This is a genomic window from Nocardia sp. NPDC005825 (assembly GCF_040630175.1).
In the GTDB taxonomy this organism is placed as follows: domain Bacteria; phylum Actinomycetota; class Actinomycetes; order Mycobacteriales; family Mycobacteriaceae; genus Nocardia.
Genome location: NZ_JBEXXC010000007.1, coordinates 1 through 55,657 on the forward strand (window position 1 = coordinate 1; position 55,657 = coordinate 55,657).

Below are 55,657 nucleotides of genomic sequence, written 5' to 3' on the forward strand. Positions count from 1 at the left end.
GTCTGGTAACAGATGTAGGTGACTGGTACTAATAGGCCGAGGACTTACCAACAAAGAAGCTACGCGTCCACTGTGCAGTATCTGAAACAACACACGACCGTGTGTTGGAGAAGGATTTTCTAGGGGGCTTCCCCCTAGGACCCCCGATCGTCGGGGTGTTCGAGGGGTTGCCCCTCGGAATTCGTCTCTGGCACATGGAATGTGACAGTTTCATAGAGTTACGGCGGCTATAGCGGTGGGGAAACGCCCGGTCCCATTCCGAACCCGGAAGCTAAGGCCACCTGCGCCGATGGTACTGCACTCGACAGGGTGTGGGAGAGTAGGACACCGCCGGAACATCATTCGCGAAGGCCCCCAGCATCTGCTGGGGGCCTTTGGCGTATCTATGGACCGTTCAGCTACTTGTGAGAGCAGTGCTCTTGACTCGGGTCACTGAATCGGTGATCATTGGTCGAAACAGAGAGCACTGATCTCGGAAATGATCTCGGAGTAGGTATGATCGCCACCGTTTGGTCCACCCTGAACTTCACCCTCGCCTTCGTCGCCGAGCTGGTCGCCGTTGGCGCACTGGCCTATTGGGGCGTCCGTACGGGCCGGAGTCGCACTGCGAAGATCCTCCGGGGTGTCGGGATGGCTGTCGCCGCCATGGTGCTGTGGGGACTGTTCGCGGCACCGGAGGCGAGCTTCTCGGTGCCGGCGGCCGCGGTGGCTACCAAAGTGCTGGTCTTCGGTGGCGCGGCCGCCGGGCTCTGGCAGCTGGGGCATCGGAAGGTCGCGGTGGCCTTTCCGCTGGTGGTGATCGCGAATCTGGCGGTGATCCACTTCGGGCATCTGTCGATGTGAAGCCCGACGTGAAAATTGAGGCGACACAAGGGGTGTCGGGTGGATACGGTCGCAGCATGATTTCTTTGCCGACTCGGTGTCGGCTGCGCGGCCGTATCGAGTAGCCCGGGAGCGGTGTCTCCGTCCGGGGGAATCGCGCTGTTCTTTTCCTGATCAGCACGAAGGACTGAAGACCGTGCGTACCAACATTTCTCGACCCGACCTGGCCGTTGTTCGCAATCTGGGGATTCTCGCGCACGTGGACGCGGGCAAGACCACGGTGACCGAGCGGATGCTGTTCATCACCGGGAGCATCCACAAGCGTGGCGAGGTGCACGACGGGACGACCGTCACCGATTTCGATCCGCAGGAGCGGGATCGGGGGATCACCATCTTCGCGGCGGCCGTGAGCTGTGAGTGGGCCGGGCATCGGTTCACTGTCATCGATACGCCGGGGCACGTGGACTTCTCCGATGAGGTCGAGCGGTCGCTGCGGGTGCTGGACGGCGCCGTCGCGGTGTTCGATGCCGTGGCGGGCGTCGAGCCGCAGAGTGAGTCGGTGTGGCGGCGGGCGGACCGGTACGGGGTGCCTCGGATCGCGTTCGTCAACAAGATGGATCGGGCCGGGGCGGACCTGGCGGCCGCGGTGGCCTCGATTCGGGAACGGCTGCATCCGGTTCCGTTGCTCGTGCAGGTGCCGGTGTACTCCGGTGAAGTGTTCACCGGTGTGGTGGACCTGGTCGGGCTGCGTGCGCTCACCTGGGCGCACGGGTTCGCGGAGACGGCGATCCCGGACGACCTTTCGGATGCGGTGGCGCGGGCGCGCAAGGCGCTGGAAGAGGTCGTGGCCGAGCGGAGTCCGGTGGCGCTCGAGGAGTTCGTCGAGCGCTCCGCGCTGTCCTCGGACGTCTTGGCCGCCGCGTTGCGGGAGCTGACGCTCTCCGGCGAGGTGGTGCCGGTGCTGTGTGGTGCGGCGTACCGCGATATCGGCATCGAGCCGCTGCTCGACGCCGTGGCCGCCTACCTGCCGTCGCCGCTGGATCGGCCGGCGGTGGGTGACGGTGCGGGCGCGCGGGCCGCGGATCCGGCGGAACCGCTGGCGGCGTTGGCGTTCAAGGTGCATGCCACGCCGACGGGCCGGCTGACGTTCGTCCGCGTCTACTCGGGTGTCCTCCGCAAGGGCGACACCGTGCTGGACGCGGGTAGTGGTCGGCGCGAGCGGGTTTCGCGCATCCTGCGGGTGCAGGCGGACCGGCACGCGGAGGTGGAGTCCGCGCCCGCGGGCGACATCGTCGCGCTGGTCGGTCCGAAGGCCGTGCGGGTGGGCGCGACGCTGTGCGCTCCGGAGGCCCCGGTGCTGCTGGAGCCGCCGGCTCCGACCGAGCCGGTGGTTTCGGTGGCGGTGGAGGCGCGGACCGGCGCCGAGGCCGAGAAGCTGGCGGTGGCGCTGGCTCGGCTGGCCGAGGAGGATCCGTCGCTGACGGTGCGGACCGATCCGGAGTCGGGGCAGACGCTGCTGGCGGGGCTGGGCGAACTGCACCTGGAGGTCGTGGTGGAGAAGCTGCGCCGCGACCGCGGGCTGAGCGTGACGGTCGGTCGGCCGCAGGTGGCGTACCGGGAGACCGTGGTGCGCGGCGTGCGGGGCTTCACCTACCGGCACGCCAAGCAGGACGGCGGTTCGGGGCAGTGGGCGCACATCGTGTTCGACGTGCGGCCGCTGCGCGAATCCGAGCCCGGCGCCACGGGTTTCGAGTTCGAGTCCACGGTGGTGGGCGGCCGGGTGCCGGCGGAGTTCGTGCGCGCGGTCGAGGCCGGATGCCGGGACGCTCTGGCGGAGGGCCCGCTGGCGGGCCATCCGGTGACGGGTCTGCGGGTCACGCTCACCGACGGCGCGACGCACTCCAAGGATTCGTCGGACCTGGCGTTCCGCACCGCGGGCCGCCTGGGGCTGCGGGAAGCCCTGCGTGCCAGTGCCATGGCGGTACTGGAGCCGCTGGTGGAACTCACCGCCACGGTGCCGGAGGACCATGTGGGCGCGGTGCTCGGTGATCTCGCCGCCCGGCGGGGCCGGGTGACGGGGTCGGTGACCCGCACCGGCACGGTGGTCGTGACTGCCACGGTGCCGCTGGCCGAATTGTTCGGCTACGCAACGCGTTTGCGGAGTCGGACGCAGGGCCGGGGCACGTTCACGACGCGCCCGCTCGGTTACGCGCCGGTCCCGTAGCGATCGGACGCCCGGTGGCGGCGGCAGATGTGTCGCCGTCATCGGGCCCGTCCATCGGTCGTGGGTCGATGGCAGGGGTTGATTGTTGTCGCGACGACAGTTACTGTTGTCGCAACAACAGATTTCCCCGATTGGAGACGGCGATGATGTACTCGTTCACCGAAGAGGCCGTGATCACCGGCGAGCTGGACCGCATCTGGGCGGTCGCCACCGATGTCGACCGCTGGTCGGAATGGGACCCGCACGAGGAGAAGTCCCGCATCGACGGCGAGTTCGCGGCCGGGACCAAGGGCTGGGTGAAGCCCAAGGGCGCCCCGGCCGGGCCGTTCACTATCGTGGCCGTGGAGCCGGGACAGTCGTGGACCAGTGAGGCGGGCATCCCGTTCGGGAAGCTGCGCGGTCACCGCACCTACGTTCCGCTCGGCGACGGCCGCGTGCGGGTGGCCGAGCACGTCGAGGTGCACGGGCCGATGGGCCCGCTGTTCAAGCTCGTCTGGGAGAAGGGCATGCGCGCGGACATGCCGCTGACCTTCGCCGCATTGGAACAGGAGGCACGACGACGTGGCTGAACCACGAGGACCGCTCATGAGTCCGGGCTTCTGGCTGCATCACGCCGCCCTGGAGTGGCGGGCGACGCTGGAACGCAATCTGCGTCCGCTCGGGCTCACGCCGACCCAGTTCAATCTGCTGGCCTCGGCGGGCTGGCTGGGCCGGTCGGGTGAGCTGCCGACCCAGCAGCAGGTGGCGGACATGTCGGGTGCGGATCGGATGATGGCGTCCAAGGTGATTCGCGGCCTGGAGGAGCGGGGGCTGCTGGCGCGACGGGCCGATCCCGCCGATGCCCGCGCGCTGCGGGTCGAGATCACCGCCGAGGGCAGGGAATTGGCGAGCCGGGCGGTGCGGATCGCCGTCGACACCGATGAGCAGCTCTTCGGCGGCGAGGGCGATGTGCTGCGCGAGCAGCTGAAACCCATTGCCGCGCACCGGCTGCCCGGCTGACCGGGAAACCTCGATCAGGCTTTGACCAGGATGGCCCGCGTATAGAGCAGGCTGAACCCTTGCCGTTGCACGTTCTGCTGCGATTTCGATCCGGGTTGAGTGGTCACCACCGCGATATCGCAGCCCGCGGCGGTGGCCTCGGCCAGCCGGACGGACAGCAGCGACGACTGCACGCCGTGCCGCCGATGCGCGGGATGGGTTGCCGCGCCGGTGAGTTGGGCGACACCGCCGGACATGCGCAGACTCGCGCCGCCCGCGATGTGCCCGTCGCGCCGCGCCAGGTAGCGGCGCACGCCCGCACCGCCGGTGAGATCGCGGACGGCGCGGCCGATCACCTCGGCCGGGAATTCCTCGTGCGAGGCCACACCCTGCCCGTCCGGATGTGCGAAACCCACAGCGACCACGTCCAACCACGGGTCGAATTCGTCCTCGCCGCTGGGCTTCACCTCGACACCCTCGGCGACGACGGCATCGCGCGGGCCGCCGAGCTCGAGCCCGAGCACGTTCTCGAACGACACCAGTCGATACCCGCGGGCGGTGAGCAGTTCGCCGACGCCGGGATCACCGAGTTGGGATACCTCGGCCTGCACCGGGCATTTGCGCTCGGCGAACCGCCGCTCGATCACGTCGAGTTCCGCCGCGTCGGGAACGCCCGCGAAGCCGAGCCCGGCGACCTTGTTCAGCGGTGAATCGTTCTCGGCGAAGGACGCCACACCACCCGCGAGCGGGATCGCGAAACCGGCGTCCGCGCCGAGCCGGGCCGCGGCCGCCGCGCTGCCGGTGGCGATCAGCTCGACTTCGACCCGTTCGATGCGTTCGGCCAGTTCGGTTCCGCAGAACAAGGTTCCCTGAGGACTCGGCATGGATGCGAGCGTAGGTCGCGGCGCTGCGGCCCGGCCAGCGATTATCGGTGCGCGTCGCCGGGGATGCGCGGTCCGGTGGGCACGGCGCGGCGGCGCTGCCGCCCAGGGGTGGTCGCGGCGTGGACGCGGTTTCGGCGGGCCGTAGGGTCGGGGTGTGGCTGTTGATCATTCGCGGGGTGTGTCCGGTGGGCTCGTGGTCGGATTCGACCTGGATATGACGCTGATCGATTCGCGGCCGGGGATCGCCGCGGTGTGGGACGCGGTGGCCGCCAGGACCGGGGTGGCGATCGATTCGGAGCTGGTGGTGTCGCGGCTGGGTCCGCCGCTGGCGCACGAGGCGGCGCAGTGGTTCCCGGAGCACGAGGTGCCGGGTGTGGTGGCCATGTACCGGGAGATGTATCCGGAGTTGGCGGTGCACGCGTCGGACCATCTGCCCGGCGTGGTGGACGCGCTGGCGGCGGTGCACGAGGCCGGGGGCCGGGTGCTGGTGATCACCGCGAAGAACGGGCCGCACGCGCAGCTGCATCTGGATCATCTGGGGCTGGCGGTCGACGAACTGGTCGGCGGGGCGTGGGCGGAGGAGAAGGGGGAGGTGCTGCTCGAGCGCGGCGCCTCGATCTATGTGGGTGATCATCTCGGTGATGTGCGCGCGGCCAAGGTGGCCGATGCGACCTCGGTGGCGGTGACGACCGGACCGTACGCGGCCGAGGAGTTGTCGGCGGCCGGCGCGGACGTGGTGCTGCGGGATCTGACCGAGTTCCCGGCCTGGCTGACCGCGCATCTGACATAGGGGTGAGCGGCGGCATCGGCGGGGGCGATGCGGCCGCGGGCGCAATTCGCGGGGGCGACAGGGGATTTCCCGGCGGCGGGGCCGGGCGGCGTTTGGCATCAGGGTGATTCGAACGGTGTCGGCCGCCGGTTGTCACGGCTACCTTTCTGGACACGGTCACGAGTATCAGCGTTTTTCGAGCCCCGGCTCGCTGATCGGCAACCCTCGCGTGGGCGGTGGGGTGCCCCGGGTGACGACCAGGCGCTGCCCGACCGGGTAGCGCAAGCGCCAGGACCGCGCATTCCTCTGTCGCGGTCGTGTCTCCCTGCCCGGCCGTGTGCCGGTGCGCGAATGTTGAGGTAGCTATGAGCAGGATCTTGTCCCGGTCGCGTGGTCTCCGGGTGGCGGTGGGTGTCGGAGCGGCGGCGTTGGTCGCGAGTCTGGCGGCGGCCTGCGGTAGCGAATCGTCCGGAAGCAGTTCGGACACCGTGTATTTCGGGGTGTCGGGACCGAGGACGGGCAATTCCGCCGAGTACGGGCGGCTCTGGCAGCAGGGGTTCGACCTGGCGCTCGACGAGATCAATGCCGCGGGCGGGATCAATGGCAAGAAGGTGGCGCTGAAGTGGGAGGATTCGCAGTCGGATCCGAAGCAGACGGTGCCGATCGCGACCAAGTTCGTGGGTGATCAGTCGATCATCGCGGAGCTGGGCGACTTCTCGTCGCCCGCGTCGATCGCGGCGTCGCCGGTGTACAACCGGGGCAAGCTGGTGCAGTACGGGTTCACCAACTCCGCGGTGGATTTCACCAAGGCGGGGGACTACTCGTGGAGTCCGTCCATCACCCTGGACGTGTACCAGGAGCGCAATGCCGAGTGGGTGCGGTCCAAGGCGAAGAAGGTCTCGGTCGTCTACCTCGAAACAGACTGGGGTAAGCAGGCTTTCAAGTACTTCGAGCAGTTCGCCAAGGAGAAGGGCATCGAGATCGCCTATTCCTCGGCGATTCTGCCGGATTCGCAGGACTTCCGGCCGGTCCTGATCAAGGGCCGCGACGCCAACCCGGAGGCCTTCGTGCATCTGGGGTACGGACCGGACGGTGCGCTGGTGGCCAAGCAGCTGCGGGATGTCGGGTTCACCGGGCAGTTCTTCGGCGGGCAGAACACGCCGCAGTTCATCGAGCTGGCGGGCGCCGCGGCCGAGGGCGACATCGTGAACGGCGTGTTCACGCCGTCGGATCCGAGCCCGAAGGTGCAGGACTTCGTCACCAAGTTCCGGGCCAAGTTCAATACCGACCCGGGCGATTTCAATGTGTACGCCTATGACGCGCTCAACGCGGTGGTGAAGGCCGCCAAGGCGGGCGGCGCCACTCGGGAGGGCGTGCTGAAGGGACTGCGCGAGGTCAAGGACTTCGACGGAATCGGCTTGGGCACCTTCGCCTTCGATCAGCAGACGCGCCGCCCCAACGGGGTGAAGCCGATCGAGCTGATTCTGCAGAACGGCAAGTTCGTGCCGGTCGGAAGCAAGAATTAGATGTTCGACACGCTCATCGCGGGTCTGGTCCACGGCAATGCGTACGCGCTGATCGCCGTGGGCATCACCCTGATCTTCGGGGTCAGCAATGTCATCAATTTCGCGCACGGCGCGATCTTCGCGTTCGGTTCGGTGCTGGGCTGGTGGCTGATCGCCCAGCACGGGGTGCCGTGGTGGGCGGCGCTGGTCGTGGTGGTGGCGGTGACGGCGCTGGTCGGCGTGGCCATCGACGTGCTGGCGGTGCGGCCGCTGCGCCGCGCCCCGGCCATCGCGGCGCTGCTGGCGACGGTGGCGGTGGGGCTCATCATCGAGAACGTGGTGGCCCTGGTGTTCGGGCCGGACACCCGGCCGTTCCCACAGGTATTGTCCACCAACAACTTCCAGGTGGGCGGGGTGCGGTTCGGCACCTCGGACGTGGTCATGTTCGCCATCACCCTGCTGGTGATGGGCGGGCTGTGGGCATTCCTGCGGTTCAGCCGGCACGGGCTGGCGATCCGCGCGACCGCGCAGGATCCGGATGCCGCCGCGCAGATGGGGATCGGGGTCGGGCGGGTGCAGTCGCTGGCCTTCGCCATCGCCTCCGGGCTGGGCGGGCTGGCGGGCATCTTCGTCGGCCTCTACAACTCGAACATCTCGCCCACCAGCGGCGGCGTCGTCGGCATGACCGGTTTCGTGGCGGCCACCATCGGCGGGCTCGGGTCGATTCCGGGCGCGGTGCTCGGCGGTTTCGTGCTCGGCCTGGTGGAGGCGTTCGGCATCTACTGGTTCGGGGACGGCTACCGGGATCTGATCACGTTCGGGCTGCTGGTGATCTTCCTGGTGCTGCGGCCCGGCGGCCTGCTGGCCCGGCCGCCCGCCATCGAATCCGAGCCCATGACCGGGACGTTCCTCGGCGCGGGCCGGGAGTTGCCGGTGCGCTGGTGGCACGCGCTGCTCGCGTTCGGTGTCGCGGGCGTGGCGATTCCGCTGATCGCCGACGACTACGGCATTTCGGTGGGCACCCAGATCCTGGCGTACGCGATCATCGCGGTGTCGATGACGCTGGTGGCCGGATCGGCCGGGCAGCTGGCCATCGGTCAGGCCGGGCCGATCGCGATCGGCGCGTACACCTCGGCGGTGCTGACCGTGTCGCACGGCTGGGCGTTCCTGCCCGCCATCGTGGCGGCGGGTGTGGTGGCGGCCGTGGTGTCCTCGGTGCTGGCCGCGCCGCTGTGGCGGCTGGGCGGGCACTACGTGGCGATCGCGACGCTGGGTATCGGCATCGTCACGGTGGCGATCATCCGCAATTGGGAATCGGTGACGCGCGGAAGCTACGGCATCTTCGGAATTCCCGCGCCCAGCGTCTTCGGCTTCGAATTCACCACGCACACCGACATTTTCCGGCTGGAGCTGGTGGTGCTGGCCGCGGTGGTGGCGTTGATCGTCGGCGTGCAGCGGTCCCGGCTGGGGATCGCGATCCGCGCCATCGGGGCCGACGAGGTGGCGGCGCGATCGGCCGGGGTGCCGGTGCGCGACTACAAGGCGCTGGCGTTCGCGGTGGCGGCGTTCTGCTCCGGGATCGGCGGCGCGCTGCTGGCGCACCAGTACTCCTATATCGATCCGACCGTGTTCAACCTGCCGATGTCGCTGCTGGTGGTGACCATTCTGGTGCTCGGCGGCACCGCTTCGCCGTACGGCGCGGTGCTGGGCGCGGTGGTGCTGATCGGGGCGCCGGAGCTGCTGCGGCTGGCGCCGTCGTGGCGAATCGTGTTGTACGGCTTGGTGTTGTTGCTGGTGGTGCGGTTCCGGCCGCAGGGAATTCTGGTGAGGAGGGATCGTGTCCGCACAAGCGAACCGAGCCCGGTCGAAGCCTGAGATCGGAACGGAAGCGGTACTCACCGTGACCGGTCTGCGGCGCTCGTTCGGCGGGGTGCGGGCGGTGGACGGTGTCGAATTCACCATCGCCGCCGGCGAATTCGTGTCCATCATCGGGCCCAACGGCTCCGGGAAATCGACCACGGTGAATCTGATCTCCGGGGTGCTGAAGCCGGACGCTGGGGAGGTGCTGGTGCGCGGCAAGCGGATTCGGCCCGGTCGCCCCGAGGCGGCCGCGGCGGCCGGGATCGCCCGCACCTTCCAGAACGGGCGGGTCTTCGGCACCATGACCGTGCGCGAGAACGTGGACGTCGGGTTGCAGACCACCCTGCGCGCCACCCGCCCGCTGCGGCGGCTCGCGGACATCCCGGTGCTGAAGTGGGTGGCGCTGCTGGCCGAACTGGGTGTGGCGCTGGCGCCGACCCCGGCGGCGCGGGCCGAGCGCCGGGAATCGGCGGCCCGCATCGACGCCCAGCTGAACCGCTTCTCCGAGCGACTGGTCCCGCGGGCCGATCACCCCACCTACACGCTGTCCTACGCCAACCGTCGCCGCACCGAGATCGCGCGGGCGCTGGCCTCCGCGCCGGACCTGCTGCTGCTGGACGAACCCGCCGCCGGCATGAACCAGACCGAGACCGCCGAGATCGGCGCGCAGCTGGCCGAATTGAAGGCCCAGGGTCAGACGGTGCTGCTGGTCGAACACAAGATGGACCTGGTCCACGAGCTCTCCGACCGGGTGCTGGTGCTGGACGAGGGCCGGATCATCGCGTCGGGCACGCCCGACGAGGTGCTCTCCGATCCCCGCGTCATCGAGGCGTACCTGGGCCGCAGCCGGGCCGGGGGAAAGGTGGCCGTCGATGTCTGAGTTCGACGAGAACGCCACGCCGATCCTGGAATTCGATCGCGTGGTGGTGCATTACGGGGCGTCCCGCGCCCTCGACGAGGTGTCGCTGACGGTCCGCCCCGGTGAGATCGTGTCTCTGCTCGGCGGCAATGCCTCCGGCAAGTCGACCACCATGAAAACCGCGCTCGGACTGTTGCATCCGAGTTCCGGCGCGGTCCGCATCGACGGCGTCGACGTGAGCGCCACCCCCGCGGCGGCCCGGATCCGGGCGGGGCTGGCCTCGGTGCCGGAGGCGCGGCGCGTGTTCCCGGCCATGACCGTCGAGGAGAACCTCTTCGTCGGCGGCTACATCCGCAAGGAGCGGCGCGCGGTGCTGGCCGCGCGGGCCGCGGAGCTGTTCGAGTACTTCCCGCGGCTGGCCGAGCGCCGCCTGCAGCGGGCGGGCACCCTGTCCGGCGGGGAGCAGCAGATGCTGGCCTTCGCCCGCGCGCTCATGAGCAAACCCCGGCTGATCTGCATGGACGAGCCGACAATGGGACTGTCGCCGTTGTTCGTGGATCGGGTGCTGTCGGAGATCGCCCGGCTCAATCGGGAACTGGGCCTGGCCATCCTGATCGTGGAACAACAGGCGGAGCTGGCCCTGAGCATCGCGCACACCGCCAATGTGCTGCGCACCGGGCGGATCGTGCTGCACGGCCCGGCCGCGGACCTGGTCGGCGACCCGGCCGTCCGCGATGCCTACCTAGGAAAGGTGACGACATGACCGCGCGACGCCTGGGCTTTTTCACCCGCCTGGTCCGCACCGACCCGTCCGAGGCCGCGGCCGCCGTGTACCGGCAGGCCCTGGACCAGATCGAACTGGCCGAACGGCTCGGCTACGACACCGCCTGGGTGGCGCAACACCACCTGGATCCGGCGGAGGGCGGGCTGCCGTCGCCGTTCGTGTTCCTGGCGCACGCGGCCGCCCGGTTCCCGCGGATCCGGGTCGGGACCGCCATCGTGACGCTGGCGCTGGAGGACCCGATCCGGGTCGCCGAGGACGCGGCCGTCCTGGACGAGCTGTCGGGCGGGCGGCTGGAACTCGGCTTCGGCGCGGGCGGATCCCGGCACGCCTTCGAACTGTTCGAGGCGGCCGATCTCGACCGGCAGGGGCTGTACGCGGACAAGCTCGGCAAGGTCACCGCGGCGTTGGCGGGAACGCCGTTGATCGGGGATCGGGGGCTGAATCCGCCCGCGCCCGGACTGCGGGACCGGCTGTGGCAGGCCACCTTCTCGGCCGGAGGCGCGGCGCGCGCCGGGCGCGCGGGCGACGGATTGCTGCTGTCGAAGGCGCAGCCGCGGGATCCGGCCGCGCCCGCGGCCACCCTGTGGGAGATCCAGCAGCCGCTGGTCGACGCCTATCTCGACGCGCTGCCGCCGGGAGCGGAACCGCGAATCGGCGCGTCCCGGGGTGTTTTCGTGGCCGACGACCACGCCGAGGCCCGGGCTCTGGCCGAGCGCGGCGCGGCCCGGTTCCTCGATCAACTGGGTCGCAACGGCGGGCCGGAGGTGGCGGATTCGGTCGCCGAGGTGCTGCGCGACATCTATGTCGGCACGCCCGACGAGGTGGTGGAGCAGCTCGCCGCCGATGTGGCGCTGCGGCACGCCACCGACTTCATCGTGCAGGTCCACCCGGTCGATCCGGGTCACGCCGCCACCCTGCGCTCCATCGAACTCATCGCCACCAAGGTTGCCCCGCAACTGGGTTGGCGACCCGACGAAAGGATTTCCTCGTGACCGAAGCGACCGCCGCCGTCGAGGTGGCGTCACTCGCCCCGGCCGGACCCGAGACGGACCGGTCCGCCGATGTCATCGATGCCGTACTCGGCCCGCGTGCGGACGCGGTCCGGGGGCTGCGGGCGACACGCCCGGCGGTGATCGCGCATACGCAGGGGGTGTACGAGGCGTTGCTGGACGGTCCGGCGGCCGCGACGGTCGGGCGGGACCGGCTGGTCGCGGCGGCCGTGGCGGTGGCGGAGCTGGCGGGGGCGCCCGAGCTGGCGGCGCATTACGCGGGGCTGGGAACGGCTCCGGCCGAGGGGGATCCGGTGCTGGCCGCGATCCTGCGGCACGCCGCGCGGGTCACGACCGCGCCCGCCGCCATCACCCGCGCGGATATCGACGCCCTGGCCGCGACCGGGCTGTCCGAGCGCGACATCGTCACGGTGGCTCAGCTCATCGGATTCGTGCACTTCCAGGTCCGGCTGCTGGCCGGTCTCACACTGATCGGAGCGGAACATGAGTGAGCAGGCCGTCGGCGAGGTCCGCAGCGTCGAAAACGGACGCCGCCCAACGGGATTCACCCAGGATCAGCTGGACTGGGTGCCGTGGGTGGAACCCATCCGGCTGGCCGATGCCGATGAGTTGCAGAAACCCCTGCTGGAGGGCGATCGCGGGATCGGGCCGTACTTCCGGCTACTCGCTCGCAACCCGGAGGTGCTGGCGCATCGCAGTGGCAACGACAAAGAGATCTTCTACGGTCGAGGGGGATTGAACCGCGCCGAGCGCGAACTCGCGGCGACCGTTACCTCCCGGCACAACGGGTGCGAGTACTGCGCCTCCGTTCATTCACGTTTCACATCTGCGTTGTCCAAGCGGCCCGGGGATGTTCAGCGGTTGCTGGACGAAGGCAACGATGTGCGCATCGACGAAAGGTGGGACGCGGTCATCGATTTCGTGGACGCCCTCGCCGCCAACCCGCCCCGCGCCACCGCCGGCCATCTGAACCGCTTGCGGCAGTTGGGTTTCGACGCCTCGGAGCTGCATGATCTGGTGTTGTCGGCGGCCTCGTTCTCGTGGGCCAACCGCCTGATGCTCACCCTCGGGGAGCCGGAGGCGCCCGCGTAATCCAGTGCTCTGTCGGGTTGCTTCCGAAAAGTTCATCCGTCAGCTTCCCTTTGAGGGCATCGGCTCGGTATCGTCGCGATGGCAAACAGTCAGTGACAACACTGGCAATCGTTCGGATCGGAGCACCACCATGGCGAACTTCCTTTCGGATGTTCTTTCTCAGACCCTGTTCAAGCTGCTGGCTACCGGCTCCGCGAGCCTTTCTGCCAAGTAGCCACGCGAGCGCCATCTTTCGGCAACTGAACGGGTGCCGGAGCGATGCGGAAGGGCCCTCCCGCGGTTTCGGGGATCGGGCCCTTTTTTCGTGTCCGGATTATCCGGATGCGGCGTGGGTACTCCGCCCCTGCATCGGCTCCGGCGCTGGTCCGGCGGCGCGTCGTGAGGGGCGGTCAAATAAAACCTAAAAAGTTCCTCGAAAAGTATTCCGTCCAGTTGGCCTGCTCTGTATCGTGATGAACGGCAAACGATCAGTGACTTTCGGGTCAACGCGACATCGGCCCGCGAGTCTCTCCCCCCGGACCCGCGTACCGAACTTGGGACGGTTCCCCTGCCTATACCCACCGTCCCGGGTGCGTCGGGTGACCCGACGTTGCTGAGCCAACTTTCGGCTAACGCGCGGTAAGTCGAAGGTTCAAACGAAGGGCCCGATCCATGACGAGGGGATCGGGCCCTTCGGTATTGTCTGGCGCAATGTCACAGGAAACGAACGCGGGAAGAATGTACGCCGGGCAGCCCGTAGAAGACCGGCAGCGGCAGCGTCGTGCGCGTTTTCTGGAGTCCGGGCTCACGGTGTTCGCGCGCGATGGATACGCCAATAGTTCCGTCGGAGCCATCTGCAAGGACGCCGGACTCTCCTCCAGACAGTTCTACGAGGAGTTCACCGGTCGCGAATCGCTGTTGCTCGAGCTCTACGAGCACATCGATCGCGAGTCGCGGGAAGCCGTGGCGGCCACCATCGCCGAGCACTCCGACGCCAGCGCCATCGACATCATCGACGCGGCGGTCCGCGCCTACATCGAGTCCATCGGACGAGATCCGCGCAAGGCCAGAGTCGCGCTCGTCGAGGTCGTCGGCGCGGGCCCCAAGGTGGAGAAGTTCCGCCTGGAGCTGCGCCGCGCCTGGGGCGCCCTGCTGGCCAGCGCCGCCGAGGACGCGGCCCTGCACGGCGAGATCCCGCCCGGCGACTACGAAATGCGCGTGCTCGCCATCATCGGCGCGGTGAACTACGTGGTCGACGCCTGGAGCGGCTCGGATCCGCGTCAGCCGCTCGACGACGTCATCCAGGTGCTGCGCCGCATCATCATGGGCGCGGTCAGCGCCTGACCCGAAAACCCACCTTCCGACGCTCTTTCGCGCCCGTCCGCCTCGCGGACGGGCGCGAACTTTACGGGTAGCGTGCCGATCATGGAGGCTGCGCCGAACATGGAGACGGTGCCGATCCAGCTGCCCGACGGGACCACGATCCCGGTGCGGCTGATTCCGGCGAAGGGCTCGCACCGGCATCCGATCACCGCCGACACGCCGCGACCGGTGGTGGTGATCGCCCCCGGCCTCGGCGTACCGGGGGAGTACTACTCGCTGTTCGGAATGCCGTTGGCGGCCCGGGGTTTCGATGTGGCGCTGCTGGAGATCCGCGGCAACGGCGGCGGACCCGCGACCGCACCGTCCCGCTACGGCTATCAGGACCTGGTGGCGGTGGACTTCCCGGCCATGTTCGAGGCCGTGCGCCTGCGCTTCCCCGACAGCACCCCGTACCTGCTCGGCCACAGCATGGGCGGCCAGCTGGGCGCCATGTACGCCTCCCGGATCCGGGGGCGGCTGGGCGGGCTCATCCTCATCGCGTCCGGCACACCGCATTTCCGCGGGTACTCCGGGCTGGCCGCGGTCGGCAGCGCGGCGCTGTCGCTGACCGCCAATCTGGCCGGGTTCTGGCCGGGCGACACGGTCACGGCGGGAGGCTTCGGACGGCAGTCCAAGGCGCTCATCGCCGATTGGGCGCGACTGGCCCGCACCGGCAGGTTCGAACCCGCCGGAGCCGATATCGACTACGAGGAGCGGATCGGGCGGCTGAAACTGCCGGTCCTGTCGATCACCATGACCGGCGACGAGCTGACCCCGCGCGGATCGGCCCGGCAGCTGCTCGCGAAAATGCCGCAGGCCGACATCACCACCTGGCACAACCCGGCCCCGCTCGGGCACAACGGCTGGATCAGCGACCCCGGCTCCACCATCGACTACGTCGAAAAATGGCTGCGGGACCGCTGATTCGACCGCGGCTCGGGGCGCTCAGAGCGGCCACGAGCGCGGCGCGGTCATCTTCTCGGGGCTGAGCAGGTCGTCGAGTTCGGCCTTGGTCAGGGCCCCGCGCTCGAGCACCAGGTCGTAGACACTGCCGCCGGACTCGAGGGCCTCCTTGGCGATGGCCGCCGACTGCTCGTAGCCCAGTGTCGGCACCAGCGCGGTCACCAGTCCGATGCTGTGCGCCACCAGATCCCGGCAGTGCTCCCGGTTGGCGGTGATGCCGGTGATACAGCGGCTGGTCAGGGTGACCGCGGCATTGCGCAGCATCATGGTGCCCATCATGAGGTCGTGGGCCATGATCGGCTCGGCCATATTGAGTTCCAGCTGGCTGGCCTCGGCGGCCATGGTGACCGTCATGTCGTAGCCGATGAGCTGGAAACAGACCTGGCTGACCACCTCCGGGATGACCGGGTTGACCTTGCCCGGCATGATCGACGAACCCGGTTGCATGGCGGGCAGATTGATCTCGCCCAGGCCCGCGCGCGGACCGCTGGACAGCAACCGCAGATCGTTGCAGATCTTGGACAGCTGCACCGCGGCGCGTTTGAGGGTGGCCGACACCGCCACGAAATCGCCGGAATCCTGCGTGGCCTCGACCAGGTTCTCCGCCTGCACGATGGGCAATCCGGTTATTTCCGCGAGCTTGACGGTGACCAGGTCCGCGTAGCCGGGCGGGCTGGTGATGCCGGTGCCGATGGCGGTCCCGCCCATGTTCACCGCGAGCAGGTCCCCGCCGATGCGCCGCAGATGGTTGACGGCCTCGCCGATCATGACCGCGTACGCGCCGAACTCCTGGCCCAGGGTCATGGGGACCGCGTCCTGCAGCTGGGTGCGGCCCATCTTGATGACGTCGGCGAATTCGACGGCCTTGGCGCGCAGCGCGTTCTGCAATTCCACCAGCGCCGCGGAGGCATCCTGCAGGGACAGGTAGACGCCCAGCTTCACCGAGGTGGGGTAGACGTCATTGGTGGACTGCGAGCGGTTCACGTCGTCGTTGGGGTGCAGGTACTGGTATTCGCCCTTACGGTGGCCCATGAGCTCCAGGCCGCGGTTGGCGATCACCTCGTTGGCGTTCATGTTGGTGGAGGTGCCCGCGCCGCCCTGCACCATGTCGACGATGAAGTTCTCGCGCAGATGACCGGTGAGCAGTTCGTCGCAGGCGGCGACGATGGCGTCGGCCTTGGGCTGGGCGAGCGAGCCGAGTTCCGCGTTGGCCAGGGCCGCAGCCTTTTTCACGTGGGCCAGGGCATTGACCAGGTGGCCGAACTTGCGCAGTTTGATGCCGGAGATCTGGAAGTTCTCCACCGCGCGCAGGGTCTGCACCCCGTAGTACGCCTCGGCCGGCAGTTCCCGGGTGCCGAGCGAATCGTGTTCGGTGCGAATGCCGCCCAGCGGCCGCTGGGCCGCGATGGCGGCCGACAGCTGGGCCGAGACCGCGCGCATGCGGTGTGCGACCAGCTGGGCGACCCGGGACACCATGCGGTAGTAGCGATCCGGGTGCAGGACGGCCAGTTCCCGCAGGGTCGCCCGGGGCACGGTGAGCACGACCGCGCCGGTGACGCTGCGCCCGGTGGCGGTGTGGGGCGTGTCGTCGACCAGCGCGATCTCCGAGATCAGGCTGCCGGGGCCGAGCAGGGCGAGCTCGATCACGTGGCCGGTGAGGCCGGAGGTGATCCGGATCTCGCCCTCCACCACGATGCCCGCCCACTCGCGCGGCGTGGATTCGTGGAACAGCACCGCTCCGGCCGGGTATTCACGCCGCTCGGCGGTGGCGGCGAAGGCGCGGACGTCCTCCGGATCGAGTCCGGTGGCCGCGGCGGTGCTCTTGATCAGCTCGTCCAGTTCGGCCACGTCGACTCCTCGCTCGGTGGGGACGCCCCACATCGGCAACCGAGTCCGATCTTTCCGAAACGGGCGGATCTTTCAAGCGCGACGCGGCCGTTCCCCGTCCATCAGTTGCTGCAGGAAGAACTCGTAGACCAGCGCGGCCTGGAACGCGGACTGCTTGTTGTCCGCCGCGCCGCCGTGGCCGCCCTCGATGTTCTCGTAGTACCAGACCTCGTGACCCTCGGATGCCAAGCGCGCGGCCATCTTCCGGGCGTGCCCGGGGTGCACCCGGTCGTCGCGGGTGGAGGTGGCGAGCAGGATCGGCGGATAGGTCCGCTCGGCGCTGGTGTTCTGATACGGCGAGTACTTCGAGATGTACTCCCACTCCTCGGGCTTGTCCGGGTCGCCGTACTCGGCCATCCAGGACGCGCCCGCCAGCAGCAGGTGGTAGCGCCGCATGTCCAGCAGCGGCACCTGGCACACGATGGCCCCGAACAGCTCCGGGTAGCGGGTCAGCATGACGCCCATGAGCAGGCCGCCGTTGCTGCCGCCCACCGCGCCCAGCTGGTCGTGGGTGGTGATGCCGCGCGCCACCAGGTCGCGCGCGATGGCCGCGAAATCCTCGTAGGCCTTGTGCCGGTTGGCCTTCAGCACCGAGGTGTGCCATTCGGGGCCGTATTCGCCGCCGCCGCGGATATTGGTCATGACGTAGGTGCCGCCGCGTTCCAGCCAGCCCATGCCGACCGCGCCGCTGTAGGCCGGGCGGCGCGAGACCTCGAAGCCGCCGTAGCCGGACATGACGGTCGGGCCGGGGGTGCCCCGCAGATCACGGTGGCGGATCACGAAATACGGGATCTCGGTGCCGTCGTCGGAACGCGCGAAGAACTGCTCGGTCTCCATGCCGTCGGCGTCGAAGAACGCGGGCTCCTGCTTCAGCACCTCCACCGATCCGCCCACCGAACTCGACATGAGCGTGGCCGGGCTGGTGAAACTGCTGGTGGAGAGCATGAATTCGTCGCCGCCCTCGAGCCGGTCGAGGTTCATCACGCTGGTGGTGGACATGGCCGGGGCATCGGCCAGCGGCGCGCGGGCCCAGCCGTCCGGGCCGGGGGTGAGCACGTGCAGTTCGGTCTGCACGTCGTGCAGGGTGGCCAGCAGCAGGTGGTTCTCGGTCCAGCTGTAGCCGTGCAGGGCGGTGTGCGGATCCGGGGTGAAGAGCACCTCGAAATCGCGTGCGCCGGACAGGAAGTCCTCGAAGTTCGCGGCCAGCAGGGCGCCCGCCGGATAGGTCGAGCCGTTCACCTCCCACGGCGTCTTCGGCCGCACCAGCAGCCACTCCTTGTTCCAGGAGACGTCGGCGTCGGTGGGGGCCTCGATCAGCCGCAGGGTGTCGTCGGACTCGAGCAGGTAGACCTCTTCGTTGAAGAAGTCGGTGGCGCGGCTCAGGTAGTGCCGTTCGTAGCCGGGCGTGCGGTCGTAGCCCGCGGAGACGGCCACGTCGGTGGACCGGCCCTCGTACACGAATTCGGCCTCGGCCAGGGGGGTTCCGCGCCGCCAGCGCTTCACCACCCGGGGGTAGCCGGAGTCGGTGAGGGAACCGGGGCCGAAGTCCGTGCCCACGTAGATGGTGTCGTGATCGATCCAGGCGTAGTCGGACTTGGCCTCGGGTAGGTGGAAGCCGCCGTCCGCCGGGTCGAGGAAAGTCTTTGCCTCGATGTCGAATTCACGGATCACCTTGGCGTCCGCGCCGCCGCGCGACAGGCTGATCAGCGCGCGCCGCTGTTCCGGGCGCTTCACCGCCGCGCCGCCCCACACCCAGTTCTCGCCCTCGGCCGCAGCCAGCGCGTCCAGGTCGATGAGGATCTCCCAGTCCGGCTCGGCCTTGGCGTATTCGGCGAAGGTGGTGCGCCGCCACAGGCCCTTGGGGTGCTCACGGTCGCGCCAGTAGTTGTAGAGCCACGGGCCGCGCCGGCTCGGATAGGCGATGCGGGTGTCGGTGTCGAGCATGGCGAGCACACGCGCCTCGAGTTCGCCGAAACGCGCGGTCGAGGCGAAACGCTCCTTCGACACCGCGTTCCGTTCCTCGGCCCACGCCAGCGCGCGGTCGCTCTCGACTTCTTCGAGCCACAGGTAGGGGTCCGTCACACCCTCTCCAACACCGGTCATGCCCACATTGTTGCCCAGGGGCGCGTTCGCCGGTCGCGAACGTGTTGCCGACCACGGTGGCGATGACAGTCGGGCGCGGGTGGCGCCGACCGCACCGTCCGGTCAGTAGGATTGCCGGGTGTCGCATGAGCCCCGGCTGTGGGAACAGCACTGCTGCCTGCCATTACTGCCGACCGCGGACGTCACCGAGCTGCTTCGGTACCCGCTGGGCTCGTATCTCTCGGTGAACATCGGATATTCGCCGCAGACCACTCGCGACTCGCTGGAACTGGTCACCCAGCTGCGGCGGGATGCCTTGACCGACAGCCGTTTCCGGCTGGTGCACGACATCGAGGACGCCTGGCCAGGCACGCCGACCGCGGAGACCGAGTCCACCATCGCGCTGGCCTTCGATCTCGAGGACGCCGGGCCGCTGGACGGCGATCTCGACAATGTCGAGCTGTTCCACGAACTGGGCCTGCGCTCCCTGCTGCCCACCTACAACCACGCCAATGCCGCCGGCTGCGGCTGCCTCGACACCGAGGACACCGGGCTCACCGCCTACGGGCGCGACCTGATCCGCACCCTCAACGAGGTGGGCGTGTTCGCCGACGGGTCGCACTGCTCGCGGCGCACCGGCCTCGACATCGCGGAGGTCACCGGCGTCCCGATGATCTACAGCCACTCGAATTTCGCGGCGCTGTGGGAGCATCCGCGCAATATCGCCGACGAGCAGGCCAAGGCGTGCGCGGCCACCGGCGGGGTGATCGGGATCAACGGGGTCGGCATCTTCCTGGGCCGCAACGAGCCCGCCGACCGGGCCGGGCGGGTGGAGGCCATGGCCGACCACATCGCCTATGGGGCGGAACTGGTCGGTATCGAGCACGTCGGGGTGGGCTCGGACTACTCCTTCGACGCCGACGATTTCAATCGGGAGCTGGCCGAGAATCCGGAGCGCTATTCCGAGGAGTACCTCCGCTACGGCCAATTGCAGTGGACGCCACCGGAAGATCTGCTCGGCAGCACTCCGGGGGTGCGCGGCCTGGACGCGGCGCTCGCCGACCGCGGCTTCTCCGCGGCGGACCGGGCGGCCGTCTTCGGCGGCAACTTCGCGCGCGTCGCCCGGCAGGTGTGGCGCGGCTGATTCCGCCTGCGTAGCGAACTGATCGGTCGTTTCCGTGGTGTGGGCGTGACCGCTCTCACGTGGTCCCGGTCTCACCCGGGCGGGGGATGGCTGAGTGAGCACCCGGCAACAGGTCTAGTCTCGAAGCCGTGACTTCCCACTACGATGTCGTCGTTCTCGGCGCTGGTCCCGGCGGTTATGTCGCCGCGATTCGTGCCGCTCAACTCGGCCTGCGAACAGCGATCGTCGAGCAGAAATACTGGGGTGGCGTGTGCCTGAACGTGGGCTGCATTCCGTCCAAGGCACTGCTGCGCAACGCGGAGCTGGCTCATATCTTCACCAAGGAAGCGAAGACCTTCGGTATCTCGGGTAACGCGACCTTCGACTTCGGCGCGGCGTTCGACCGCAGCCGCAAGGTCGCGGACGGCCGGGTCAAGGGCGTCCACTTCCTGATGAAGAAGAACAAGATCGACGAGTTCGACGGGACGGGCACGTTCACCGGTCCGAAGTCGCTCTCGGTCGCGCTCACCAAGGGCGGCACCGAGGAGATCACGTACGACAACGTGATCATCGCGACCGGCACCGAGACCAAGCTGCTGCCGGGCACCTCGCTGTCCGCCAACGTGGTCACCTACGAGGAGCAGATCCTCACCCGCGACCTGCCGGGCTCCATCCTCATCGTGGGTGCGGGCGCCATCGGCATGGAGTTCGGCTACGTCCTCAAGAACTACGGCGTGGACGTGCGCATCGTCGAGTTCCTCGACCGCGCGCTGCCGAACGAGGACGCCGACGTCTCCAAGGAGATCACCAAGGCGTACAAGAAGCTCGGCATCACCATCACCACCGGTGCGGCCGTGCAGTCCATGGAAGACGACGGCTCCAAGGTCACCGTCGCCATCAAGGACAACAAGACCGGCGCCATCGAGACCGTCACCGTCGACAAGGTGCTGCAGGCCGTCGGCTTCGCGCCGCGCGTGCAGGGCTACGGCCTGGAGAACACCGGCGTCGCGCTCACCGACCGCGGCGCCATCGCCATCGACGACTACATGCGCACCAACGTCCCCGGCATCTACGCCATCGGTGACGTCACCGCCAAGCTGCAGCTCGCGCACGTCGCCGAGGCGCAGGGCGTGGTCGCCGCCGAGACCATCGCGGGCGCGGAGACCCAGGCGCTGGGCGACTACCGCATGATGCCGCGCGCCACCTTCTGCCAGCCGCAGGTCGCCTCCTTCGGCCTCACCGAGCAGCAGGCCAAGGACGAGGGCTACGACGTCAAGGTCGCCACCTTCCCGTTCACCGCGAACGGCAAGGCGCACGGCCTCGGCGACGCGCAGGGCTTCGTCAAGCTGATCTCCGACGCCAAGTACGGGGAACTGCTCGGCGGCCACATGATCGGCCCGGACGTCTCCGAGCTGCTGCCGGAACTGACCCTGGCCCAGAAGTGGGACCTCACGGTCAACGAAGTGGCGCGCAACGTCCACACCCACCCGACCCTGTCGGAAGCGATCCAGGAAGCGATCCACGGCCTCGCCGGCCACATGATCAACTTCTGACTCCGGGGGTCTCAGGGGCTTCGCCCCCGAACCCCCTCGAGATTCCGCCAGACGGCCTGATGCCGGCGTAAATCGCTGGCATCAGGCCGTTTTCGTCGGTGCGGTCAGTTCGCGAGGTGCAGGCGGCGGTGCAGGGCGTAGACGCGGTCGGTGAGTTCCGGGAAGGGGCCGGAGACGGGGATGGAGGGGGCCACGTCCTGGATGGCGAGGGGGCGGATCGGGCCCGCGGGGACGCCGAACTCGGTGAGCCACTCGGTGAGCTGGGCGGTGGAGGCGGCGTAGACGATCGGGCCCAGGCCGACCCAGGCGTGGGCGGCCGAGCACATGGCGCAGTGTTCGCCGGAGGTGTAGACGGTGGCGGTGGCGCGCTGCTCGGGGGTGAGGTGGTCGGCGGCCCAGCGGGCCAGCTCGAATTCGGGGTGGCGGGTGGCGTCGCCGCCGGAGACCCGGTTGCGGTCCTCGGCCAGGACCTTGCCGTCCGCGTCGACCAGCAGGGATCCGAACGGCTCGTCGCCGGCGTCGAGGGCCTCGGCGGCCAGTTCCACGCAGCGTTCGAGGTAGTGCAGATCGGTGTCGGCGGACATGCGGCTCCTTACGGGCGGTGGTAGGCGGACTGGGCCGCTTCGATGGTCGCGATATTGGATTCGAGGATGTCGATCAGCCCGACCAGTTGGTCGGCGACCCGTTCGCCCAGGTCGGTGAGGGTGTACTCGACGACCGGCGGAATGGACTGCTGGACTTCGCGATGGACCATGCCGTCGCGTTCCAGGGTCTGCAGGGTCTGGGAGAGCATGCGCTCGGAGATGCCGTCGACCCGGCGGCGCAGCGCCGAGAAGCGGTAGGGGCCCTCGCGCAGAGCGGCCAGGGCGAGTACGCCCCAGCGGCTGGCGACGTCCTGCAGGACCGGGCGGGAGGCGCAGTTGCGGGCGAAGACGTCGGCTTCCAGGGTCGGGTCGTCCGCGAAGGACTGGTCGGAAGGCCGGGCGTTCATGAGATTCAGGTTACCTGTCATTCGGGTAGCGGTTCAGGAATAGCATGTGCTTACTATTAGTTAGTACATGTCGAGCGTGTAGTTCATTCCATCGAACCTGGAGGTAGTCATGACCGTCGCAGTCACCGGAGCCAGTGGTCAGCTGGGTCGCCTGGTCGTCGAGGCGCTGCTGAAGGACGGGTCGCAGCCCGTCGTCGCCGTCGTCCGCGATCCCGCCAAGGTGGCCGACCTGGCCGAGCGCGGCGTCGAGGTGCGGGTCGCGAGCTTCGATGATCCGGACGCGCTGGAACGCGCCTTCCAGGGCGTGGACCGGGTGCTGCTGGTCTCCGGCAACGAGTTCGGCAAGCGCGTCGCCCAGCACACCAATGTGCTGCGCGCCGCCGAGGCCGCGGGCGTGAAACTGCTGGCCTACACCAGCATTCCGCGGGCCGACCGCAATCCGCTGATCCTCGCCCAGGAGCACATCGGCACCGAGGCGGTGCTGGCCGGGGCGGGCATCCCGACCACCCTGCTGCGCAACGGCTGGTACTGGGAGAACTACGCGGGCGGTCTGGGCCACGCCGTCGCGAGCGGTGTGCTGCACGGCGCGGCCGGGGACGGCAAGGTATCCGGCGCGGCGCGGGCCGACTACGCCGAGGCGGCCGCCCGGGTGCTCACCACCGACGGGCACGAGGGCAAGGTCTACGAGCTCGGCGGCGACGAGACCCTCTCGTACGCCGAACTGGCGCAGGTGATCTCGGAGGTCTCCGGCACGCCGGTGCGTTACGAGGATCTGCCGCAGCAGGATTACGCGGCCGCGCTGCAAGGCGCGGGCCTGGACGCCGGATACGCGGCGGTGCTGGCCGACGCCGACGCCGGGATCGCGGGCGGCGTCCTGGCCGTCGACTCCGGCGACCTGCAGCGGCTGCTGGGCCGTCCGACCACCCCGGTGGCCGAGGTGTTCCGGGCGGCGCTGCGCTGATCGAGCGGACCGGGCAGGCTCAGTACCAGTTGTGGGCCTGCCAGAACGCCCACGCGTTGTTCGGGCTGCCGTAGCGTTCGACCATGTAGCGGTAGGCCCAGCGCAATTGGGTGAGCGGGTTGAACATCCAGTCCGGGCCCTCGCTGAACATCTTGTGCGCGGGGAGGGCCTGGGGCAGCCCGTACGCGCCCGAGGTCGGGTTGATCGCGAACACCTGCCAGTCGCTCTCGCGGGTGATGATGTGGTTGAACGAATCCCACTGGTCGAACGGGACCATGAAGCGGGACATGGTCTGCAGGGCGGGCTTCGAATAGCGCTGGGCCGAGCCGACCAGTTGCAGTAGTGAGGCCGGATCGATGGGAAGCGCGACCGGGACGCCGGTGGCGGAGACGGGGTTGGCGATCTCGGTGCGGGCGTCGGCGTGTGTGATGCCGACCGTCAAGGGCGCGATGGCCGCCGCCAGCAGTCCGAGTACCACGACTCGGATCGGGCGCCGGCGGGCGGTGTCATTGAGAGAAGCGGGCAACGCCTGGTCCTTCCGTGTCGTTCACGAAAAAACAGACCCCATCTGTCTTCCAATCAGAAACCGACCGTACGCCCCCGAACTTCGGTGTCCGGGTGAGCGACACGCGGGGAACTGCCTGATCAGCGCTGACTCGCTGGTCAGCGCGCCCGCTCGCGCAGCAGTTCGCGCTCGCTGTCATTGGCGGTGAGTTCGGCCGCGCGCTCGAAGGCCGCCCGCGCCTCGGCGGTCCGGCCCAGCCGTTCCAGCAGATCCCCGCGCACCGCGTGCAGCAGGTGATAGCCGTCCAGATCCGCTGCGACCGCGTCGATCAACTCCAAGCCCGCCGCGGGCCCGTGTACCATCGCCACCGCCACCGCGCGGTTCAACTCTACGACCGGTGACGGAAATCGTTGCGCGAGAACGGCATACAGTCCGGCGATACGCCGCCAATCGGTGTCGGCGGCGGCCGGGGTCACCGCGTGCACCGAGGCGATGGCGGCTTGCAGGGCGTAGCGGCCGGGCGGGAGCTCCCGCGTCCGGTTCAGGGTGTGGGCGCGGGCCAGGGCGGCGAGCCCACGTTCGATGTACAGGCGGTTCCAGCGGGAACGGTCCTGATCGGGGAGCAGGATCGGGCCGCCGCCGGGATCGCTGCGAGCCGTGGTGCGCGAGGCCTGCAATTCCAGCAGGGCCGTCAGGCCGTGCGCCTCCGGCTCCTCGGGCAGCAGTCCGGTGAGGATGCGGGCCAGGCGCAGCGCCTCCTCGCAGAGTTCGGCGCGCACCCAGCGTTCGCCGGAGGTCGCCGCGTAGCCCTCGTTGAAGATCAGGTAGATCACTTCGAGCACCGAGTCCAGCCGCGCGGTCAGCTCCGCGCCCTCGGGTACCTCGAACGGGATGCTCTTCGAGGCGATGGTGCGTTTGGCGCGCACGATCCGTTGCGCCACCGTCGATTCCGGGACCAGATAGGCGCGCGCGATCTCGGTGGTGGTCAGGCCGCCCACCATGCGCAGGGTGAGCGCCGCCCGCGCCGGGGGTGTGAGCACCGGGTGGCAGGCGGTGAAGATCATGCGCAGCAGGTCGTCGGCGATCACCGGGTCCGGTTCGCCCACCGGCGCTTCCGCGGTGATCGTCTCCCGGCCCAGCAGTTCCAGCTTCCGGGCGAAGTTCGCGTCGCGCCGGATGCGGTCCACCGCGCGGTGTTTGGCGGTGAGCATGAGCCAGCCGCCGGGGTTCGGCGGGACGCCCGCGGACGGCCACTGTTCCAGTGCCGCCACGTGGGCGTCCTGCGCGAGTTCCTCGGCGGTGGCGATGTCCCCGACCAGGCGGGTCAAGCCCGCCACCAGCCGCGGCCATTCGATGCGCCAGGCCGCTTCCACGGCCCGGCGCGCCCGCTCCTCGTGCGGAGTCAGTGCTGGCCTTCCAGCTGCCGCACCTCGACCTCGATCTCCCATTCCGGTCCGTGCACGCGCAGGAACCGGGAGGCCCATTCGGCGGCCTCCTCGTTGGAGCGGGTCTGCAGCAGCAGATAGCCGCCGATGATCTCCTTGGATTCGGTGAACGGACCGTCCATCACGGTCTGCGTGCCGCCGGACTGCCGGATCCGGGCGCCCTCCTCGGGTGGGCGCAGGCCCGCGGTGTCGAGCAGCACGCCCGCCTTGGTCATCTCCTCGATGATCTCGTTGACCCGCGCGATCAGGTCGTCGCCGGGACCGTCGGGGGCCTGGGCGGGGTCCAGGCGAATCAGCACCAGGTGTCGCATAGTCGAATCCTCCTTCGTGTGGGGATCGTGGTTCGACCCTCGCCTACTCCTCGAACGGGGCGGGGCGGAATCGACATCCGGCTCAGACCCACTGCACCAACTGGATGACGATGCCGTTGGGGTCCAGCGCCTGGAAGTAGCGCTCACCCCACGGCTCGGTCTCGATGGGCGTCACGATCGGCACGCCCTCGCCCTGCACGCGAGCGTATTCGGCATCGATGTCATCCACCACGAAGACCACGAGCAGGCCCTGACCGGCGCTGCCCGCGATGCGGTCCGGCTTGAAGCTGCCCAGGCCGGTGCGCAGGTAGATGACGTCGAAGCCGGCGTCGGGCCGGGTCAGGTTGACGAAGCCGTCGGCCGACATCTTCTCGGTGAAGCCGAAGTGGTCGATGAGGAATTTGGCGGAGGCGGTCTCGTCGGGCACGTTCAGGGAGATCGCGGATGCGGTGACGTTCAAGGGTCCTCCTAGGTGGTGCCGGTAAACTCTGTACTAAGTACGCTGTACTTTGTACGTAAATTCCCGACAGGGTGCAAAGTGATGACCGTCACATGGATACGATCGGCGGCGGAGGTGACGCGACATGGCCGCGAAAAGCGGGGAGCGCAGCAGCGCGGGAGACCCGGTGCGAACCCTGGAACTGCTCTGGCGCGAGCCCGGATCCGGCGGGTCGGCGCGTGGGCCCAAACAGCGCACCACCGTGGACGCCGTCGTGGCGGCCGCGCTCGGGATCGCCGATACCCAGGGTCTGGCCGCGCTGACCATGCGCTCGGTCGCGGCCGCGCTCGGCATCACGCCCATGGCCACCTACACCTATGTCCCCGGCAAGGCGGAACTGCTGGATCTCATGCTCGACACGGTCTATCAGCGCATGGAGCGCCACGACCTGAGCGGAATGGGCTGGCGGGAGCGGGTTTCCACGATCGCCGCCGAGAACCGAGCCATGCTCGCGGCGCACCCGTGGGTGGCGTACCTGCCCACCACGCGCCCGCCGCTGGGGCCGGGCGTGGCCGCCAAGTACGACCACGAACTGCGGGCCTTCGACGGCCTCGGCCTCGGCGACCTCGACATGGATGCGGCGCTCACCTACGTGCTGGGGTTCGTGACCTCCACCGCGCAGCTCGCGATCGATACCGCCGGGGCGGCCGCGGAAAGCGGGCAATCCGACCATGATTGGTGGGAGCGCGCGGCCCCGCTGCTGGCCCGGGTGTTCGACGCGGAGCGCTACCCCTTGGCGGCGCGGGTCGGCGAGGCGGCCGGACAGGCGCACGACAGCGCCTACAGCGCGGACCACGCCTACGAATTCGGTCTCGCTCGGGTCCTCGACGGGCTGGCGGGCCTGATCGAGCGCCCCGAACGCTGATCGGGAACCCCCGGGCGCGCCTGTCTCTTACGCGAACCTGGCACAGACCGACCGGCACGGTGGTCTCAATTCGGCAGCACGGAGCGGCGGGTGGCGGCAGAATTTCAGCTATGCCCCGATCGGCCCCGGCAGTCGTTGCCGCCGAAACCTTCACCAGGGCAGTGCAGCCGGTGCTTCCCGTGGGGGAGGGACTGGTGCTGCGGCCGTGGCTGCGGCGCGACGGCCCCGAGGTGTACGCGGCATTCCAGGATCCGGCTATCGCCCGCTGGCACGTGCGCACCGCCGACACCGTGGAGGAGGTCGGCGACTGGGTGGACTCGTGGGCGCGGTCGTGGAGCAGTGGCGCGGCGGCGAATTGGGCGGTGGCGGACAGCCGCAGCGGCCGCCTGATGGGCCGCGCCTCACTGCATCACATGGAGCTGTGGCACGGCGAGGCGGAGGTCGCGTACTGGGTGATCCCGGCGGCCCGCGGTCGCGGCATCGCGCCGCGGGCGGTGGAGGCGCTGGTCGGCTGGGCCTTCGCGGTGGCCGGATTCCACCGCCTCGAATTACGCCATTCCGTGCACAACGCCCAATCCTGCCGGGTGGCCTGCAAATCCGGCTTCATCCTCGAGGGCATCAATCGTAGCGCGGGCCTGCACACCGACGGTTGGCACGATATGCACCTGCACGCCCGCGTCCAGCCCGCCCGCCCCGCCGAACCGGTCTTCCCGCGCGACGTCCCGTACGAGGCCGCCACCCAGCCGGTCTTCCGCCTGCGCCGCTAGGGCTTCCGGTCAGTGGTCGGTCTCGATGCGCAGCGCGGTGATGGTGCTGGCCAGGCCCTCGTACTGATTGGTGAGCAGCACGATCTCGATGAGCCGCTGCTCGTCGTAATGCGCGGCCAGCGCCTGCCAGGTGGCGTCGTCGAGATCGCGGGTGGTGACCAGCTGATCGACGGCGGTGAGCAGGGCGCGTTCCTTATCGGTCCAGCCCGCGGCGGCGGGCCCTTCGCGCAGCCGGTCCAGGATCTCGGGGGTGACGCCCGCGCGCCGTCCCAGCCGGATGTGATGGTCGGTCTCGTATTCGCATTCGCGCAGGTGCGCGACGCGGAGAATGACCAGTTCGGATTCGTAGCGCCGCAGTTTGCCGCCGGGCATGAGCCGGCCCGAGAAGTGCAGCCAGCCGCGGAACAGGCCGCCGGTGCGGCCGAGCGTGCTGAACAGGTGGGCGTCGTCCGTCCCGGCGGCGCGGGAAAGCGCCTGCCAGACAACCCAGTTGACCGGTCCGAGCTCCCGCAGACGGCCGGGAGCGATGCGTGGCTTCGTCGACACCATGGGTCCAGTCAACACCCTGTCTGGGCCACCCGCCAGACCGTGGCGGCCGGAGTCGTCGCCGCGGGGGCCGAGCCCGCGCTCCGACCGGGCGGCGAAGCCGGTGCGGGAGCGCGTTACTCGCGGACCGCGCGGGCGAGCCGGGTCAGTTCCAGGGCGCGGCGAGCGCGGGTCAGCACGTGCGCGCGGGAGCTGGCCAGATGCGCCAGCAGGGCGCGCAGGGCGGCGTCGAGATCAGCGGCGAGCAGGTGTTCGGCGATGGCGATGTGGTCCTCGGCCATGGCGGCGATGCGGCCGGGGGTCGGGATGTCGAGGGCGCGGACCGGACGGACGCGGGCCTGCACGGCCGAGAGCGCGTCGGCGAGCGCGGAATTGCCCGCGGCCTGCAGCAGCGTGGTGTGGAAGCGTTCGTCGGCGGCGATGAGTTCCGCGTCGGGTGCGGGCGGGTGGTCGCGCAGGTCGCGCCAGAATTCGAGTTCGCGACGGACCTCGGCCATGACCGAGGGCGTGCGGGTGGTGTCGGGGAGCGGGGCGGAGGCCAGCGAGTCCGGGAGTCCGGCCGCGGTGGTCTGTAGCCGCTGAATTCCCCTGGCCTCCAGCACGATCCGGAGTTCGTACAGATCGCCCAGATCGTCCACCCGCGGCCGGTACGGGTACAGGCCGTCGGTGTGGCGTTCCAGCAGACCGTCGGACAGCAGCCGGGCCAGCGCCTCCCGGACCGGGGTGCGGGAGACGCCGTACGCCTCGGCGAGACGTTCCTCGCCGAGCCGCTCGGTCGGCACCAGTACCCCGGCCGCGAGATCCTGCTGGAGCGCGCGGTAGACCCGCTCCGACAACGGAATGCGCCCCCTGCGCGCGTTCACGCCGCTGTCCGATCAGATCGCCATGGCCAGGCGCACCGCGGATTCCGCGCCCGCGCCGCCCTCCCCGGAGGACGTGACGCGGCCCGAGCGCAGTACGTAGAACTGCTGCGCGGCCTGCAGGGCGAAACCGATGTGCTGTTCCACCAGCAGCACGCTCAGGCCGCCGCGGGCGGTGAGATCGATGATGGTGCGCTCGATCTCGGCGACCACCGACGGCTGGATGCCCTCGGTCGGCTCGTCCAGGATCAGCAGTTTCGGTTCGGTGATGAGGGCGCGGGCGATGGCCAGCTGCTGGCGTTGACCGCCGGAGAGCAGTCCGGCCTTGCGGGTCAGCAGTTCCCGCAACGCCGGGAACAGGTCCAGGGCTTCGGCGATGAGTTCCTTGCCCTTGGCCCGGCCGTCGGCCACCACCTGCAGGTTCTCCATTGTGGACAGTTGTGGAAAACTCTGCTGCCCCTGCGGGACGTAGGCGAGACCGCGTTTCACCCGGCGCGACGGCGACAGGCCGGTGATGTCCTCGCCGTCGAAGCGGATGCGCCCGGACTTGGCGGGCAGCAGCCCGACCGCCGCGCGCAGCAGCGAGGTCTTCCCGGCGCCGTTGTGGCCCATGATGGCGGCGACGCCGTTCGCCGGAACCGTCAGGGACACACCGTGGATCACCTCGGTCCGGCCGTAGCCGGTGTGTAGGTCAACGAGTTCCAGCATCGGCGGCCTCCTTCGCGTCGGTGGCGGGTTCGGGGTCGGATTCCGGGTCGGCGGTGGGCGGCAGTTCGCCGGCCGCGGCGGTGCCGAGGTAGACCTCCTGCACCTTCGGGTCGGCCTGCACGGCTTCGACGCTGCCCTCGCTGAGCACGCGCCCGCCGGCCAGCACCGTCACCGAGTCGGCGAAGGCGCGCATGAAGTCCATGTCGTGTTCGACGACGATGACCACGCGTTCCTTGCCGATGCGGCGCAACAGGTTTCCGGTCTCCTCGCGTTCCTCGGCGCTCATGCCCGCGACGGGCTCGTCGAGCAGCAGCACCGACGCGTTCTGCACCAGCAGCATGCCGATCTCGAGCCACTGCTTCTGCCCGTGCGCGAGCACCCCGGCGGGTTGGTCGCGCAGGCCGGTGAGGCCGATGGTCTCGAGCGCCTCCTCGATGGCGGGCAGTACGCCCTTGCGGCGGCGCAGCAGGGTGAGCGCCGAACGGCCCGCGCCCGCGGCGATGTCGAGGTTCTGCAGCACGGTGAGCTGCTCGAACACGCTCGCGGTCTGGAAGGTGCGGCCCACGCCGAGGCGGGCGATCTGGTGCACCTTGCGGCCGATCAGTTCGGTGCCGCTCTTGCGGGCCGATCCGGTGGCGGGGGTGAGGCCGGTCATGGCGTCGATCAGGGTGGTCTTGCCCGCGCCATTGGGCCCGATGAGGAAGCGCAGGTCGCCGGAGACGACGGTGAGGTCGACCTCGGAGACGGCCTTGAACCCGTCGAAGCTGACCGACAGCTTGCTGACTTCGAGATACTCGCCCATCAGGCTTCCACCGCCGCCTCGATCGGTGCCGCCGGCTTGGCGGCGGTCCGCACCCGCTGGAGCAATTGCTTTGCCATGGGCCCGAATCCGGCGAGCCCGGCCGGAATGAAACCGACCACCACGATGAACAGCGCACCCTGGAAGTAGGTCCACGCCGAGGGGAAGTTCTCCGAGAACGTGGTCTGTGCCCAGGCCACGCCGATCGCGCCCAGCACCGGCCCGAGCAGGGTGGTGCGGCCGCCGATGGCGACGCCGATCAGGAACGCGATGGACGGGACCACGCCGATGTCGGCGGGGGAGATGATCCCGACGATCGGGGTGAACAGCGCGCCCGCGATACCCGCGAAGAACGCGGCCACGACATAGGCGACGATCTTGATATTGGCCGGGTCGTAGCCCAGGAAGCGGACCCGCTCCTCCTGATCGCGCACCGCGACGAGGAGTTCGCCGTACCGGCTGCGCATCAGCTGACGCGCCACCGCCACCACCACGAGCAGGGTGCCCGCCGCGATGAAGAACAGCATGCGCCGGTTCACCGGATCGTCCAGGCGGAAACCGAAGAACGACCGGAAGTCGCTGAGCCCGGTGAAACCGCCGATGGTCTGCTGCCCGGTGAGCAGGATCGCCAGCGCCGCGGCCAGCGCCTGACTCAGGATGGCGAAGTACGCGCCCTTGACCCGGCGCTTGAACACGCCGAAACCGAGCACCGCGGCCATGGCGGCCGGGAGCACCAGAATGGCCAGGATCGCCACCGGCGCGGACTCGAAAGGCCGCCAGTACGACGGCAGTTCGGGCACGCCCGCGATGACCATGAACTCCGGCACGTCCTCGTGCGCCTTGGCGGCGTCGGCCATCTGCAGGTGCATGGCCATGATGTACGCGCCCAGCCCGAAGAACACGCCCTGGCCGAGGGTGAGCATGCCGCCGCGGCCCCACGCCAGGCCGATGCCGACCGCGACGATGGCGAAGCACAGGAACTTGGCGAGCAGGCTCAGCCGGAAATCGCTGAGCAGCGCGGGCGCGAGCCCGAACAGGACGATGGCGGCGATGGCGAAGCCGCCCAGGGCTTTCAGCGAAGAGTTGGCGCTCAGGCGCTGGATGGTTGTCATGCCAGACTCCTCGTCCGGACGGTGAACAGACCCTGCGGGCGGACCTGCAGGAAGATCACGACCACGATGAAGACGATCACCTTGGCGACCGTCGCCGTGGTCGAGTACTCGATGAACGAATTCAGCAGCCCCATACCGAAGGCCGCGATCACGGTGCCCTTGATCTGTCCCAGGCCGCCGATCACGACCACCAGGAACGCGTCCACCAGATACGACTGCCCGATGGTGGGGCTGGTGGAGCCGATCAGGGTCAGGGCGACACCGGCCACGGCAGCCAGTCCCGACCCGATGAAGAACGTGCTGACGTCGGTGAGACGGGAAGAGACGCCGGAGGTTTCGGCCAGGCTGCGGTTCTGCACCACCGCCCGGATACGCCGGCCCAGCGGGGTCGTCTTGAGCGCGGTGGCCAGCGCGATCACCGCCACCACGGCCAGCACCATGATGAAGATGCGGGTCTTGGGCACCACGGTGCCCGCGATCCCGATGCCGCCGGTCAGCCAGTCGGGCGCCACCACGTTCTTGGCGGGGGCGCCGAAGATGTCGCGCACCGCCTGCTGCAACACCAGTCCGACACCGAAGGTGACCAGCAGGGTGTCGAGCGGGCGGTCGTACATCCAGCGGATGAGCCCCATCTCCAGCGCGGCGCCCAGCAGGCCGCCGACCAGGAAACCGACGAACAGCGACACGATCAGCGCCACCCCCGTCGCCGAGATCAATTGCTCCACGACGTAAGTGGTGTAACACCCGGCCATGATGAATTCGCCGTGCGCCATATTGATGACGCCCATCTGACCGAAGGTCAAGGACAGGCCCAGCGCGGCGAGCAGCAGGATCGAGCCCAGGCTCAGACCCGTGAACAGCTGTCCGACAGCGACTGAGTTCATTTTGCCCTCCGCTTCGCTCCGGGCGGGTTCGCGGCCCTGGAGGTCTCGTTCTTCCCTCTCTCCGCTCCTCCGCTTCGCTCCCCCGCTCCGTTCAGTCCAGAACGAGACGGGCCGCGAACCATCGGGGTGGTGCACAGGGATTGTTCGTCGATGTCATTCATCGTGATCAGCTTCTTGGTTGATCGCCGTACGGCTGGTGCGGTATTCAGCCGCACCAGCCGCCCCTCATCGGCGATAGCCGAATTACTTGAGGCCCTTGGCCCAGTCGTAGTTCTTCAGGTACGGGTCCGGCTGGATGGCCTTGCCCGAGTCCCACACGGTGTAGATGAGCCCGTCGGGGTGGATCTCGCCGATGCGGGCGGTCTTGGTGATGTGGTGGTTGGAGCCGTCGATGGTGACGGTGCCCTCCGGGGCGTCGAAGCTGACGCCGTCGGCGGCCTTCTGAATGTCGGCCACGGCGAACGACTTCGCCTTCTCGACGGTCGCCTTCCACAGGAAGACCGAGGTGTAGGCGGCCTCCATCGGGTCGGAGGTGGGCTTGCCGGCGCCGTAGGCGGCCTTGTACGCCGACACGAACGCCTTGTTCTGCGGGGTGTCGACGGTCTGGTAGTAGTTCCAGGCGGTCAGCTGGCCCGCGACGTTCTGCACGCCGACGCCGCCGACCTCCTCCTCGGCGATGGACACCGAGACCACCGGCATCTCGGCGGCCTTCAGGCCCGCGTTCGCGTACTCGCGGAAGAAGGCCACATTGGAGTCGCCGTTGAGGGTGTTGAACACCGCGCCCGCCTTGGCGCTGCGCACCTTGTTGACGATTGTGGAGAAATCGGTGGAGCCCAGCGGCGCGTAGTCCTCGCCCTTGATCTCGATGCCGTTGGCCTTGGCGTAGGCCTTGATCTCCCGGTTGGCGGTCTGCGGGAAGACGTAGTCCGAGCCCACCAGGTAGAGGGAGGTGACGCCCTTCTGCTTCAGGTAGTCCAGCGCGGGGATGATCTGCTGGTTGGTGGTGGCGCCGGTGTAGAAGATGTTCTTCGAGTCCTCGAGGCCCTCGTACTGAACCGGGTAGTAGAGCAGCGAGTTCAGCGATTCGAACTTGGGCTTCATGGCCTTGCGGGACGCGGAGGTCCAGCCGCCGAACACCGCGGCGACACAGTCGGAGCTGACCAGCTTCTCGGCCTTCTCGGCGAAGGTCTTCGGGTCCGACGCGCCGTCCTCGAGCACCACCTCGATCTTCTTGCCGAGCACACCGCCCGCCGCGTTGATCTGATCCACCGCCAGCTTGGTGGCATTGGCGACGGTGACCTCACTGATCGCCATGGTGCCGGTCAGCGAGTGCAGCGAACCGATCTTGATGGTGTCCTTCGAGGTGTCCACGCAGGACTTGGCATTGGATCCGGACGCGGTGTCGCTGTCACGCGATCCACAACCGGCGACCATGACGGCGGACAGCGCCAACGCGGTCGGAATGGTGATCGCCTTCATCAGGCGGGAAGCCCTGTCCCGGCGGGAAGAGTCGTGCATGGGGCGGATCCTTCGGTTCACGTGTTCGGCGACGTCGGCTGCGCCGCTTCCGAATACCGCCGCGTATACAGCGGCTGTATTCGTGGAACGAAAGGTAAACGTGAAGTGTTGCGCCGGAATGACTCTCGATTAATGTCCGATTTCCGATGTTGCCCGGGCGTGAAATTCTGCTCACCGCAGCATGATTCGGATCGTGCGGGTGAAGCATCGGTGCAGATCAGGCGGTATTTTGGGCGTCTGTCCGAGTGTTTTGACAGCTGGCAGTGGCGCGATGTGAGCGGTGAGGCGGCCTCGCCGCGGCGGCTCTACTGAATGATGTACGGCGAGATGGAGCTTCGGTGCTCGCTGATGTCCAGGGATTTGCCGAGGGGCGGGAAAGCGCGCTGCGGGCAGTTGGAGCGTTCGCAGACTCGGCAGCCCGCGCCGATCGGAGTTGCCTTGGGCTCGTTGAGGTCCAGGCCGTCGGCGTAGACGGTGCGGCCGGCGTGGCGGAGTTCGCAGCCGAGGCCGATAGCGAAGGTTTTGCTGGGTTCGCCGTAGCGGGTGGCGCGGCGTTCCACGGTGCGGGCCACCCACAGGTATTTGCGGCCGTCGGGCATTTGCGCGATCTGGGTCATGATCTTCGCGGGGTAGGCGAAGGTCTCGTAGACGTTCCACAGGGGGCAGGTGCCGCCGCTGGAGGAGAAATGGAAGCCGGTCGCGGACTGGCGTTTCGACATGTTGCCGGCGCGGTCCACGCGGACGAAGGAGAACGGGACGCCGCGGAGTTTGGGGCGCTGCAGGGTGGACAGGCGGTGGCAGATGGTCTCGTAGCTCTGCGTGAAGAAGGCCGACAGGCGTTCGATGTCGTAGCGGAAGTCCTCGGCCACCTCGTGGAAATGGGTGTACGGCAGGACGGTCGCGGCCGCGAAATAGTTGGCCAGACCCAGTTTCGCCAGCACGATCGACTCCTGGCTGGAGAAATTGCCCTCGGCCACCAGCTTTTCGATGAGGTCGCCGCATTCCAGGTAGGCGAGTTCGGCGGCGAGTTTGAAGACGCGCTGACCGCCGGAGAGATGCGGGGCGATTTCGAGGCGGCGGGCGATCGGATCGAAGCGGTGCAGGACGCCGTCGCCGAGGTCGATCCGCTCGACGATCTGGACGCCGTGGGCGTCGGCGAGACGGCGCGGGATCTCACGTTTCAGGTCGCCGCCGTGGAAACGCATGCGATGCGTGAGTTCCTCTGCGGCGGTGTCCAATTCATGAATGTAGTTCTGGCGCTGATAGAAGTAGTCGCGGACTTCCTCGTGCGGTTTCGAGATGGCGGCCGAACCGCTGCCGTCGGAGAACCGGTCCTCGGTGGCCGCGGCCAGCTGGGCGGTGGTGTTCCGATAGCGGCGGTGCATGTTCACCATGGCGCGCGCCAAGCCCGGATGGGCGGACACCATTTCGGCGATCTCCTGCGCGTCGGCCTCCACCCCGAGTTCCTGATCCATCACGACCTCCTGGAGTTCGGCGATGAGCCGGGTGTCGTCCTGGGAGGAGAAGAAGCCGGCGTCGACGCCGAAGACTTCGCTGATGCGCAGCAATACCGGTACGGTGAGCGGGCGCACGTCGTGTTCGATCTGATTGAGATAGCTAGCCGAGATCTCGAGCTTCTTGGCCAGCGAGACCTGACTCAAACCGCGCTCGGTGCGCAGCTGCCGCAGCCGCGCTCCGACGTAAGTCTTGGCCATGCGCCCAGTTTATTGGCGAATTCACATCCCTGCCAATCGCAGGATTAGCAGACCCGCTGAGCTGTGCGTCACACCGATGTCGGTAGCCCGGGATACCGTCGGGAAATGCTCTTGTCCGAAGTGGTCGAAGCATCAGCTGCCGTGCGGGCGACATCGTCCCGCAAGAACAAGATCAATATCTTCGCCGAGCTGCTGAAACAGGCCGAGGCGGGGGAGTTGGCGCAGGTCGTGGCGTGGCTGTCCGGCGAGCTGACCCAGGGTCGGATCGGCACCGGATGGCGGACCCTGACCGGGCTCGAGGTCGAGTCCGCGACCGTCCCCACCCTGGCCGTGGAAACTGTGGACAACTTCTTCGAGCAGCTTTCGGGGGTGAGCGGCGCGGGGTCGGCCGCCCGGCGGCAGGAGTTGCTGGCCACCCTGTTCGGGGCCGCCACCCGCGACGAGCACGATTTCCTGATCCGCCTGCTCACCGGGGAGATGCGGCAGGGGGCGCTGACCGCCATCGTCGCCGAAGCCGTGGCCGTCGCCTTCGACGTACCGATCGCCGCGGTCCGGCGGGCGCACATGCTGTCCGGACAGCTGCCGGTCACGGCGGTCGCGGCCCGCACCGGCGGCGCGGCGGCCCTGGAGGCGTTCCGGCTCCGGGTCGGGCGGGCCATCCAGCCCATGCTGGCCTCGCCCGGCGCCAGCCTCGAGGAGGCGGTGGCCGAATTCGACGGGCAGGTCAGCGTCGAGCACAAGATGGACGGCGCGCGCATCCAGGTGCACCGCGACGGCGATCAGGTGTGGGTGTTCACCCGAACGCTGCGTGAGATCACCGCGAGCGTTCCCGAATTGGTGGAACTGGTGCGGAAATTGGATTGCACCAGCGTGGTGCTCGACGGAGAAACATTGGCGCTCAATGACTCCGGGCGGCCGCGGCCATTCCAGGAGACCATGAGCCGCTTCGGCGCGACCGTCGCGCAGGAACTGCTGCTGCACCCGTATTTCTTCGACTGCCTGCATCTGAACGGGGAGGATCTGCTCGACGCGCCGTTGCGGGATCGCCGCCGGGCGCTCACCGAGGTGGCCGGGGGGCTCGGCATTCCGGCGCTCATCGCCCCCGATCCCGAGCGCGCCGCCGAGTATTTCGACGGTGCGCTCGCCGCGGGGCACGAAGGCATCATGATCAAATCTCTCGACGCCCCGTATGCGGCGGGCCGTCGCGGGCGGGCCTGGCAGAAGATCAAGCCCACCCACACTCTCGACCTGATCGTGCTGGGCGCGGAATGGGGATACGGCCGCCGCACCGGCTATCTGTCGAATCTCCATCTGGGCGCGCGAGATCCGCAGGGCGGGCCGCCGATCATGGTCGGCAAGACGTTCAAGGGCCTCACCGATGCCCTGCTGCATTGGCAGACCGGTGAATTCCCGCGCCACGAACGCGATCGCGACGCGAATACCGTCTATCTCCATCCGGAACTGGTGGTCGAGATCGCGTTGGACGGAGTGCAGACCAGTCCCCGCTATTCCGGTGGAGTCGCCCTCCGCTTCGCCCGGGTCGTTCGTTATCGCCCCGACAAGGAACCCCACCAGGCCGACACCATCGACACCATTCGGGCCCTGCTACCCGGGGCGAAATAGGGGCTTTTCCCCGAACCTTCCGGGCGTCGGTCCTCTCACAGGGGATTCACAGCTGAAACCTGGGTCGCTCCGAGATTCGTATCGCACGATTCGGTGGTCGAGCTTCGGCGGACGGTTGTCAGGTGACGGGTCGTCGCAGGAACTGCCACCGCAACTCCCACGCGGAATTCCCTGCACGCCCCGTGCCATCCGCCGGCTCGACGGTGGATTGCGCATGGTCCACCTGTGTGGCCGGTGGTGCCCCGCCCCCTCGCCGGGCACCGCCGGCCGCGGTCATGTCTCGCGGTGGTCAGGATTCGTAGTCGTGGGTGCCGGTGAGGTTCGGCAGCCGGCGGCGGCCGGCCGCGAGTTCGCCCGCGAGATCCTCGTAGGCGATGGCCAATTCGGTGAGCCGCTGGGCGGCGTCGAGCATGGCGGCGTCGGGCGACATGGCGAGGGACAGGTAGGCCAGTGCGGAGAACTGGGCCAGCCGGTCCACCACGGTGCCGACGGTCTCGGTGTGCAGGTGCGCGTCGCGGGCCGCCTTGGGCATCTCGGCCGCGACCCAGCAGTCGATGTCGTGCACCAGCCGGGCCCGGTCGTGGTCGATGCCGTGGGTGCCATCGGCGGAGGTGAGCCGCCGCTCGTGCAGGTCCGCGAGTAATCCGGCGCAGCGCAGTACCGGATGGTCGTCGGGGGGCAGGCCGCGGCAGGCCTGCAGCAGGAGGTGTTTCGGCGGGAGCGCATGCACGGCCGACATCCTGCCCGTCGAATGTCTCCGAACGGCAACGACATTCGGTGCCACATTGCTCTCCAGGGGTTGCATCCGGTGCCGTGACGTGCCGTGATGGTGGGGTGATCGTCACCGTGACCATGAACCCCGCCTACGACATGACCTACCGGGTGGAGCATTTCGAGCGTGGTCGCGCGCATCGGGTGCACTCGGTGGACCAGCGGCTGGGCGGGCGTGGCATCAATGTCACGCGGGTGCTCAACCAGCTCGGCAAGTACGCCCGCGCCACCGGGTTCTCGGATCACTCCTTCGCGGCCGCGGCGGAACTCGAGATGCCGGTGGACTTCGTGCACGCGCTGCCGTGGGTGCGGCGCACCGTGGTGATCAGCGAGTCCGACGACGGCACCGCGACCGCGCTGTGGGAGCCGGGGCCGCGGGTCACCGAGCCGCGCGCGGTGGATCAGTTGCGGGTGCGGGTGGCCGGGCTGCTCTCGGACATGAGCGGACTGGTCATCTCCGGGTCGCTGCCGGGCGGAGTGAGCGCGGGACTGCCGGCCGAGCTGGCCCGCACCGCCATCGCCCGGGGCGTGCCCACGGTCTGCGATTGTGACGGTCAGACACTGGAATTGGCGGCGCGGGTCCCGGGCATCGTGCTCACCCCGAATGTCGAGGAACTGGAACGGCTGACGGGACGCCCGGCAGGCACCGTCCCCGAGATCCTGGCGGCCGTGGAACCCCTGATCGCGGACGGTGTGGGCGCGGTGGTGGTGACCCGTGGCGGCGACGGCATGGTGGCGGTGACCCCGACCCGGGCCTGGACGGCCGCGCTGCCGAAGCCGCTGGCGGGCAACCCCACCGGGGCGGGGGACGCGGCGGTGGCGGCCATCATCGCGGCGCTGGCCGCCGAGGCCGCCCCCGATTGGCCGGTGCTGCTCGCCGACGCGGTCGCCACCTCGGCCGCGGCGGTGGTGATCCCGGTCGCGGGCGAGATCGACCGGGTGCTGCGGGACCGGCTGCTGCCCACCGTGCGGGTGCGGGAACTGGAGACGGTCGCGGTCCGGCCGTAGACCGCATCGGGCCCGCTGGGAAAACAGACCCGGCGGCGTGGTGGCCCGATCGGGGGATGGCTCGGGGTTACGTTGGGGGAGTGTCGGACCTGGAGACTCAACCCGATCGAGGGTCGGGTGTCGGGAATGGATATCGCATGCCGCGGGCGGTACGCGCGGCGCAGGTGCTCGCCGTGGGCATGGGCGGGCTGGGCGTGCTGTGCGTGGCGGCCTCGGGCTGGTTGATGGGTTCGACGGCGGCCATCGCGACGGGGGTGCCGTTCGTCCCGGCGCTGCTGCTCGGGCTGATGGGGTTGACCTTCCATTCCGAGGGCCAGGCGATCCGGGTCGGCGCGATCCTGGTGGCGGTGCTGAACATGTTCTGGACGGTGCCGTCGATCCTGGACGGGCGGCCGCCGGGTCCGCTGGGTCCGCTGGTGTCGCTGGTGGTGATCGTGCTGCTGTTCCGCCGCGAGGCGCGCGACTGGTTCGAGCCGTCGAGCTTTTGGTGACAGTTCCGGCCGCTCCGTAACAAGTCGGTCATCTGGTCTGTTCATTCGCAATCCGCCCGCAATTGCGGGCACCTACCGTGGCCCTATGAGTTCGGAAGTGGCCGCGGGGACGGGCATTCACATCAGCGGGCTGAGCAAGACCTTCCGATCGGGGCGGCGGACGGTGGCCGCCCTGGACGCGGTGGATCTGCACACCGAACAGGGCGCGTTCCTGTCGCTGCTGGGCCCTTCGGGCTGCGGCAAGTCCACGATCCTGCGGATTCTCGCGGATCTGGAGTCGCCGTCGGCGGGGACGGCGCGGATCAATGGCGAGACCCCGGCCGAGCTGCGGCGGCGGCATCAGTTCGGGATCGCCTTCCAGGATTCCGCGCTGTTGCCGTGGCGCAGTGTGGAATCCAATATCAAGCTGCCGTTGCAGGTGGCGGGCCTGCCGGTGGACAAGGCGCTGATCGCGGACCTGATCGCGCTGGTCGGGCTGGAGGGCTTCGAGAAGAGCAAGCCCGCGCAGCTGTCCGGCGGTATGCGGCAACGGGTTTCGATCGCCCGCGCGCTGGTGGTGAAGCCGACCATCCTGCTGCTCGACGAACCGTTCGGCGCACTCGACGACATGACCCGGCAGCGGCTGAATCTGGAACTGCTGCGCATCTGGACCGAGAAACCCGCCACCACCCTGATGGTCACGCACGGCATCGCCGAGGCCGTCTTCCTCTCCGACGTGGTGGCGGTGATGAGTCCGCGGCCGGGCCGGGTGGTGGAGATCGTCGAGATCGATCTGCCGCGCCCCCGCACCCCGGAGATGATGCGCACCCCCGAATTCCACAAGCTGCACGACTACCTGTCGGAGCTGCTGTTCGGGCGCAGCGGGCACGGAGGGGTGGCGACGGAATGAACCGCCTGACCCGAATCGGCGGCGCGGCGGGCATTCTCGCGCTGCTCCTGCTGTGGACCCTGCTGGCCGAGCTCCGCGTCGCGGGCGGCACGGTGCCCAGCCCGTGGACGGTGCTGCGCACCATGTACACCGACGGCTGGGCGCTCTACGGGCCGAACTTCCGGATCACCGCGTGGGGCGCGCTGCAGGGCTTCGCGTGGGGGAACGGGCTGGCGATCGCGCTCGCGGTGCTGGTGGTGCTGATCCCGCCGATCGAAATGCTGGTCACCCAGCTGGCCATCCTCAGTTACTGCACGCCGCTGCTGGCGCTGGGGCCGATCATCCTGGTGGTGTTCGGCGGCCGCACGCCCACGGTGTTCCTGGCGGCCATGTATTGCTTCTTCACCACCATGGTCGGGACGGTCTCGGGCCTGCGGTCGGCCGACCCCACCGGGCTGGATCTGGTGCGCGCCTACGGCGGCGGCCGCTGGCAGCGACTGTGGCGGGTGCAGCTGATCGCGGCACTGCCGAACACCCTGGCGGCCTTGAAGATCGCCGCCCCGTCCGCGGTGCTGGGCGCGATCATCGGCGAGTACCTGGGCGGCGTGGACAGCGGCATCGGGGTGGCGCTGACCGCCGCGCAGACCGCCTACAACGTGCCGCGCACCTGGGGCATGGCGCTGGCCGCGGCCGCGCTGGCCGGGCTCGGCTACGCGATCGTGGCGCTGGTGGCCCGGATCGCGGTGCCGTGGACGCGAGCGGAGGCGTGATGAGAACCCTGACCGTGCTGCGTCCGATCGGCAGATTCCTGCTGCCGCTGCTGGTTTCGCTGATCCTGCTGGTGGCGCTGTGGTACGGCTTCCTGAAGCTGTATCCGCAGGTCGGGCTGGTCGGCAAGAGTCCGGGCGAGGTGTGGCGGTACCTGGTCACCGGGCCCACCTCCGAGTCCGCCCGCGCGGTCGTCTTCGGCGAACTGCGGATCACGCTGCGGGACGCGACGATCGGGTTCGGTTCCGGGATGGGCGCGGCGCTGCTGGTGGCCGCGGTGTTCGTGGGCGTCCCGGCGGTGGCGCAGGCGTTCATGCCGGTCGCCATGCTGCTGCGGTCGGTGCCGCTGGTCGCGATCACCCCGATCATCGTCCTGGTGTTCGGCCGCGGGGTGCTGGGCGTCACCGTCATGGCGGCGATCGTGGTGTTCTTCCCGGCGCTGGTGATGATCATGACCGGCTTGCGGTCCGCGCCCCGGCAGGCCACCGAACTCGTGGTGGCCTACGGGGGTTCGCACTGGACGGCGCTGCGCATGGTGGCATTGCCCGCCGCGTTGCCTTCGGTGTTCGCGGCGGCGCGAATCTCGGTGCCGGGCGCGCTCATCGGGGCACTGCTCGGCGAATGGCTGGGTAGCGGAACAGGTTTGGGCGCGGGGCTGATCCGCGCCATTCCCACGTTCCAGTACAACCGGTTGTGGGCCTCGATCGCGCTGGTCACGGTGGTGTCGGTGGTGGCCTACGCGGTGGTCGGCGTATTGGAGAACCTGGTGCTGGCGCGTTTCTCGCCGCGCACGGGACGGGATTGAGCACACGAGTTAACGCGGCGCATACAAATACGTTGGTCAAAGCAAAAAATCGGAAATCGAAACCGCCTACATTCGCCGCATGAGTGGTTTGTTCCGGCCGGTTCCGGCCGCGCAGTTGTCCATGGGCCGTCGCTCCTTCTTCCGCTACGCCGGGCTGGCCGGTGCGGCGGTGAGTGCGGCGGGGGTGCTCGCCGCCTGCGGAAAGGACTCGTCGGGCGGCGGGAACGGCAGTGTCGCCGACGGTTCCAAGTTCGGGACCGTGGCGGTGCAGTTGTCCTGGCTGAAGAACATCGAATTCGCGGGGGAGTATTTCGCCGATTCCAAGGGCTATTACAAGGACGCCGGATTCGGGTCGGTGAATCTGATCGCGGGCGGCGCGGCCAGCACCTCGGTGGAGGCCGGGCTCGGCACCGGCAAGATCTGGATCGGCATGTCCGCGCCGCAGACCACCGCGCCCGCCATTCTGGAGGGTCTGCCCGCCAAGATCGTCGGCACCACGTATCAGAAGAACCCCTTCTGCATCGTGAGCGCCGCGAACAAGCCGATCCGCAGCCCGCAGGACATGAAGGGCCGCAAGATCGGGGTGCAGGACACCAATCAGCTGATCTTCAACGCGCTGCTCGCCGCCAACAACATGTCACCGGGCGACGTCACCGTGGTGCCCGCGCAATACGATCCGACGCCGCTGGCCAACGGCGAGGTGGACGGCTGGGTCAGCTACGCCACCAATGAGCCGATCACCCTGGCGTCCAAGGGATTCCAGAACATCAACTTCCTGTTCGCCGATTTCGGGCTGCCGCTGGTCGCGGAGACGCTGACCGTGCACCAGAAGACCATCGACACCGAGCGCGAGAAGCTGAAGGCGTTCCTGATGGCGGAGGTGAAGGGTTGGAAGGACGCTGTCGCGAACCCCGGCGAGGCGGCGCGGCTGGCCGTGGAGGTGTACGGCAAGGACCAGCGGCTGGAACTGAAGGAACAGTCGCTCGAGGCGATGGCGCAGAACGATCTGGTGGTGTCCGCGAACACCAAGGCCAACGGCCTGTTCACCATGACCGACGAGCTCATCGCGCAGAACATCGCGGCGCTCGGCAAGTCCAAGATCGACATCAAGGCCGAGCAGCTGTTCGACCTGTCGGTGCTGAAGGAGATGTTCGCCGAGCACCCGGAATTGAAGCAGTAGACCGGGACCGGGGGGTCAGCGCGCCAGTTGCACGTGGCGCCGGCCCCCACCCGGCGAGGTGGACAGCGGCTCGGCCGACCTGCCGTTGCGGACCGCCAGCAGTTCCGCGGTGATCGAGACGGCGGTCTCGGCCGGGGTGCGCGCCCCGATGTCCAGGCCCGCCGGGGAGTGCAGGCGGGCGAGGGTCTCGTCGCTGAAACCACCCGCCTGCAGGGCCTCCAGTCGATGCCCGTGCGACGCCGGGGTACCCAGGGCGGCCAGATACCCCAGCTCGGGTAGTCGCAAAGCGACTGTGAGCAAAGGGATTTCGAACTTCGGGTCGTGCGAGAGCACCACCATGGCGGTATCGCGATCGATCTCGCCGGCCGAGGCCAGGGTGTTGAGATAGCGGTGCGGCCAGTCGACCACCACCTCGCAGCCGGGATAGGCGGTCGAGTTGGCGAAGGTCGGCCGGGCGTCGACGATGGTGATCCGGTAGCCCAGCATCCGGGCCTGGGTGGCCAGTGCGCTCGCGAAAGCATTGGCCCCCACCAGGATCAGATGCGGCGGGCGGGCGAACGAGGACACGAACACGTCGGAGTCGGGGAGCGATACCAGCTCGGTGCCGTGCTTGCGGTCGGTGATGAGGTGCTGCCCGATCACGTCCGGATCCGAATGCCAGACCACGGTGAACAGCGTGACCTGACGCTGCGCGTCGATATCCGCCGCGATATCCGGGAATTCCGGAAAGTGCCTGCGCGAGAACGGTTCCGTGAAGACGTCGAGGGTGCCGACGCAGTCCATCTGGGCGTCCAGGCCGCTGCCCGGACCGAACCGCTGCAGCCCGCGCCGGCCGGTGCGCGCCGACTCCGCGGCCGCCTCGTACGCGGCGGCCTCGGCGCAGCCCGCCGAGATGGATCCGAAGGCCCGGCCGTCGGCGTCGACCACCATGGCCGAACCGATCGGCACCGGCGTGGCGCCCTGTGCCCGAACGAGAGTGGCCAGCCCTCCGGTCCGACCGCTGTGCCACACCCGAAGAAGGTCGTCGATGATTTCCCGCATCACATGCTCCCGCTCACAGTGCGCTGCCCGCCGGATAATCCCGATCGACCCCCGTAGCGAGGTCATCGCACGTGACGCACACCATATCCGCTCGTTCTCGTAAATAAGTGCCCGCCCCCGAATTTCCCTCCGCGCTCGCGCGGACCCCCGCCCAGTGCGCGCGCCCCAGCACCACCGGATGACCCGGGACCGACCCGAAGAACGCGCGCGCCACTCGGCTCTCGCTCGCCCGCGCCGCCGCGATCACCCGCGCCACCACCGCGGGGCCGACGTCCGGCGTGTCCACCGGCATGATGGCCACGAACTCGGCGGGGGCGGCCGCCGGGGAGCCCGCGGTGATCCCGGGCGCGGCCGCCGCCGCCAGGCCCGCACGGGTCGACGCGCTCAGTCCGAGGTCCCAGTCCTCGACCCAAATGGGTTGCACGCCTTCGGGAATCGCTATGCCCGAGGTTTGCGTCACCAGCCAGCCGCCGTCCGGCGCCCGATACACGGGTCCGGTCGCGCCCAGCACCACGACGATCCGTTCGCAGCCGCCGTCCCGCAGCGCCCGCACCGCCCCGCGCAGCCACGCGCCACCCTCGGCCAGCACTTTCGGCATGCCATATCGCCGACCGGCACCGGCCGCGAGCAGAATTCCATCGCAGCGTTCGGGACTCACGCGAGCAGGGTAATCCCGCCCGCGCGGGTTCGCTGGCCAAGTGACCAGAAGGGTAGCCCGACCGGCCCGCCGCACATCGGACCAGATGGGACGGTGCGGGCCGGACCGATGGGCCGCGCGGTCACGCGCCGAGCGCGGTCAGCGTCTGCTGGACCTTCAGCAGGCGGGCGGGATCGATGCCCTCGCAGAGGGTGCGGGCCTTCTCCAGATAGACCTGCGCCAGGGCCGGGTTGTCGGCGCGGCGTTCGAGCTCGCCGAGCGCCCACCACGCGGCCGCCTCGCCGCCCGCGTCGGACATGCCGCGGGTGAGGGCGCGCGATTCCTCGTATTTGATGCGGGCGGCGTCGAATTCGCCGCGGTTGCGGTGGATGTGGCCGAAGCCGCGCAGGGTGTCGATCTGGAGCAGGGTGTCCGGGATCTCCTTGCTGATCCGGTAGGCCTCCTCGAACAGCGTCCAGGCCTCGTCCAGGTCGCCGCGCAGACCCGCGATCCCGCCCAGCCCCCACACCGACCAGCCCTCGCAGTAGCCGTCCCCGATCCGCTGCGCGATGGCGTGCGCCCGGTGGTAGTACTCGTCGCCCGCGGCGTACCGCTCGCTGAGCCGCTCGATATGGCCGAGCTCGCGCAGGGCGTCGCACTCCAGATGCAGGTCATCGAGCGAATGCGCGATGCGCAGGACCTGCCGGACCGCGTCGCGGGCGGCATCGCGGCGATCCTGGTGACGCAGCGCGGCGGCATGCCAGAGCAGGGCGCGGGCGGTGCGGGCATGATCGCCGATATCCTCGGCCAGCCGCCGGGCGTGCTCGAAACAGACCGCGGCCCTGGAGTATTCGCGCACCGTCTTGAGCAGGTGACCGAGGCCGTACCAGGCGTCGCATTCGGCGGTCCGGTCGCCGATGGCGTGATTGATCGAGGTGGCGAGCTCGAACATGCTGCGGCTCTCGGCCAGATAGCCCAGGGTGGCGAGCTGCCCGGCCAGCAGATCGGCGAACCGCGCGGTATCCGAGGTGCGTTCGGCGGTGCGGGCGCAGGCCAGCATGGTGCCCAGCCGCTCCTCGAACCACAGCCGGGCCTGCATGACGGCCATGTTCGGATTGCGGAAGTCGCGGCCCGCGTGCGGATGCACGGTGTCGAAGGGGCGCGGTTTCCCGATACCGCCGGCCGTCTCCAGATAGTGCCCGAGCAGGCGGCCCAGCGCGGCCCCGTGCTCGCCGGGCAGGCTCTCCGCGTCGGCGCGGCAGCGGGCGTAGAGGTGCAGCAGATTGTGCATCCGATACCGCTGATGACCCGGACGACTGGCGAGCTGATCGATCATCCCGTCCTCGAAGACCCGCTGCAGCAGGCGTTTCGCGGCCGAGTCCTCGGCCTGCGCCATGGCCGCGAAATCATCGGAGGACACCGTCGAACTCGGGAACCAGCCGAGCAGCCGCACCGCGCGCCGCGCCTCCTCGTCGCGGAGCCGGGCATACGAGAGGGCGAAGGCGTCGCGCATGGACTCGTCCTCGGCGGAGAACTTGTCGAGGATCAGCTCCGCGGGGCACATGCCCACGCTCGGCCCGGTCGCGGGCAGCGTCACCAGGGTGCTCAGGGCGTCGAGGTCGTCACGCAGGTCCGCCAACAGACCCGGCCGGCGGCTGATCCGGCCCGCCACCAAGCGGATCGGCAGCGGCAGCCCGCCCGCCACCTCCACGATCCGGCGAGCCGCCGCGGAGTCGTAGCCCGCACCCAGATTGCCCAGCGTGGCCAGCATCTCCTCGGCCTCGTCCGGGCCCAGCGGCTCCAGCTCCAGCTGATTGACCCGCACCATGCCGGTCAGCGGACGCCGGCTGGTGATCACCACGAAGCAGCTCGGCGACTGCGGCAGCAACGGCCGGATCTGCTTGCTCTCCAGCACATCGTCGAACACCACGAGCAGCCGCCGCCCCGCGGTCTCCCGTTGCCACAGCTGCGCCAACCGGCCCTGATCGGCCCGCAGCGGCGGCCGCACCCCCAGCTGGCTCAGGCCCGCCGCCAGCAGCCGGGACGCGCTGTTCGCGCCCGCCTCCCGATCGTGACTGCGCATCCCCAGCCACACCGCGCCGTCCGGGAAGCGGTCGGCGAACTTGGCCACCAGCTGCCGGGTGAAGGCGGTCTTGCCCACCCCGGCGACACCCGTGATCAGCTGCGCGCGGGAGTCGCCCAGGAAATGCAGGTCGACCCGGCGGCGCATCTCCTCCAGGGGATGGCGGCGCCCGATGAAGGTCGTCGAATCCGCTGTCGGCACGTACAGCTGCCCGGCCCCGGTCCGATTGAGCCCCAGGCGTTCCCGCGCGGACTGATAGGCGCGGCGATCGTCCGGCGACAGGTGCGCCAGATCCTCGATGTCGACCAGCCGGTCCCAGGTGGTGTTGTACACCAGCGCGAGCAGCTCCAGCGTGTGCAGCGCGGGCGCCCGATAGCCGTACCCCTCCGGCGTGCGGGCGGGCCACTTCTCGATCTCGCACAGCCGGCTGTTCTTCATCCGCGGCTCCCGATGGCCATCCGGATCCACCAGGGGCGCAAGCTGATTGAACCGCTCCGCCGCCTGCCGCTGATTGAGGCCCTTGGCCTTGCGCCACGCCGTCCGCGGCCGCAGCCCCCGCCGCAGCAGCTCGACGGCCAGTGGCTCCACCAAGGTCTGCTCGCTCAGGCCGAGCGCCCGCAGCGAACGGCCGAGCCGGGCGATCTCCTGCGAGGAAGCGGCGGTCGACTCCATCGGGGCACCTCCTCGACCGCCCGCCATCGCCCGGCAATCGGTGAACCGGGCGTATTCGCTTGGCGGACAGCTGTATTCGCTATCGACGGTAGCGAAGAAATCCGGGGCCGGGCGGGAAACTTCCGGACCCGGGCCCACTCTCGGCGCAGGTCGGAGCCGGTTCGGGCCGGGAAGAAACGGCGGGACATCGCGGTACGGGGACGGCGGCCCGCGGACGGTCCAATGGAAGCGTCGGGCAATGCCGGGACGGGGCGGGTCCGAGTGGAACGGAGGATCGGGATGGCCGTATGGGAAAACGAGTGGCTGATCACCTCGGACGTCGCTCACGAGGTGGCGTTCCGGGTGGATGTGCCCGAGCCGGGGCGGGGACGGTGGGTGCTCTCGTATCTGCCCACGACGCGGCGTCTGACCAGGGAGGAGGCGCTGGCGGGAGTTCGGCTCGCGGAGCTGGTCCTGCTCGGATTCTCCGGTCCCGCGGGGGAATTCGACGCCGAATCGGCGACACTGCACGCCGCGCTGATCGGGCTCGGCCTCACCGACGCCATGTGCCTGCTCGCGCTGCGCGACACCGGCGGCGCGGCGGAGACGGAGCCGCGCCAGGAGCGCGGGCCACGGGCGCGGCGGCCGATCGAGCGATGCCATCCCCGGTCCCCGGAGGGCCGCGAACTGACCGCCGGTGTCCGGAATCGGCCGGGGCGGGAGGCGATCCGATGATCATCTACGTCGGCGGGCTCGGCATGTACGTGCCGTTCCCGCGCCGGATCCACGCCGGGTGGTTCGCCATCGGCTGCGCCGCGGTGCTGATGTTCGCCGTCACCGTCATGCTCGTGGTGGCGACCAGTTGCGGGACCCGGGTCTCCACCGAGCCCGGCCCGCCGCCCACCCCGCCACCCGTGGCGCTCACCGAGCGGTCGACGGGCTGAGGGGTGCCCGCCGGAAACACGAGGCCCCGCACCGGATTCGGTGCGGGGCCTCGCGTGTGTGGGGGTGCGGTCAGAACAGGGCGAGGGCGGCGATCAGGCCGGACAGGGCGATGGTCTGCAGGGCGACCCGGGCATTGAGGATGCTGTCCCACTTGTCCTGCAGCGCACGGGCATCGGCGGGGATGACGCCGGTCCGCGCGGCCTCGGTCTGCGCGGTGTTGATCGGCTTGGCGATGAGGACGTAGCAGGCCAGCCAGGTGAGCAGGGCGGCGAGCGCGAGTCCGGCGGCGACCGCGGCGGCGGCCTGTCCGGCGGCGATCGCGCAGCCGAGGGCGAGGACGGCGGTGATGACGCCGCCGGCGCCGAAGATCGGCATGCGCTTGTCGCCGTAGTAGTGGCCCCAGCCGGCGCTGATGGTGACGGTCGCGTCGTCGAGGTGGTCGCGGTAGACGGACCGGGTAATGAGGGCGACGGACCAGTCGGTTCCGTAGACGACGGCGTTGGCGAGGATCGCGAGGGCGACGAGGATCTGGCCGGTCAGGATGAACATCGGGGGCCTCTTTCGGCTGAAATCTAGCGGTGCTAGGAACTGAAGCAACGATAACAACACGGTGGCTAGATTGTCTAGCGATGCTAGAAATTTGTCTCCCAGTCGACCGAACGGTCTGAAAATCGGACCCCGGTGGCATGCCTCACAACAACCAAGATCACACTGTGCTGTGAAGGTGCTCACATCTGGACGGCCATCGGCGCGTCATGCACCGGTGGCCCGCATCACCCAAACAGTACGGGCGTTATGCAAAACTGCACGTCAGCGCTACCGGCGAGTAGATTCCACCGCTGCTATTAACAGGCAAATTTTGCAGGCTTAGCAAGATGCCGGTGAAAGCTAGCGGGGATTCACACTTGCAACAGGTAGACGGACATTTTTTCCTGTGCCATCGTGTGGAAGTACACCTCGCGGGCCTAGCAAGTCTGCAAATTGCCGCTCCAGCAGTGGTCGAACATCCCCCCGGGGAATTCGACCGGCGGGGCTACCGAGACCGAACGAAGAAGTGGAGTCAGAGATGTCGAAGGTCGGCACCCCGAAGACCGCTGCGGAGATCCAGCAGGATTGGGACACCAACCCCCGCTGGAAGGGCATCACCCGCAACTACACCGCCGAGCAGGTCGTGAAGCTGCAGGGCACCGTCGTCGAGGAGCACACCCTCGCCCGCCGTGGTGCCGAGATCCTGTGGGATCTCGTCAACAACGAGGACTACATCAACTCCCTGGGCGCCCTCACCGGTAACCAGGCCGTGCAGCAGGTCCGCGCGGGCCTCAAGGCCATCTACCTGTCCGGTTGGCAGGTCGCCGGTGACGCGAACCTCTCCGGCCACACCTACCCGGACCAGTCGCTGTACCCGGCCAACTCGGTTCCGGCCGTGGTGCGTCGCATCAACAACGCGCTGCTGCGCGCCGACGAGATCGCCAAGGTCGAGGGTGACACCTCGGTCGCCAACTGGCTGGCCCCGATCGTCGCCGACGCCGAGGCCGGCTTCGGTGGCGCGCTGAACGCCTACGAGCTGCAGAAGGCCATGATCGCCTCCGGCGCGGCCGGCGTGCACTGGGAGGACCAGCTGGCCTCCGAGAAGAAGTGTGGCCACCTGGGCGGCAAGGTGCTGATCCCCACCCAGCAGCACATCCGCACCCTGACCTCCGCGCGTCTGGCCGCCGACGTCGCCGACGTGCCGTCGGTGATCATCGCCCGCACCGACGCCGAGGCCGCCACCCTCATCACCTCCGATGTGGACGAGCGCGACCGCGAGTTCCTGGACGGCACCCGCACCGCCGAGGGCTTCTTCGGTACCCGCAACGGCATCGACCCCTGCATCGCGCGTGCCAAGGCCTACGCCCCCTACGCCGACCTCATCTGGATGGAGACCGGCGTGCCGGACCTCGAGGTCGCGCGCAAGTTCGCCGAGTCGGTGCGCAGCGAGTTCCCGGACCAGCTGCTGGCCTACAACTGCTCGCCGTCCTTCAACTGGAAGGCGCACCTGGACGACGCCACCATCGCGAAGTTCCAGCGTGAGCTGGGCGCCATGGGCTTCAAGTTCCAGTTCATCACCCTGGCCGGCTTCCACTCGCTGAACTACGGCATGTTCGACCTGGCGCACGGCTACGCCCGCGAGGGCATGACCGCGTTCGTCGACCTGCAGGAGCGCGAGTTCAAGGCCGCCGCCGAGCGTGGCTTCACCGCCGTCAAGCACCAGCGTGAGGTCGGCGCCGGCTACTTCGACACCATCGCCACCACCGTCGACCCCAACACCAGCACCGCTGCGCTGAAGGGCTCGACCGAAGAGGGCCAGTTCCACTGAGCTGACCCGCCTCTCCGCGCCTTTGCGGGCGGCAGAGAGCCGTTGGCCGGGGCGACCCGGCCCGCGGTTGGGTACCGAACCAATTCTGGGCGTACCCGGTGAGTTACCCGGACCTCACGAAATCAGTTGTCGCCTTTGGCAACTGACCGAGGACAAACCTCGGGGCGGCAGTCGCATCACAACTTCGGCCGCCCCCGAGGACCCGGAACCCCGCTGGGAGGGGATGGCAAGCCCCCTCCCAGCGGAGTTCATACGCCCTTCCCGTCGACAGCCCCGGCGGGGAGGGCATTTTCCTATAGCGTTTTTTGCAAGACCAGTTTGTCGAGACCTTACGAAGGCGCAGGGTCGTTCAGTTATACGACGCCTTCATCCATAGCCACGACGGCCAAAGAGCAGGAGCGGGACCGTGAGCACAGAGAAGATTCAGCGCGTCGGCATCATCGGCGCGGGACAGATGGGTGCGGGCATCGCAGAGGTCTGCGCCCGGGCACATGTCGATGTCCTCGTGTTCGAGCAGACCCGCGAACTCGCCGCCGCCGGCCGCGCCCGCATCCTGCGGTCGCTGGACCGCGGGGTGTCCAGCGGCAAGATCACCGAGCGTGAGCGCGAGCAGGCCGCCTGGCGGCTGCGCTTCACCAGCGACCTCGGCGACTTCGCCGACCGCCAGCTGGTGGTCGAGGCCGTCGTGGAGAACGAGGACGTGAAGACCGCGATCTTCAGCGAACTCGACAAGGTCGTCACCGACCCCAACGCGGTGCTGGCCTCCAACACCTCCTCCATTCCGATCATGAAGATCGCCGTGGCGACCAACAACCCGGAGCGGGTGGTCGGCATGCACTTCTTCAACCCGGTGCCGGTGCTGCCGCTCGTCGAGCTGGTCACCACCCTCAAGACCACCGAGACCGTCACCAAGCGCGCCGAGCAGTTCGCCGCCGACGTGCTGGGCAAGCAGGTCGTGCGCTCCGCCGACCGCTCCGGTTTCGTGGTCAACGCGCTGCTGGTGCCCTACCTGCTCTCGGCCATCCGGATGGTCGAATCCGGTTTCGCCACCAAGGAAGACGTCGACAAGGCCATGGTGCTGGGCTGTGCCCACCCGATGGGCCCGCTGGCGCTGACCGACCTGGTCGGCCTCGACACCGTGAAGTCCATCGCCGACTCCATGTACTCGGAGTTCAAGGAGCCGCTCTACAGCGCGCCGCCGCTGCTGATGCGCATGGTCGAAGCGGGTCTCCTCGGTAAGAAGGCCGGAGCGGGCTTCTACCAGTACAACCGCGGCTAGCCCGCCTCTCCGCGTACTCAGCGGGCGGCTGAGAGCCGTCGCCGTCGGCAACCCGTGCCGGCGGTTGGGTGCCGAACCGATTGTGGACGTCCCCGGTGAGTTACCCGCATCTCGCGAGATCAGTCGTCGCGGGGGCGGGGCTCACCGCTCGTCAGTTTTCCAAGGTGCGCGTCGCCGGGCATGTGGCGGCGTCCACCTTCACCGGGCATAAGCTGCAAACAGGTCGATTCCGGCCAGCAGCTCGGAAGGAGTGTCCTTCTCATGGTCAACGTCGCCGACGGATTCGGGTCCAGCATTCTGGGTTACCCGCGGATCGGGCAACACCGCGAACTCAAGCGTGCACTCGAGTCGTATTGGCACGGCACGCTTTCCCGTGACGAACTGCTCGCGGTCGGGCGCGAGATTCAGGAGAGTCAGTATCTGGAGCTGGCTGCCACCGGGTTGACCCAGGTCCCCGGCAACACCTTCTCCTTCTACGACCACATTCTCGACAACGCGCTGCTGTTCGGCGCGGTCCCGCAGCGGTTCGAGCCCTTCCGGGAATCCCTGGACCCGTTGGACTTCTACTTCCTGATGGCTCGCGGCCGGCCCGATCTGCCGCCGCTCGAGCTGGTCAAGCTGCTGAACACGCCGTACCACTACCGGCAGCCGGAACTCGAGCCCGACACCGAGTTCTCGCTGCACCCCGAAGCGCTGCTCGACGAGTTCGACCGCGCGAAGGCTGCGGGCATCGAGCTGCGTCCGGTGGTGCTCGGCCCGCTGTCGCTGCTGCTGCTGTCCAAGACCGGACACGTGCCCGGCGAGACCGAATTCGACAAGCTGGTGCTGCTCGACAAGCTGCTACCGGTGTACGAGGAACTGTTCGAGGTGCTCGCCAAGCGCGGCGCCACCTGTGTGCAGCTCGACGAGCCTTGTTTCACCAGCGACCGCTCGCCCTCCACCATGGAGCTGTTCGAGAAGACCTACCAGCGGCTGTCCAAGGCCCCGCTGCGTCCCCGCATGCTGGTCACCGGCTCCTACGGTGATTTCGGCGAGGCCACCGAAATCCTGTGCCGAACGTCGGTCGAGGCCATCGGCCTGGACTTGGCCAGCTACCGGGTCCGGCCCGAGGACCTGGCCGCCATCCCCGGCATCAAGCGCAAGCGGCTCTACGCCGGCGTCATCAGCGGCACCAATGTGTGGCGCGCCGACCGGTACGTGACGCTGGAATACCTCAACGCGCTCGCCCAGGTCTGCCCCGACATGGTGGTGTCGACCGGCGCCTCGCTGCTGCACGTGCCCTACGACGTGCTGCGCGAATACGAGCTGGAGGGCAATGTCGCCGACCGCCTCGCCTTCGCCAAGCAGAAGGTGCTGGAAGTGGTCTCGCTGGCCAAGGCGCTCACCGAGGGCCCCTCGGAGAAGTGGCGCAAGAAGCCGACCTCGGTGCACTTCAAGCAGAAGCACGCGGTGCGCCAGCGCGTCTACGCCGTGACCCCGCAGATGCGGGTGCGCGAACCGTACGAGACGCGAAAGCTGGCGCAGCAGGCCAAACTTCAGCTGCCGCTGGTGCCCGCCACCACGCTGGGCTCGTTCCCGCAGACCCCGACCGCCCGGCAGGCGCGCCACGACCTCGGCCAGGGCCGGTTGTCGTTCGACGAGTACCGCAAGCGCATCGAAGCCGAGATCGAGTCCACCATCCGGTTGCAGGAGGACATCGGCCTGGATGTGCTGGTGCACGGCGAGCACGAGCGCAACGACATGATCCAGTTCTTCGCCGAACAGCTGGACGGCATGGCCACCACCCACTTCGGCTGGGTGCAGGTGTACGGCTCCCGCTGTGTGCGGCCGCCGATCGTGTACGGCGACGTGGCCCGCCCCGAGCCGATGTCGGTGTCGTGGACCGCGTACGCGCAGTCGCTCACCGACAAGCCGGTCAAGGGCATGGTCACCGGTCCGGTCACCATGCTGGCCCGCTCCTTCGTGCGTCAGGACCAGCCGCTCTACGAGACCGCCGACCAGGTGGCGCTGGCCATCCGCGACGAGGTCGTGGACCTGGAGAAGGCGGGCATCGCCATCATCCAGGTGGACGAGCCGTCCATCCGCGAACTGCTGCCGCTGCGCAAGAAGGGGCAGGCCGAGTACCTGCGCTGGGCGGTCGGCGCGTTCAAGCTGGCCACCTCCGGCATCAAGCCCGAGACCCAGATCCACACGCACATCGGCTATTCCAGCCGCGGCGACGTGGTGGCGGCCATCGAGGAACTCGACGCCGACGTCACCGCCATCGTCGCCACCCGCTCCATCGAATGGGTGCTGGAGGCGTTGAAGGAGGACTGCGCCGAGGGCCGCGGCCTCACCCACGGCGTCGGCCCCGGCGTCTACGAATCGCGGTCCGCGCGGATCCCTGACATCGACGAACTGGACGAGCTCCTCACCGCGGCCGCCGAGGCCGTCAGCCCGGAACGGCTGTGGGCCAACCCGGACGGCGGTCTCAAGACCCGCCACCACTGGCAGCTGGATCCGTCGCTGCGCAATCTGGTGGCCGCCGCCCGTCGCGTCCGCCGCCGCGCGGAAGCGGCCGCGGGCGAAACCGCCTGAGGCCGTAGCGTTCTCATCCCGGAACCCCGGTTCGATCCGCCGATCGGACCGGGGTTCCGCGCGTTCGCTGTCACGAATCGGTCATGAATCCGCGATTAGTGTGCGGGCCATCACTTTTCGAGAAAGGCAGGACGCATGGATCCGACGGGCAAGGGCGATCAGCCGGTGGACGATCCCGAGGGCGAGAAGGAGCACATTCCCACCTACGACCAGAAGGGCGATCAGATACCGCCGGACCAGCAGGGGAAGTAGGTCCCCGGGCCCCTGGAATTGTCGGTGGGCCTCGCTACGGTGTGGGCGTGAACCGCACGGACCGGCTCTACGCGATCGTCGAGGAGTTGCGGGCGGTGTC

54 protein-coding genes, 1 rRNA gene, 1 pseudogene and 1 riboswitch (1 of these 57 cut by a window edge) are annotated in these 55,657 nt (G+C 68.8%); of the genes and pseudogenes, 33 read left to right on the forward strand and 23 right to left on the reverse strand.

Features of this window, described 5'->3' with window-relative positions; translation table 11 throughout:
• Nucleotides 1–219 precede the first annotated feature (219 nt).
• From rrf to ABZ382_RS19825, 5 genes are all read left to right on the forward strand, one after another.
• Nucleotides 220–336 (forward strand): 5S ribosomal RNA (gene rrf, locus ABZ382_RS19805).
• Between the two features lie 159 nt (nt 337–495).
• Nucleotides 496–843 carry a YrdB family protein gene (locus tag ABZ382_RS19810; RefSeq protein ID WP_357090758.1) on the forward strand — a complete coding sequence of 116 codons (348 nt, stop codon included), beginning with the start codon at nt 496–498 and terminating at the stop codon, nt 841–843.
• Between the two features lie 175 nt (nt 844–1,018).
• Nucleotides 1,019–3,046 carry an elongation factor G gene (gene fusA, locus ABZ382_RS19815; RefSeq protein WP_357090760.1) on the forward strand — a complete coding sequence of 676 codons (2,028 nt, stop codon included), beginning with the start codon at nt 1,019–1,021 and terminating at the stop codon, nt 3,044–3,046.
• A gap of 143 nt (nt 3,047–3,189) precedes the next feature.
• Entirely contained in the window at nt 3,190–3,615 is a 426-nt protein-coding gene (locus tag ABZ382_RS19820) for an SRPBCC family protein (RefSeq protein WP_357090762.1), read from the forward strand.
• Nucleotides 3,608–4,045 carry a MarR family transcriptional regulator gene (locus ABZ382_RS19825; RefSeq protein WP_357090764.1) on the forward strand — a complete coding sequence of 146 codons (438 nt, stop codon included), beginning with the start codon at nt 3,608–3,610 and terminating at the stop codon, nt 4,043–4,045. Before ABZ382_RS19820 ends, ABZ382_RS19825 begins: the two co-directional genes overlap by 8 nt.
• A gap of 14 nt (nt 4,046–4,059) precedes the next feature.
• On the opposite strand, the gene ABZ382_RS19830 is transcribed toward ABZ382_RS19825, so the two are convergent.
• On the reverse strand, nt 4,060–4,887 hold the full coding sequence (locus ABZ382_RS19830) for a GNAT family N-acetyltransferase (RefSeq protein WP_357091332.1): 828 nt from the start codon (nt 4,885–4,887) through the stop codon (nt 4,060–4,062).
• A 175-nt stretch (nt 4,888–5,062) separates the two neighbouring features.
• Here ABZ382_RS19830 and ABZ382_RS19835 point away from each other — a divergent pair, with 175 nt between their 5' ends.
• The 10 genes from ABZ382_RS19835 (at nt 5,063) to ABZ382_RS19880 (ending at nt 15,052) form a co-directional block, all read left to right on the forward strand.
• The gene (locus ABZ382_RS19835) at nt 5,063–5,698 is read left to right on the forward strand and encodes an HAD family hydrolase (RefSeq protein WP_357090766.1); all 636 of its coding nucleotides are present in this window, start codon (nt 5,063–5,065) and stop codon (nt 5,696–5,698) included.
• A 154-nt stretch (nt 5,699–5,852) separates the two neighbouring features.
• Nucleotides 5,853–5,971, forward strand: a riboswitch (SAM riboswitch).
• A gap of 71 nt (nt 5,972–6,042) precedes the next feature.
• Nucleotides 6,043–7,203, forward strand: a complete 1,161-nt coding sequence (locus ABZ382_RS19840) for an ABC transporter substrate-binding protein (protein ID WP_357090768.1) — start codon at nt 6,043–6,045, stop codon at nt 7,201–7,203.
• Nucleotides 7,204–9,057: an ABC transporter permease gene (locus tag ABZ382_RS19845; RefSeq protein WP_357090770.1), complete on the forward strand. Its 1,854-nt coding sequence runs from the start codon at nt 7,204–7,206 to the stop codon at nt 9,055–9,057. It begins immediately after the preceding gene.
• 25 nt (nt 9,058–9,082) lie between these two features.
• A complete protein-coding gene (locus ABZ382_RS19850) occupies nt 9,083–9,922 on the forward strand; it encodes an ABC transporter ATP-binding protein (protein ID WP_357090772.1) in 840 nt (279 codons plus the stop codon).
• Nucleotides 9,915–10,664, forward strand: coding sequence for an ABC transporter ATP-binding protein (locus ABZ382_RS19855; protein WP_357090774.1), 750 nt, complete (start codon nt 9,915–9,917; stop codon nt 10,662–10,664). Before ABZ382_RS19850 ends, ABZ382_RS19855 begins: the two co-directional genes overlap by 8 nt.
• Nucleotides 10,661–11,677: a putative FMN-dependent luciferase-like monooxygenase gene (locus ABZ382_RS19860; RefSeq protein ID WP_357090776.1), complete on the forward strand. Its 1,017-nt coding sequence runs from the start codon at nt 10,661–10,663 to the stop codon at nt 11,675–11,677. The genes ABZ382_RS19855 and ABZ382_RS19860 overlap by 4 nt, the downstream gene beginning before the upstream one ends.
• Nucleotides 11,674–12,186, forward strand: coding sequence for a hypothetical protein (locus ABZ382_RS19865; RefSeq protein ID WP_357090778.1), 513 nt, complete (start codon nt 11,674–11,676; stop codon nt 12,184–12,186). The genes ABZ382_RS19860 and ABZ382_RS19865 overlap by 4 nt, the downstream gene beginning before the upstream one ends.
• Nucleotides 12,179–12,787 carry a peroxidase-related enzyme gene (locus ABZ382_RS19870; RefSeq protein WP_357090780.1) on the forward strand — a complete coding sequence of 203 codons (609 nt, stop codon included), beginning with the start codon at nt 12,179–12,181 and terminating at the stop codon, nt 12,785–12,787. The genes ABZ382_RS19865 and ABZ382_RS19870 overlap by 8 nt, the downstream gene beginning before the upstream one ends.
• A 690-nt stretch (nt 12,788–13,477) precedes the next feature.
• Nucleotides 13,478–14,110 (forward strand): TetR/AcrR family transcriptional regulator, encoded by a 633-nt coding sequence (locus tag ABZ382_RS19875; RefSeq protein WP_357090781.1) that lies wholly within the window; start codon nt 13,478–13,480, stop codon nt 14,108–14,110.
• A 99-nt stretch (nt 14,111–14,209) separates the two neighbouring features.
• On the forward strand, nt 14,210–15,052 hold the full coding sequence (locus tag ABZ382_RS19880; protein WP_357091334.1) for an alpha/beta fold hydrolase: 843 nt from the start codon (nt 14,210–14,212) through the stop codon (nt 15,050–15,052).
• A 21-nt stretch (nt 15,053–15,073) separates the two neighbouring features.
• Here ABZ382_RS19880 and aspA read toward each other — a convergent pair whose 3' ends face one another.
• The 3 genes and pseudogenes from aspA to ABZ382_RS19895 form a co-directional block, all read right to left on the reverse strand.
• Nucleotides 15,074–16,531, reverse strand: a complete 1,458-nt coding sequence (gene aspA, locus ABZ382_RS19885; protein ID WP_357091336.1) for an aspartate ammonia-lyase — start codon at nt 16,529–16,531, stop codon at nt 15,074–15,076.
• A gap of 78 nt (nt 16,532–16,609) precedes the next feature.
• Nucleotides 16,610–16,972: pseudogene (locus ABZ382_RS19890) on the reverse strand (cyclic nucleotide-binding domain-containing protein); the annotation flags it as partial.
• Between the two features lie 39 nt (nt 16,973–17,011).
• Complete coding sequence (locus ABZ382_RS19895; protein ID WP_357090783.1) at nt 17,012–19,081, reverse strand: prolyl oligopeptidase family serine peptidase; 2,070 nt, start codon at nt 19,079–19,081, stop codon at nt 17,012–17,014.
• A gap of 118 nt (nt 19,082–19,199) precedes the next feature.
• On the opposite strand from ABZ382_RS19895, the gene ABZ382_RS19900 reads away from it, so the two are divergent.
• Both ABZ382_RS19900 and lpdA read left to right on the forward strand, forming a co-directional pair.
• On the forward strand, nt 19,200–20,204 hold the full coding sequence (locus ABZ382_RS19900) for a membrane dipeptidase (protein ID WP_357090785.1): 1,005 nt from the start codon (nt 19,200–19,202) through the stop codon (nt 20,202–20,204).
• A gap of 128 nt (nt 20,205–20,332) precedes the next feature.
• A complete protein-coding gene (gene lpdA / locus ABZ382_RS19905; RefSeq protein WP_357090787.1) occupies nt 20,333–21,736 on the forward strand; it encodes a dihydrolipoyl dehydrogenase in 1,404 nt (467 codons plus the stop codon).
• A gap of 104 nt (nt 21,737–21,840) precedes the next feature.
• Here the strand turns inward: lpdA and ABZ382_RS19910 are convergent, their stop codons facing one another.
• Nucleotides 21,841–22,320, reverse strand: coding sequence for a nucleoside deaminase (locus ABZ382_RS19910; protein WP_357090789.1), 480 nt, complete (start codon nt 22,318–22,320; stop codon nt 21,841–21,843).
• Nucleotides 22,321–22,328: 8 nt separating this feature from the next.
• Nucleotides 22,329–22,727: a helix-turn-helix domain-containing protein gene (locus ABZ382_RS19915; RefSeq protein WP_357090790.1), complete on the reverse strand. Its 399-nt coding sequence runs from the start codon at nt 22,725–22,727 to the stop codon at nt 22,329–22,331.
• 109 nt (nt 22,728–22,836) lie between these two features.
• Between ABZ382_RS19915 and ABZ382_RS19920 the strand changes: the two genes are divergently transcribed.
• The gene (locus tag ABZ382_RS19920) at nt 22,837–23,688 is read left to right on the forward strand and encodes an SDR family oxidoreductase (protein ID WP_357090792.1); all 852 of its coding nucleotides are present in this window, start codon (nt 22,837–22,839) and stop codon (nt 23,686–23,688) included.
• Between the two features lie 19 nt (nt 23,689–23,707).
• Here ABZ382_RS19920 and ABZ382_RS19925 read toward each other — a convergent pair whose 3' ends face one another.
• The 4 genes from ABZ382_RS19925 to ABZ382_RS19940 all read right to left on the reverse strand — a co-directional run bounded on the left by ABZ382_RS19925 (nt 23,708) and on the right by ABZ382_RS19940 (nt 26,409).
• Nucleotides 23,708–24,214 carry a transglycosylase SLT domain-containing protein gene (locus ABZ382_RS19925; RefSeq protein ID WP_357090794.1) on the reverse strand — a complete coding sequence of 169 codons (507 nt, stop codon included), beginning with the start codon at nt 24,212–24,214 and terminating at the stop codon, nt 23,708–23,710.
• Nucleotides 24,215–24,351: 137 nt separating this feature from the next.
• Complete coding sequence (locus ABZ382_RS19930; protein ID WP_357090796.1) at nt 24,352–25,566, reverse strand: RNA polymerase sigma factor; 1,215 nt, start codon at nt 25,564–25,566, stop codon at nt 24,352–24,354.
• A 29-nt stretch (nt 25,567–25,595) separates the two neighbouring features.
• On the reverse strand, nt 25,596–25,949 hold the full coding sequence (locus tag ABZ382_RS19935; protein WP_357090798.1) for a YciI family protein: 354 nt from the start codon (nt 25,947–25,949) through the stop codon (nt 25,596–25,598).
• Nucleotides 25,950–26,031: 82 nt separating this feature from the next.
• Nucleotides 26,032–26,409 carry a VOC family protein gene (locus tag ABZ382_RS19940; protein WP_357090800.1) on the reverse strand — a complete coding sequence of 126 codons (378 nt, stop codon included), beginning with the start codon at nt 26,407–26,409 and terminating at the stop codon, nt 26,032–26,034.
• 124 nt (nt 26,410–26,533) lie between these two features.
• Here ABZ382_RS19940 and ABZ382_RS19945 point away from each other — a divergent pair, with 124 nt between their 5' ends.
• Together ABZ382_RS19945 and ABZ382_RS19950 are read left to right on the forward strand one after the other, a co-directional pair.
• Complete coding sequence (locus ABZ382_RS19945) at nt 26,534–27,313, forward strand: TetR/AcrR family transcriptional regulator (RefSeq protein WP_357090801.1); 780 nt, start codon at nt 26,534–26,536, stop codon at nt 27,311–27,313.
• A 110-nt stretch (nt 27,314–27,423) separates the two neighbouring features.
• Nucleotides 27,424–28,080: a GNAT family N-acetyltransferase gene (locus tag ABZ382_RS19950; protein ID WP_357090803.1), complete on the forward strand. Its 657-nt coding sequence runs from the start codon at nt 27,424–27,426 to the stop codon at nt 28,078–28,080.
• Nucleotides 28,081–28,089: 9 nt separating this feature from the next.
• Here the strand turns inward: ABZ382_RS19950 and ABZ382_RS19955 are convergent, their stop codons facing one another.
• From ABZ382_RS19955 to ramB, 8 genes are all read right to left on the reverse strand, one after another.
• Nucleotides 28,090–28,629 (reverse strand): carboxymuconolactone decarboxylase family protein, encoded by a 540-nt coding sequence (locus tag ABZ382_RS19955; protein ID WP_357090805.1) that lies wholly within the window; start codon nt 28,627–28,629, stop codon nt 28,090–28,092.
• Nucleotides 28,630–28,742: 113 nt separating this feature from the next.
• Nucleotides 28,743–29,489, reverse strand: coding sequence for a GntR family transcriptional regulator (locus ABZ382_RS19960; protein WP_357090807.1), 747 nt, complete (start codon nt 29,487–29,489; stop codon nt 28,743–28,745).
• A gap of 12 nt (nt 29,490–29,501) precedes the next feature.
• Nucleotides 29,502–30,194, reverse strand: coding sequence for an urea ABC transporter ATP-binding subunit UrtE (gene urtE / locus ABZ382_RS19965; protein WP_357090809.1), 693 nt, complete (start codon nt 30,192–30,194; stop codon nt 29,502–29,504).
• Nucleotides 30,178–30,996: an urea ABC transporter ATP-binding protein UrtD gene (urtD, locus tag ABZ382_RS19970; RefSeq protein WP_357090811.1), complete on the reverse strand. Its 819-nt coding sequence runs from the start codon at nt 30,994–30,996 to the stop codon at nt 30,178–30,180. Before urtD ends, urtE begins: the two co-directional genes overlap by 17 nt.
• Nucleotides 30,996–32,105, reverse strand: coding sequence for an urea ABC transporter permease subunit UrtC (gene urtC, locus ABZ382_RS19975; RefSeq protein WP_357090813.1), 1,110 nt, complete (start codon nt 32,103–32,105; stop codon nt 30,996–30,998). Before urtC ends, urtD begins: the two co-directional genes overlap by 1 nt.
• A complete protein-coding gene (urtB, locus tag ABZ382_RS19980) occupies nt 32,102–32,989 on the reverse strand; it encodes an urea ABC transporter permease subunit UrtB (protein ID WP_357090815.1) in 888 nt (295 codons plus the stop codon). The genes urtC and urtB overlap by 4 nt, the downstream gene beginning before the upstream one ends.
• Before the next feature lie 243 nt (nt 32,990–33,232).
• Nucleotides 33,233–34,507, reverse strand: a complete 1,275-nt coding sequence (urtA, locus tag ABZ382_RS19985) for an urea ABC transporter substrate-binding protein (RefSeq protein ID WP_357090817.1) — start codon at nt 34,505–34,507, stop codon at nt 33,233–33,235.
• 305 nt (nt 34,508–34,812) lie between these two features.
• Nucleotides 34,813–36,222 carry an acetate metabolism transcriptional regulator RamB gene (ramB, locus tag ABZ382_RS19990; RefSeq protein WP_357090819.1) on the reverse strand — a complete coding sequence of 470 codons (1,410 nt, stop codon included), beginning with the start codon at nt 36,220–36,222 and terminating at the stop codon, nt 34,813–34,815.
• A 105-nt stretch (nt 36,223–36,327) separates the two neighbouring features.
• Here ramB and ABZ382_RS19995 point away from each other — a divergent pair, with 105 nt between their 5' ends.
• Nucleotides 36,328–37,845 carry an ATP-dependent DNA ligase gene (locus tag ABZ382_RS19995; RefSeq protein WP_357090821.1) on the forward strand — a complete coding sequence of 506 codons (1,518 nt, stop codon included), beginning with the start codon at nt 36,328–36,330 and terminating at the stop codon, nt 37,843–37,845.
• Nucleotides 37,846–38,134: 289 nt separating this feature from the next.
• Here the strand turns inward: ABZ382_RS19995 and ABZ382_RS20000 are convergent, their stop codons facing one another.
• On the reverse strand, nt 38,135–38,575 hold the full coding sequence (locus ABZ382_RS20000; protein WP_357090823.1) for a DUF4254 domain-containing protein: 441 nt from the start codon (nt 38,573–38,575) through the stop codon (nt 38,135–38,137).
• 104 nt (nt 38,576–38,679) lie between these two features.
• Between ABZ382_RS20000 and ABZ382_RS20005 the strand changes: the two genes are divergently transcribed.
• From ABZ382_RS20005 to ABZ382_RS20030, 6 genes are all read left to right on the forward strand, one after another.
• Nucleotides 38,680–39,624 (forward strand): hexose kinase, encoded by a 945-nt coding sequence (locus tag ABZ382_RS20005; protein WP_357090825.1) that lies wholly within the window; start codon nt 38,680–38,682, stop codon nt 39,622–39,624.
• A 137-nt stretch (nt 39,625–39,761) separates the two neighbouring features.
• Entirely contained in the window at nt 39,762–40,115 is a 354-nt protein-coding gene (locus tag ABZ382_RS20010; protein ID WP_357090827.1) for a hypothetical protein, read from the forward strand.
• Between the two features lie 85 nt (nt 40,116–40,200).
• Nucleotides 40,201–41,004, forward strand: coding sequence for an ABC transporter ATP-binding protein (locus ABZ382_RS20015; protein ID WP_357090829.1), 804 nt, complete (start codon nt 40,201–40,203; stop codon nt 41,002–41,004).
• Nucleotides 41,001–41,753 (forward strand): ABC transporter permease subunit, encoded by a 753-nt coding sequence (locus ABZ382_RS20020; protein WP_357090831.1) that lies wholly within the window; start codon nt 41,001–41,003, stop codon nt 41,751–41,753. The genes ABZ382_RS20015 and ABZ382_RS20020 overlap by 4 nt, the downstream gene beginning before the upstream one ends.
• Entirely contained in the window at nt 41,753–42,556 is an 804-nt protein-coding gene (locus ABZ382_RS20025) for an ABC transporter permease subunit (RefSeq protein ID WP_357090833.1), read from the forward strand. Before ABZ382_RS20020 ends, ABZ382_RS20025 begins: the two co-directional genes overlap by 1 nt.
• 79 nt (nt 42,557–42,635) lie before the next feature.
• Nucleotides 42,636–43,736 carry an ABC transporter substrate-binding protein gene (locus ABZ382_RS20030; RefSeq protein WP_357090835.1) on the forward strand — a complete coding sequence of 367 codons (1,101 nt, stop codon included), beginning with the start codon at nt 42,636–42,638 and terminating at the stop codon, nt 43,734–43,736.
• A gap of 15 nt (nt 43,737–43,751) precedes the next feature.
• Here ABZ382_RS20030 and ABZ382_RS20035 read toward each other — a convergent pair whose 3' ends face one another.
• The 3 genes from ABZ382_RS20035 to ABZ382_RS20045 all read right to left on the reverse strand — a co-directional run bounded on the left by ABZ382_RS20035 (nt 43,752) and on the right by ABZ382_RS20045 (nt 48,169).
• Nucleotides 43,752–44,777 (reverse strand): XdhC family protein, encoded by a 1,026-nt coding sequence (locus ABZ382_RS20035; RefSeq protein WP_357090837.1) that lies wholly within the window; start codon nt 44,775–44,777, stop codon nt 43,752–43,754.
• 13 nt (nt 44,778–44,790) lie between these two features.
• Complete coding sequence (locus ABZ382_RS20040; protein ID WP_357090839.1) at nt 44,791–45,435, reverse strand: NTP transferase domain-containing protein; 645 nt, start codon at nt 45,433–45,435, stop codon at nt 44,791–44,793.
• 121 nt (nt 45,436–45,556) lie between these two features.
• Complete coding sequence (locus ABZ382_RS20045) at nt 45,557–48,169, reverse strand: tetratricopeptide repeat protein (protein ID WP_357090841.1); 2,613 nt, start codon at nt 48,167–48,169, stop codon at nt 45,557–45,559.
• A 279-nt stretch (nt 48,170–48,448) separates the two neighbouring features.
• Here ABZ382_RS20045 and ABZ382_RS20050 point away from each other — a divergent pair, with 279 nt between their 5' ends.
• Together ABZ382_RS20050 and ABZ382_RS20055 are read left to right on the forward strand one after the other, a co-directional pair.
• Nucleotides 48,449–48,883 carry a hypothetical protein gene (locus ABZ382_RS20050; protein WP_357090843.1) on the forward strand — a complete coding sequence of 145 codons (435 nt, stop codon included), beginning with the start codon at nt 48,449–48,451 and terminating at the stop codon, nt 48,881–48,883.
• The gene (locus ABZ382_RS20055) at nt 48,880–49,092 is read left to right on the forward strand and encodes a hypothetical protein (protein ID WP_357090845.1); all 213 of its coding nucleotides are present in this window, start codon (nt 48,880–48,882) and stop codon (nt 49,090–49,092) included. Before ABZ382_RS20050 ends, ABZ382_RS20055 begins: the two co-directional genes overlap by 4 nt.
• A 70-nt stretch (nt 49,093–49,162) precedes the next feature.
• On the opposite strand, the gene ABZ382_RS20060 is transcribed toward ABZ382_RS20055, so the two are convergent.
• A complete protein-coding gene (locus tag ABZ382_RS20060) occupies nt 49,163–49,642 on the reverse strand; it encodes a DUF1772 domain-containing protein (protein WP_357090847.1) in 480 nt (159 codons plus the stop codon).
• 517 nt (nt 49,643–50,159) lie between these two features.
• On the opposite strand from ABZ382_RS20060, the gene aceA reads away from it, so the two are divergent.
• From aceA to ABZ382_RS20080, 4 genes are all read left to right on the forward strand, one after another.
• Entirely contained in the window at nt 50,160–51,449 is a 1,290-nt protein-coding gene (gene aceA, locus ABZ382_RS20065; protein WP_357090848.1) for an isocitrate lyase, read from the forward strand.
• Between the two features lie 406 nt (nt 51,450–51,855).
• Nucleotides 51,856–52,728: a 3-hydroxybutyryl-CoA dehydrogenase gene (locus ABZ382_RS20070; protein ID WP_357090850.1), complete on the forward strand. Its 873-nt coding sequence runs from the start codon at nt 51,856–51,858 to the stop codon at nt 52,726–52,728.
• Nucleotides 52,729–52,989: 261 nt separating this feature from the next.
• Nucleotides 52,990–55,305, forward strand: a complete 2,316-nt coding sequence (gene metE / locus ABZ382_RS20075; protein ID WP_357090851.1) for a 5-methyltetrahydropteroyltriglutamate--homocysteine S-methyltransferase — start codon at nt 52,990–52,992, stop codon at nt 55,303–55,305.
• A gap of 299 nt (nt 55,306–55,604) precedes the next feature.
• Nucleotides 55,605–55,657: the 5' end (the start) of a WYL domain-containing protein gene (locus ABZ382_RS20080; protein WP_357090853.1), read on the forward strand. It continues 652 nt past the right edge of the window; 53 of the gene's 705 nt are visible here — the first part of the coding sequence; the start codon lies at nt 55,605–55,607; the stop codon falls past the right edge of the window.

Excerpts from the sequence above, each read along its gene's own strand:
- urtC (WP_357090813.1), bottom strand. The coding sequence starts at position 32,105 with ATGACAACCATCCAGCGCCTGAGCGCCAACTCTTCGCTGAAAGCCCTG.
- urtA (WP_357090817.1), bottom strand. The coding sequence starts at position 34,507 with ATGCACGACTCTTCCCGCCGGGACAGGGCTTCCCGCCTGATGAAGGCG.
- ABZ382_RS19920 (WP_357090792.1), top strand. The coding sequence starts at position 22,837 with ATGACCGTCGCAGTCACCGGAGCCAGTGGTCAGCTGGGTCGCCTGGTC.
- ABZ382_RS20045 (WP_357090841.1), bottom strand. The coding sequence starts at position 48,169 with ATGGAGTCGACCGCCGCTTCCTCGCAGGAGATCGCCCGGCTCGGCCGT.
- ABZ382_RS19895 (WP_357090783.1), bottom strand. The coding sequence starts at position 19,081 with ATGACCGGTGTTGGAGAGGGTGTGACGGACCCCTACCTGTGGCTCGAA.
- ABZ382_RS19880 (WP_357091334.1), top strand. The coding sequence starts at position 14,210 with ATGGAGACGGTGCCGATCCAGCTGCCCGACGGGACCACGATCCCGGTG.
- ABZ382_RS19845 (WP_357090770.1), top strand. The coding sequence starts at position 7,204 with ATGTTCGACACGCTCATCGCGGGTCTGGTCCACGGCAATGCGTACGCG.
- ABZ382_RS20055 (WP_357090845.1), top strand. The coding sequence starts at position 48,880 with ATGATCATCTACGTCGGCGGGCTCGGCATGTACGTGCCGTTCCCGCGC.
- urtD (WP_357090811.1), bottom strand. The coding sequence starts at position 30,996 with ATGGGCGAGTATCTCGAAGTCAGCAAGCTGTCGGTCAGCTTCGACGGG.
- ABZ382_RS19915 (WP_357090790.1), bottom strand. The coding sequence starts at position 22,727 with ATGAACGCCCGGCCTTCCGACCAGTCCTTCGCGGACGACCCGACCCTG.
- ramB (WP_357090819.1), bottom strand. The coding sequence starts at position 36,222 with ATGGCCAAGACTTACGTCGGAGCGCGGCTGCGGCAGCTGCGCACCGAG.
- metE (WP_357090851.1), top strand. The coding sequence starts at position 52,990 with ATGGTCAACGTCGCCGACGGATTCGGGTCCAGCATTCTGGGTTACCCG.
- ABZ382_RS19810 (WP_357090758.1), top strand. The coding sequence starts at position 496 with ATGATCGCCACCGTTTGGTCCACCCTGAACTTCACCCTCGCCTTCGTC.
- ABZ382_RS20030 (WP_357090835.1), top strand. The coding sequence starts at position 42,636 with ATGAGTGGTTTGTTCCGGCCGGTTCCGGCCGCGCAGTTGTCCATGGGC.
- ABZ382_RS19855 (WP_357090774.1), top strand. The coding sequence starts at position 9,915 with ATGTCTGAGTTCGACGAGAACGCCACGCCGATCCTGGAATTCGATCGC.
- ABZ382_RS19910 (WP_357090789.1), bottom strand. The coding sequence starts at position 22,320 with ATGTCCGCCGACACCGATCTGCACTACCTCGAACGCTGCGTGGAACTG.
- ABZ382_RS19995 (WP_357090821.1), top strand. The coding sequence starts at position 36,328 with ATGCTCTTGTCCGAAGTGGTCGAAGCATCAGCTGCCGTGCGGGCGACA.
- ABZ382_RS20060 (WP_357090847.1), bottom strand. The coding sequence starts at position 49,642 with ATGTTCATCCTGACCGGCCAGATCCTCGTCGCCCTCGCGATCCTCGCC.
- ABZ382_RS19935 (WP_357090798.1), bottom strand. The coding sequence starts at position 25,949 with ATGCGACACCTGGTGCTGATTCGCCTGGACCCCGCCCAGGCCCCCGAC.
- urtE (WP_357090809.1), bottom strand. The coding sequence starts at position 30,194 with ATGCTGGAACTCGTTGACCTACACACCGGCTACGGCCGGACCGAGGTG.
- aspA (WP_357091336.1), bottom strand. The coding sequence starts at position 16,531 with ATGCGCGCGGTCTCGGCCCAGCTGTCGGCCGCCATCGCGGCCCAGCGG.
- ABZ382_RS20015 (WP_357090829.1), top strand. The coding sequence starts at position 40,201 with ATGAGTTCGGAAGTGGCCGCGGGGACGGGCATTCACATCAGCGGGCTG.
- ABZ382_RS19875 (WP_357090781.1), top strand. The coding sequence starts at position 13,478 with ATGTCACAGGAAACGAACGCGGGAAGAATGTACGCCGGGCAGCCCGTA.
- ABZ382_RS20035 (WP_357090837.1), bottom strand. The coding sequence starts at position 44,777 with ATGCGGGAAATCATCGACGACCTTCTTCGGGTGTGGCACAGCGGTCGG.
- ABZ382_RS19840 (WP_357090768.1), top strand. The coding sequence starts at position 6,043 with ATGAGCAGGATCTTGTCCCGGTCGCGTGGTCTCCGGGTGGCGGTGGGT.
- ABZ382_RS19955 (WP_357090805.1), bottom strand. The coding sequence starts at position 28,629 with ATGGTGTCGACGAAGCCACGCATCGCTCCCGGCCGTCTGCGGGAGCTC.
- ABZ382_RS19945 (WP_357090801.1), top strand. The coding sequence starts at position 26,534 with ATGGCCGCGAAAAGCGGGGAGCGCAGCAGCGCGGGAGACCCGGTGCGA.
- ABZ382_RS19870 (WP_357090780.1), top strand. The coding sequence starts at position 12,179 with ATGAGTGAGCAGGCCGTCGGCGAGGTCCGCAGCGTCGAAAACGGACGC.
- aceA (WP_357090848.1), top strand. The coding sequence starts at position 50,160 with ATGTCGAAGGTCGGCACCCCGAAGACCGCTGCGGAGATCCAGCAGGAT.
- ABZ382_RS20050 (WP_357090843.1), top strand. The coding sequence starts at position 48,449 with ATGGCCGTATGGGAAAACGAGTGGCTGATCACCTCGGACGTCGCTCAC.
- urtB (WP_357090815.1), bottom strand. The coding sequence starts at position 32,989 with ATGAACTCAGTCGCTGTCGGACAGCTGTTCACGGGTCTGAGCCTGGGC.
- ABZ382_RS20010 (WP_357090827.1), top strand. The coding sequence starts at position 39,762 with ATGCCGCGGGCGGTACGCGCGGCGCAGGTGCTCGCCGTGGGCATGGGC.
- ABZ382_RS19820 (WP_357090762.1), top strand. The coding sequence starts at position 3,190 with ATGATGTACTCGTTCACCGAAGAGGCCGTGATCACCGGCGAGCTGGAC.
- ABZ382_RS19950 (WP_357090803.1), top strand. The coding sequence starts at position 27,424 with ATGCCCCGATCGGCCCCGGCAGTCGTTGCCGCCGAAACCTTCACCAGG.
- ABZ382_RS20025 (WP_357090833.1), top strand. The coding sequence starts at position 41,753 with ATGAGAACCCTGACCGTGCTGCGTCCGATCGGCAGATTCCTGCTGCCG.
- ABZ382_RS20020 (WP_357090831.1), top strand. The coding sequence starts at position 41,001 with ATGAACCGCCTGACCCGAATCGGCGGCGCGGCGGGCATTCTCGCGCTG.
- ABZ382_RS19860 (WP_357090776.1), top strand. The coding sequence starts at position 10,661 with ATGACCGCGCGACGCCTGGGCTTTTTCACCCGCCTGGTCCGCACCGAC.